Below are 57455 nucleotides of genomic sequence, written 5' to 3'. Positions count from 1 at the left end.
GCGAAGGTGACGGCGCTGGATTCGGTCGAGCCGTAGAATTCATAGATCACCGGCCCCCACCACTCGATCATCGCGCGCTTGACGTCCGCCGGACAGGGGGCTGCGGCGTGAATGATGTGGCGCAGCGAGGAGACGTCGTATTTCTTGCGCACCTCCTCCGGCAGCTTCATCAGGCGGATGAACATGGTCGGCACCATGAAGATGGTGTCGATTTTGTAGCGTTCGATCAGCTCGAGAAATTCCTCGGGCTCGAACCGCGGCATCAGCACCAGTGCGCCGCCAAGCTTGCCGGCGCGGATGCCGAACGAGTTCGGCGCGGAGTGATAGAGCGGACCCGGCAGGATCGTGCGGGCGCCGGGCTTCAATCCGTAGATCATCGCGCGCATGCGCTCGCCGGCGGCTGCCTGTTCCGGCGTCGGCGCATTGCGCCGTACGCCCTTGGGATGGCCTGTCGTGCCCGAGGTGTAGATCATGTTCATGGGCTGCGGCACGATCGGGCCGTCATAGGGCTGATGCTGCGCGAGCCAGGATTCGAAATCGATCGCGAAGTCCGGCGTCTTCAGATGATCGGGATCGATCTTATAGCTGGACAGGATCTCCGGCGGCGTCGGCACGCTGAGCACGGTGACGCCTTTCGGGATCGCATCGCGCAAGGCATGTAGCATGTCGGCATGGCCGATCAGCACGGACGTGCCGGTGTCGTTCAGGATGTAGTTGATCTCTTCCGGCTTGAAGTGCCAGTTGATCGGCACGCCATAGGCGCCCAGCCGCATCGCTGCATAAGCGGCCTCGATGAAGGCGATGTCGTTGCGCATCAGCATGCAGACGCAATCGCCCTGCCTGACGCCGATCTGGCTGAGGCCGGCGGCGATGCGGTCGGAACGATCAGCGACCTCGGCATGGGTACGGCGGCGGTCGCCGGAGACGATGCCGAGGAATTGGGACGTTTCGCTCATTGTTGTTTTTCTTTGTTCTTTAGCGGCGCTGCCGTTTCGTCGTCATCACCGGGCTTGTCCCGGTGATCCACGTTCTTGCTTCGTCGCTTCTGCCAAGAACGTGGATGGCCGGGACAAGCCCGGCCATGACGGAGACAAGAGTCAATCCGCAAAATTTGGCGCGCGCTTCTCCAGGTTGGCACGCACCGCCTCGGTCTGATTGGCGCTGCCGATGAGCTTCTGCTGCTCGACGGACTCGGCGAGCAGCGCGGGGCCCGGATCGACCGAGAGATTGTTGAGCAGGCGTTTGGCGGCGCGGATCGCATCGGGGCTCTTGCCGGCGATCTCGCGCGCGACGTCGAACGCGGCAGCGCGCGGATCGTCGCAGATGCGCGTGGCGAGACCGTAAGCCATCGCCTCCTGCGCGGAGAAGATGCGGCCGGTGTAGGTGAGATCGCGCAAGATGTCATCGCGCACCAGTGAAGCCAGGATCGGCGTGCCGGCCATGTCGGGCACCAGACCCCATTTGATTTCCATCACCGACATCCGCGCATCGGGGGTGAGGAAGCGCATGTCGGCGCCGAGCGCGAGCTGGAAGCCGCCGCCGAAGGCGACGCCCTGGATCGCCGCGATCACCGGCACCGGAAGTTGGCGCCAGCCCCACACGGCTTGTTGCGCAAAGTTCGCCTGACCGTGCGTGCGCGCGGTGAGGTCGCGATTTTCGCCACCCGGAATTCCGTTGCCGCCCTTTTCCTTCATGGCGGCAAAACGCCCCATGTCGAGACCGGCGCAGAAGGCGCGGCCCTCGCCGGACAGCACGACGACGCGCACGCTCTTGTCCTTTGAAAGCCGGTCGGTTGCGGCCACAAGGGCCTCGAACATGGCCTGATCCAGCGCATTCATCTTGTCCGCGCGCACCAGGCGCACGTCGGCGACGCCTTCCGAAATCGAGATCGAGACGCGCTCTTCCATGGATGAATTCTCCCCTGGTTCCCTGCTGTTCTTGTTCGGTGCCGCTTTACAGGAAGCCGGCGGCCGGATTTAGTCAATTGATCAATTAACCGACAATCGCGACAGGGGAAACAGCCATGTTCAAGGAAAATCTTCTGGCGGGACGACGCATCCTCGTGACCGGCGGCGGCACCGGGCTTGGCAAGTCGATGGCGGCGCGATTCCTCCAGCTCGGAGCGGAGGTGCACATCTGCGGCCGGCGCAAGATCGTTTGCGACGAGACCGCGACCGAGCTGATGGCCGAGTATGGCGGCCGCGTGAGCAGCCACGGCGTCGACATCCGCAACGCGCTCGCGGTCGAGGAGATGATTGAGACCATCTTTCGCGACGGCCCCCTCACCGATCTCATCAACAACGCCGCCGGCAATTTCATCTCGCGCAGCGAAGAACTGTCGCCGCGCGGCTTCGACGCCGTCGCCAACATCGTCATGCACGGCACATTCTACGTGACGCAGGCGGTCGGCAAGCGCTGGATCGCCTTGAAGCAGCCCGGGAACGTCGTTTCGATCACCACGACCTGGGTGCGCAACGGCTCGCCTTACGTGGTGCCGTCGGCGATGAGCAAGTCGGCGATCCATGCCATGACGATGTCGCTCGCGGCCGAATGGGGCCGCTATGGCATCCGGCTGAACACGATCGCGCCGGGCGAGATCCCGACCGAGGGCATGAGCAAGCGCATCAAGCCCGGCGACGAAGCCGGCGCGCGCACCAAAGCGATGAACCCGATGGGCCGCGTCGGCACCATGGAGGAATTGCAGAACGTCGCCGTGTTCCTGATCTCCGGCGGTTGCGACTGGATCAGCGGCGAGACCATCGCCATGGACGGCGCGCAGGCGCTCGCGATGGGCGGCAATTTCTACCAGCTCCGCGACTGGAGCGACGACGATTGGAAAACCGCGCGCGAGAGCATCATGGCGCAGAACGAGAAGGACCGGGCGAAGCGGGGGTAGTTCGCTCTCTCGTGCCCCGGACGCAGCGCAGCGCGCCGCCTTCGGCGTGGTGCGCTGCTGAGCCGGGGCCCACGTTTCTTGCACGTCGATAGAATGGGTCCCGGCTCTGCGCAGCAGCGCGAGAGCGCTGCAGCGCGTCCGGGACACGAAACCGCCATTGAACTTCTCCCATCTTGTCATCGCCCGCGGATGACGCCACACTCCCCACCATAAAAACAAGACGTCACGGGAGAGACATGTCCACCACACAGCCATTGGCTGACCTCGCCGACATGGTGCGCGAGCGCGCCAAGAGCCGCGGCAACGCCATCGCCTTCGAGTTCGAAGGCCACGTCACCAGTTTCGCCGAGTTCGACATCAAGACCAATCGCGTCGCCAATGCGCTGATCGCGATGGGCGTGAAACGCGGCGAGCGCATCGCCTATCTCGGCAAGAACAGCGACATCTATTTCGAGCTACTGATGGGCGCCATGAAGGCCGGCGTGGTGATGGCGCCGGTGAACTGGCGGCTCGCAGGCCCCGAGGTCGCCTTCATCGTGAGCGACTGCAAAGCGCCGGTGCTGTTCGTGGGACCTGAGTTCATCACCCAGGTCCGCCAGATCAAGGAGCAATTGCCGGGCGTGCGCAGCGTCATCACCACCGAAGGCGGCGCACCGGAGTGGCAGGATTTTACAGCCTGGCGCGATGCACAGAGTGGCGACGATCCCAAGGTGCCGATCGACACCCGGGACATCGCGATCCAGCTCTATACGTCAGGTACGACAGGCAAGCCGAAGGGCGCGATGCTGTCGCATGCGAACTTCCTCAACCTCGTGCAGACCGGAAATGCCGAGGACAAGCCCGAGTGGAACCGGTGGTCGACCGACGACGTGTCGCTGGTCGCGATGCCGATCTTCCACATCGGCGGCTCCGGCTGGGGCGTGATGGGCCTCTACCACGGCGCCCGCGGCGTGATCGCGCGCGAGTTCGATCCGACCAAGGTGCTGGATTTCTTCGAGCAGTCCGGCATCACAAAGCTGTTCATGGTGCCCGCGGCGATGCAGTTCGTGGTTCGGCAGCCGCGCGCCAGGACGGTCGATTTCTCGCGGCTGAAATACATGCTGTACGGCGCCTCGCCGATCCCAGCGGCGCTGCTGAAGGAATGCATCGAGATCTTCAAATGCGGCTTCGTGCAGATGTACGGCATGACCGAGACCACCGGCACCATCGTCGCGCTGCCGCCGGAGGATCATATCGAGGGGCTGGAGCGGATGCGCTCGGCGGGCAAGGCGCTGCCGGGCGTCGAGATCGCGATCCTTGATGTCGACGGCAAGCCGCTGCCGCCGCGCGAGGTCGGCGAGATCGCGACGCGCTCGGGCTCCAACATGGCAGGCTACTGGAATTTGCCGGAAGCGACCGCCGCGACGCTGCGCGGCGACGGCTGGCTGCGCACCGGTGACGCCGGTTACATGGACGAGGACGGCTACCTCTACATCCACGACCGCATCAAGGACATGATCATCTCCGGCGGCGAGAACATCTACCCGGCCGAGGTCGAGAGCGCGCTGTGCGATCATCCTGACGTCGCCGAGGCTGCCGTGATCGGCATCCCCGACGACAAATGGGGCGAGGCAGTGAAGGCCGTCGTGGTGATGAAGCCGGGCAAGCAGGCCAGCGCCACCGACATCATCAACTTCACCCGCGAGCGTATCGCCGGGTTCAAGACGCCGAAGAGCGTGGAGTTTTTGCCGGCGCTGCCGAGGAATCCAAGCGGCAAGATTTTGCGGCGGCAGCTGAGGGAGCCGTATTGGGCGGGGAAGGACAGAAGGGTGAATTAGGCTCGCTTTGAGAAGCGATCGTGCAATCGGGAGCTCCGTTCATGGCGACATCTCTGGATTGCTTCGCTTCGCTCGCAATGACGGTGTGGAGGCAGATGCGCGCCTCTCTCCGCCGTCATTGCGAGGAGCCCTTGCGACGAAGCAATCCAGACTGTCTCTCTGGAAAGACTTTGGATCGCTTCGCTCGCGACAATCCCCTAATGCTTCCCCGGCCCCATATAGCCAAACAAAAATCCCGCCACCTTGCGGATCTGGATCTCCTCGCTGCCCTCAGTGATGCGGTAGCGGCGGTGGTGGCGGTAGATGTGCTCGAACGGCTTGTGGCGTGAGTAGCCCATGCCGCCATGGACCTGCATGGCGCGGTCGGCGGACTCGCAGCAGAGGCGGTTTGCCCAGTAGTTGCACATCGAGACGCGGTCGGAGAGCGTGCGCTCGATCTGCTCCTCGGTGAGCTTGTCCATCTCCCAGGCGGTCTTGCGGATCAGCAGCCGCAGCATCTCGGCTTGCGTCGCCAGCTCGACCAGCGGGAACTGGATCGCCTGGTTCTCGGCCAGCGCCTTGCCGAACGGCTTTCGCTCGCGCGCGTACTTTACACTTTCATTGATGCAGTAGACGGCCGCCCCCAATGAACTCGCCGCCTGCCGGATGCGGTTCTGGTGGACAAAACACTGCGCCAGCGACAGGCCGCGGCCGACCTCGCCGAACAGCGCGTCCTCGGGCACGAATACGTCGGTGAAACTGACGCGGGGATGATCGGTCGGCATGTTGAAGGTCCACATGTACTCTTCGATCTTCACGCCGTGGCTCTTGGCCGGCACCAGGAAACAGGTGATGCCGCGCGCATCGCCGGCATTGCCTGACGTCCGCGCGAACAGCGCGCAATGCGTGGCGACGTGCATGCCGGTGGTCCACATCTTCTCGCCGTTGATGATCCAGCCCTTGACGTTGTCGCGGGTCGCAGGCACCGCGCGCGTTTCCATATGGGTCGCATCCGAGCCGTGATTGGGCTCGGTCAGGCCGAAGGTGATGCGGTACTTGCCCTTGATCGAGCCGTCGATCATCGCCTTCTGGTCGTCGCGTCCGTAGCGGTCGAGCATGGTGGCGACAGGAAAGTTGCCGACGATGGAATGCTCGTTCTGGAGATCGTTGTGCAGGCCGAGCCCCTTGGCGGCAAAATGCTCGCGGATCACGGCCATCCAGAGGTTGGAGCCATCCTTGCCGCCATATTGCTTCGGCACCGGAAACCGCAAATGACCGGCAGCGTCCGCGAGATCCTTGGCCTTGCGCAGCAGCGCTTCCCATTCGTGACGCGGCAGGCCGTCATTCTCGAAATCGGTGCGCGCCCATTCGCGACGATGATCGAAGAAGCGGATGTTATCGTCGGCCGCTTCCAGCGGCTTGATCTCGCGTTCGATGAAACGGTCGAGCTCTGCGAGATAGGCGACGAGATCGGCAGGCAGTGAGAAATCCACGGTTCTCTCCCGGATGATTTTTCGTTTTGCGTTAAGGCGCTATACGCACTTTTGCTTCTCACGATTAAGGTGAGAAGAGTCCGCGCAAGTCAAGCGATGCGAGAGGTGTGAGAGGCGCAAGGCGCGCCCGCGCAATTCGATGGTGTTGAAACGCGCCTGCGCGCTAGTATAGCCGCAATATTCCTTCACGAGAAAATGCGGGAGCGACCATGGAGCTGAAGTTCTCGAAGGTGGAACGCAAGGGGCCGATCACGATCGTCACGCTGTCTCGGCCCGAGGTCTACAACGCGCTGCACACCGATGCGCATTTCGAGCTGCAAAAGGTGTTCGACGATTTCTCCGCCGATCCCGAGCAGTGGATCGCGATCGTCACAGGTAGCGGCGACAAGGCGTTCTGCGCCGGCAATGATCTGAAGTGGCAGGCAGCCGGCGGCAAGCGCGGCTGGGACAAGGGTGGCTTCGCCGGCCTCACCGCGCGCTTCGACTGCGACAAGCCGATCATCGCCGCGGTCAATGGCGTCGCCATGGGCGGCGGTTTCGAGATCGCGCTGGCCTGCGACCTCATCATTGCCTCGGAGAACGCGACCTTCGCCCTGCCCGAGCCGCGCGTGGGGCTTGCCGCGCTCGCCGGAGGCCTGCACCGGCTGCCACGCCAGATCGGGCTGAAGCGCGCCATGGGCATGATCCTCACCGCGCGCCATGTCAGCGCCAAGGAAGGTCTCGAACTCGGCTTCGTCAACGAGGTGGTGCCGCAGGGCGAGGCGCTCACGGCCGCGCTGCGCTGGGCCGACATGATCACCAAGAATTCGCCGATGTCGATCCGCGCCTCGAAGCAGGCAATTCAGAAGGGGCTTGGCGTGTCGCTGGAGCAGGCGATCGAGGAGCAGCGGGAGTATCCGGCGGTGAAGGCGATGGTGGCCTCGCAGGATTACATCGAAGGACCGAAGGCGTTCTCGGAGAAGCGGCCGCCGAAATGGATGGGGAAGTAAACTGTTTCCGTCATGGCCGGGCTTGTCCCGGCCATCCACGCCTCACCGCACGGCGCGAAGAACGTGGATGCCCGGGACGAGCCCGGGCATGACGATGTGGAGAGAGTAGCGCGCCTGCATCAACGCCGTCATTGCGAGCGCAGCGAAGCAATCCAGACTGTCTCCGCGGAGACGGTCTGGATTGCTTCGTCGCTACGCTCCTCGCAATGGCGAGGAGAGGTCTACCCGCCTCGCGACAGCTCGCGCTTGTACGACGCGTAATTCGGCTGGTCGACTGCGAGCTTGTCCATCGTGGTTGCCCACAGATGCTCAGCGAGACCCGGCGTCGCAAGATCGACCTCGCCCTTGGCGATGCGCTCGGCGAGCGCGCGGTTGAGATCCGTCACCGAGCCGTCGACGCCGAGCAACCCGCGCAGCCGCTCCACCTCCGCAGCATCGCTCCCCTCCTCCCGCGTCAACTGCCGCGTCACGAGATCGAGGATGTTGACGGCGACGCGCAGCTTGAAGGCCTGATGGCCGGAGATCAGCGGTGCGATGTCGTTGCGGAGGAAATCGGAGACCGATTTGGTCAGCTCGATCGGGGTCGGTTCGTCCTGCATGGTCAACTCCCCCGCGGCGCCAGCAGCCGCAACAGATCGATCTCAGTCTCGGAAGCGCGACGGCCGATCATGGCGCGTTCCATCGAATGGTCCGGGCCCTCGCGAAACCGCTGCATCATGCCGCCGCACATGATGCCCCAGCGCAGCGTGCCCATCACTTCCCAGAATTTGACACGCGATGGGTCGACCTTGCGTCCCGCGGACTCATAGCCGGCGAACAGCTCCTCACGCGAACCAAACCCGCCGACCGGCTTGTCGATCTCGCCAAAGCGCCACGAGTTGACGCAGACCCAGCCGAGGTCCTCCATGGGATCGCCGAGATGGGCGAGCTCCCAGTCGAGCACCGCGCGCACGCCATCGGCACCAATGATGAGATTGCCGTTGCGGAAATCGCCATGCACCAGCGTCGTCTCGGCGGCAGGGCCCGGATCGTGGTCGCGCAGCCAGCGCAGCGCCAGCTCGAACACCGGCTTTGGCCAGTCCAGGCTGCGATAATCGCGCTCGAACTCGGCGATCTCCTGGCTCGCATCGCGACTGCGCAGCTCGGGCAATTTGTCCAGCGGCAGCCTGTGCAGCTTCGCGAGCACGCCGCCGATCTGCCGTGCGAGAAGCGGCCGCGCCGCGGCGAATTCATCATCGCGAAGAATCTTGCGCGCGATGGTCTCGCCTTCGACCCTCTGCATGACGAAGCCGGTGCCGAGATCGTCGTCGGGCACCAGCACATGCATCACGCGGGGCGACGGCACGCCGGCCTCATAGGCGAGCTGCATCAGCTGCGCTTCTGCGGCAAGACCCGCCGCGCGCGTCGGCGCCGCGCCATAGCCCTTCGGTGAGCGGCGCAGGATTGCGCCGATCACGCCATCAGGATGCGCAATGTCGAAGCGCCAGGTTTCCTGGCTGGCCCCACCGGACAGCCTTGCCACGCCGGCGACACCGGTCGCGCCCGGGCACCAGCGCGCAACGCTGCGGGAGAGTTCGGCCTCGATCATTTGCCTTTGAACTGTGCCGGACGCTTCTCAAGGAACGCACCGACGCCTTCGCGGAAATCATCCGTGTCGCCGGCGCGGAGCTGGCACTGGAATTCGAGATTGAGCTGATCCTCGAAGGAATTTTCCGGGCTGTCCCAATAGAGCTTGCGGATCAGCGACAGCGCGACCGTCGGGCCGCTGGCGAGGTCGTGCGCGAGCTTCATCGCCTCCTCCATCAGCACGCCGTCATCATAGACGCGGTTGACGAGGCCCCATTCCAGCGCCTTCTCGGCCGGGAGCCGCTCGCCCATCAGCGACAATTCGATCGAGCGTGCCTTGCCGATCAGCCGCGGCAGCAGCCAGGTCGAGCCGCAATCCGGCACGAGGCCGATACGGCGGAAGGCTTGAAGAAAGTAAGAGGACCGCGCGCATAAAATCATGTCGCCGAGCAGCGCGAAGCTCATGCCGGCGCCGGCCGCCGGGCCGTTGACCGCGGTCACGATCGGGCAATGCAGGTTGCGGATGCGGCGCAGGAAGGGATGGAAGCCGGTCTCGAGCGTCAGGCCGGCCTTGGTCTTCTTCGACTGGTTGTTGCGGCCCTGGAGATTCGCGCCGGTGCAGAACGCTCGCCCCGCGCCCGTCAGCACCACGCAGCGCACCTCGTCCTTCTTCTCCTCGATCGCGTCGAGCGCTTCTGAGAGACCGCCCAGCATATCCACGGAGACCGCGTTCATCACCTCCTGGTGGTCGAGCTTGAGGATCGCGACTGCACCGTCGAGATCGAGCGTGACGTGTTTGAACTGCATGGTTTCCTCGTGAGTTGCGGCCTGCGCCAGTTTCGCAGACCGGAATTGCTTTTGCCGGAGCGCATATTTGATTTTTGGCGCGGTCTTGTCCATGGTGATCGGAGCATAGCAAGCAATCTTGCGCGCAGCGGCTGATGCGCGAATGCCAAAAAAACAGGAAACGCGCCATGAACCTTTTCGACCTTTCAGGACGGGTCGCCGTGATCACCGGCGGCAATGGCGGGATCGGACTCGGCATCGCGCAGGCGCTCGCCGGCCAGGGCTGCAACGTCTCGATCTGGGGCCGGAATGCTGACAAGAACAAGGCCGCTGCCGCGAGCCTGGCGGGGCTATCAGGCAAGGTCGACGCGCGGGTCTGCGACGTTACCGACCCGGCCTCGGTCAATGCCGCGATGAAGGCCACGCTCGACCTATTCGGTCGGGTCGACGGCTGCTTCGCCAATGCCGGTATCGGCGGCGGCGGCCGGCGCTCCTTCATCGAACGCACCGAGGAGGAATGGCGCACGATGTTTGCGACCAATCTCGACGGCGTGTTCCACGCGTTCCAGGCGGCCGCAAAACACATGACCCAGCGCGCCGAGGCTGGCGATCCCTTCGGCCGGCTGGTGGCTACTTCGAGCCTGGCCTCGATCTTCGGCACCGCACGCAACGAGCACTACGCGGCGACCAAGGCTGTGATCAATGCCCTGGTGCGTGCGCTCGGCGTCGAGCTGGCGCGCCACGGCGTCACCGCGAATGCGATCCTGCCCGGCTGGATCAAGAGCGACATGACTTCGGGCCTGATGGCCAACGAGAAGTTCGTGGCCAACGTGATGCCGCGCATTCCGGTGCGACGCTTCGGCGAGGCCAGCGATTTCGGCGGCATCGCGGTGTATCTGATGAGCAAGGCCTCGTCGTATCACACAGCGGATACGTTCGTGATCGACGGCGGCTATACGGCGTTTTGATTCTTGTAGCCCGGATGGAGCGCAGCGCAATCCGGGACCGCCAAAGCAAACAAGACCCGGATTACGCTGCGCTCCATCCGGGCTACAAATCATAATGAGGGGAACGGCAAGATGTTTTCACACATCATGATCGGCACCAACGACCTCGATAAGGCCAAGGCGTTCTACGACAGCCTGCTCGGAACGCTCGAGGTGCGGCCGGCGCGCGTCGACGGCCATCGCATCTTCTACATCACCAAGACCGGCGTGTTCTCGGTGACGAAGCCGATCAACGGCGAGGCAGCGACGTGCGCGAATGGCGGCACCATCGGCTTTGCCGCCAACTCGCCGGAGCAGGTCAATGCATGGCATACGGCCGGCGTCGCCGCCGGCGGCGTTCCCTGCGAAGATCCTCCCGGCATCCGCCAGGGCCCGGGCGTCAACCTCTATATTGCGTATTTGCGTGACCTCGACGGCAACAAGATCTGCGCGATGCATCGGATGGCGAGCTAGATCGGCATATTCAGTGTCGTCCCGGCGAACGCCGGGACCCATAACCAGGGGGAGTGGTTGTAGCGCAAACTCGTAACTCCGAGTCTTCGTCAAACTCCTCCCTGTGGTTATGGGTCCCGGATCTGCGCTGCGCTTGTCCGGGACGACGCTGGAGAGTGTTCGCCCCCATTCAAACAACATTTCAAACGCTCGCGATATTCCATCGCGTGGCATGGCTCGCGTTGGAAAAATGCGCGCTCGCACTTTGGTGACGCTACGACTATTCTCCGGCTCAACGCGATCTCAGCGTCCCCGGGAGGAACAATGACAAAACACACTTATATTCCCCGCACCACCAACTACACCCTCAATCCCGGCGACGAGCTCAACGACCTCAGGATGTCGGACCAGGTCCGGCCGCTCTATGATCACGTCAGGAAGTTCATCCGCGACACCGTCGAGCCGATGTCGATCGAGTTCGCCAAGGCCGGCGAAGGCAAGGAAGACCGCTGGAGCTTCACGCCGAAGCAGCTCGAGGTGCTGGAGAAGGCCAAGAACAAGGCCAAGCAGGAAGGCCTCTGGAATTTCTTCCTGCCCGACGACGAGACCGGCCAGGGCCTGAAAAATCTTGACTACGCCTATATCGCATCCGAGCTCGGCAAGAGCCCGCTGGCCTCCGAGAGCATGAACTGCTCGGCGCCGGATACCGGCAACATGGAGGTGCTGGAGCGCGTCGGCACCAAGGAGCAGAAGGAGAAGTGGCTGAAGCCGCTGATGAACGGCGAGATCCGCTCGGCCTATGTGATGACCGAGCCGAACGTCGCCTCCTCCGATGCCAAGAACATCTCGACCACCGCCAAGCTCGTCGGCGACGAATGGGTCATCAACGGCGAGAAGTATTACATCTCGGGTGTCGGCGATCCCCGCTGCAAGATCCTCATTGTGATGGTGAAGACCAATCCAGATGCGGCGCCGAGCAAGCAGCAGTCGCAGATCCTGGTGCCGCGCGACACCCCCGGCGTCGAGGTGCTCGGCCCCATGTACGTGTTCGGCCAGGACCACGCCCCGCGCGGCCACATGCACATGCGCTTCAACAACGTGCGCGTGCCCAAGGAGAACATTCTGCTCGGCGAAGGCCGCGGCTTCGAGATCTCGCAGCTTCGGCTAGGCCCGGGCCGCATCCATCACTGCATGCGCACCATCGGCAAGGCCGAGAAGGCGCTCGATTTGATGGTGCAGCGTGGCCTCACCCGCGAAGCCTTTGGCAAGAAGATCGCCCATCTCGGCGGCAACATGCAGATCATCGCGCAGGCGCGCTGCGAAATCGAGGCGATGCGGCTGATGGTGCTGAAGGCCGCCAAGGCCATGGACGTGCTCGGCAACAAGGAGGCTCGTGTCTGGGTGTCCATGGTCAAGGCCATGGTGCCGGAGCGCGCCTGCAAGATCATCGACCAGTCGATCCAGATGCACGGCGCCACCGGCATCTCGCACTGGACCCCGCTCGCGGAGATGTACCAGGACGTCCGTCATCTGCGCTTCGCGGATGGTCCGGACGAGGTGCACTGGATGGTGGTCGGACGCCACGAGCTGAGCATGGCTTGAGGTCTCGCCAAGCGCGGCCCTGCCGTAGGGTGGGTTAGCGAAGCGTAACCCACCACTGTTCGTCTCCGGGGAAGCGAAAGAGGTGGGTTACGCTAGCGCTAACCCACCCTACAATACTGCGATGTTCAACACCGCGCTACGACGCGGCCACCTCGCCGACCTTGTCCTGCGTCTTGGTCTCGAAATCGCTCGCGTCATGCCGCTCGTGGAGCTGACTGGCGGGATCGCCGGAGACGCGGTTGACCATGCGGCCGCGCTTGACGGCGGAGCGCTTGGCGATCTGGTCGGTCCAGCGCTGCACGTGCTTGTAGTCCTGCACGGACAGGAATTCGCCCGCGCCATAGACCAGCCCCTTGGCGAGCGCGCCGTACCACGGCCACACCGCCATGTCGGCAATGCTGTATTCGCTCCCGGCGAGATATTCGTTGTCGGCGAGCCGGCGGTCGAGCACGTCGAGCTGGCGCTTGGTCTCCATCGCAAAACGATCGATGGCATATTCGATCTTGGTCGGCGCGTAGGCGTAGAAATGGCCGAAGCCACCGCCGAGATAGGGCGCGCTGCCCATCTGCCAGAACAGCCACGACATCGCTTCAGTGCGGCTCTTGATATCCTTCGGCAGGAAGGCGCCGAATTTTTCCGCAAGATAAAGCAGGATCGAGCCGGACTCGAACACCCGGATCGGCTCCGGGCCGGAGCGGTCCATCAGCGCCGGGATCTTGGAATTCGGATTGATGTCGACAAAGCCGCTGCCGAACTGGTCGCCATTGCCGATCTTGATCAGCCAGGCGTCGTATTCCGCGCCCTTGTGGCCGAGCGCCAGAAGCTCCTCCAGCATCACGGTGACCTTGACGCCGTTCGGCGTCGCCAGCGAATAGAGCTGGAAGGGATGCTTGCCGACCGGCAGCTCCTTGTCGTGGGTGGGACCGGCGATCGGACGGTTGATGCTGGCAAACTGTCCGCCGTTCTCCTTGTTCCAGGTCCAGACCTTGGGCGGCACGTAGGCGGGGGTGTCGGTCATGAGATGGCTCCGGCGAAAAAGATGCGCCTGCATTAATTAGCCCACGGACGGCCGATGGCAAGCCCCGCCGGCCCTGCGTCCCGCGCGGGCCTCGAGGCCGCGTCATGCATCCGACGTTGTCGAGGACGGCCAGCACCAGAGCCGCATCTGTCGAGCCGGGCGTAGGGCTTCGCGCAACACGGCGTGTGCACGCAAGATGCGCCGCCAAATCCAGATTGGCATTGCGCAAGACGATGGTCTAGCGTCGATGAGCCTCCGCTCAAGATTGCGACAACAGCAACGCGAAGGCCCGCCGGAGGAAACGATGAAATCGCCGATCTGCGACATGCTGGGCATCGATTTCCCGCTGCTCGCCTTCAGCCATTGCCGCGATGTCGTCGCCGCCGTCAGCCGCGCCGGCGGGTTCGGCGTGCTCGGTGCGACCGTGCACACGCCTGATACCCTCGAACGCGAGCTGAGATGGATCGACGAGCACGTTGACGGCAAGCCTTACGGCATCGACGTTCTGATCCCGGAAAACATCTCGACAGCGGGCGAGAAGGACGTCACCTGGAAAAGCCTTGAAGCGCGCGTTCCACAGGAGCACCGCAACTACACGCGTGATCTCCTGAAGAAATACGATATCGAACTCACGACCACCGAGGTCGCCGACAACCAGCCGCAGCCGTTCGATGGCAGGACCGCGCTGGAGCTGCTGGAGGTCTCGTTCAACCACCCGATCCGCCTGATCGCCAATGCCCTCGGCGTGCCGCCGAAGGCCATGATCGAGATGGGCAGGAAGCACGGCGTGCCGGTTGCAGCTCTCGTCGGTGCCAAGGAACATGCGCTGCGCCAGGTCGCGGCGGGAGTCGACATTCTCGTGGTGCAGGGCACCGAAGCCGGCGGCCATTGCGGCGAGGTCTCGACCATGGTGCTGGTGCCGGAGGTGATCAAGGCGCTCAAGAAGGTCCGCGACGTGCCGGTGCTCGCCGCCGGCGGCATCATGACGGGACGGCAAATGGCAGCCCGCATGGCGATGGGTGCTGCGGGCGCCTGGACCGGCTCGGTGTGGCTTGCCACCGTCGAATCCGAGACCACGGAAATCTTTCGCGAGAAGATGATCGCGGCATCGTCGCGCGATGCGGTGCGCTCGAAGGGCCGCACCGGAAAGCCGGCACGGCAGCTTCGCTCGGTCTGGACCGACGCCTGGGACCGCGCACCCGAGAGCCCCGGCGCATTGCCGATGCCGCTGCAAAGCATCGTCAGCCGCGACGCCTTCAACTCGATCGACCGCGCAGCGGCGGGCGGCAACGCGAAGGCGCGCGATCTCGTGAGTTACTTCGTCGGCCAGGGCGTCGGGCTGATCGACAGCGTGAAATCGGCCGGCGCCGTGGTGCAGGAGTTCAAGGAAGAGTTCGCCGAAGCCGTCGAGCACATGAATGCGCTGGTGGCGGAGTGATTGCCACACCCCGTCATTGCGAGCGCAGCGAAGCAATCCAGACTACCATCGCGGAAAGACCCTGGATTGCTTCGCAGCGCTCGCAATGACGAAACAACTGACATCGTGAATTGAAGCATGACAGATAAGAAGCATATCCCCGAAGACCGCATCCCCGTCATTGTCGGCGTCGGCGAGATCGTCGACCGCCCCAAGGAGATCACCAAGGGTCTCGAGCCGCTCGACCTGCTCGAACAGGCGCTGCGGCGCGCGGAAGCTGATGCCGGCGCGATGCTGCTCGGCGAGGTGCAATCGCTCGACGTCGTCAACTTCCTGAGCTGGCGCTATCGCGATCCGGAGAAGCTACTGGCGCAGCGGCTCGGCATCGCGCCTTCGCATTGCTATTACGGCCCGGTCGGCGGCGAGAGCCCGATCCGCTACATCCACGAAGCCGCAAAGCGCATCGCGCGCAGTGAATGCAGTGTTGCCGCAGTTTGCGGCGCGGAGGCACAGTCGACGGCGACCAAGGCGGAGCGTGCCGGCGCAAAGCTGCCATGGACGCTGTTCGCGCATGATGTCGAGGAGCCGAAGCGCGGCGCGGCATTCCAGAAGCCGCTGGCCGTGAAGCTCGGCGTGTTCCGGCCCGTGACCGTCTATCCGTTCTACGAAGCGGCATCGTCCGCCCATTGGGGCCAGACGCCGCGCGAGGCGATGGCTGAGTCGGGGACGCTATGGTCGCGCTATTCGGAAGCCGCTGCGCAAAATCCAAATGCCTGGTTGAAGCGACGCTATGCGCCGGACGAGATCACGACGCCGACCGCCGACAACCGGCTGATTGCCTGGCCCTACAGCAAGCTCATGGTCGCCAACCCCAGCGTCAACATGGGCGGTGCGCTACTGCTCACCAGCCTCGCCAAGGCGCGTGCGGCCGGCATTGCCGAGGACAAGCTCGTCTACCCGCTCGGCGGCGCCTCGGCGGAAGAGCCGCGCGACTATCTCCTGCGCGACCAGTTTTATGAAAGCCATCCGCAGAACGCAGTCTTGAAGGCCGTGATGGATTTCGCCGGCGGCGACGGCAAGAAGTTCGACGCGATCGAGCTCTATAGCTGCTTCCCGTGCGTGCCCAAGATGGCGCGGGGGACCCTGGGGCTGGATGGCGACGTGCAGCCGACCGTGACCGGCGGCCTCACCTTCTTCGGCGCGCCGCTCAACACCTACATGACCCATGCGGCCTGCGCGATGGTGCGGCGTGTTCGCGACGGCGCAAAGCTCGGCCTGCTCTACGGCCAGGGCGGCTTCGTCACCAAGCATCATGCGCTGGTGGTGTCGAAGGCCCCGCCGCGTGAAGCATTGGCACAGGAGACGAACGTGCAGGCGGCGGCGGACAGCAACAAGCGCGCGGTGCCGGAGTTCGTCACGGATGTCTCAGGCAAGGGCAAGGTGGAGAGCTTTACGGTGCTCTACGGCCGTGGTGGCGATGTCGAGCACGGCGTGGTGATGTTGCGGACGGAAAACGACAGACGCACGCTGGCGCGGATTCCCGCGAGCGATACCGCGACGCTGGCGCATCTGCTCGACATGAACAGGACGCCGGTAGGTTCGCTTGGAGAGATCACGATGGCTGCGGATAGCGTGCCGGAGTGGCGGGCGGCGTAGCTCTCGTAGGGTGGGTTAGCCGAAGGCGTAACCCACCTCTTTTGCTTGCTCGGAGACGAACAGTGGTGGGTTACGCTTCGCTAACCCACCCTACAGGACCGCCCTACCCCTTCGGCGCCTGCTTCTCGGACGCCGTCGCCGGCTTGCCCTTGGCGGCGGCACCGGTCACGCGGACCTGGTCGCCGTCGGAGAGGCCGTCCGGTGGTGCGGTGATGACGCGGTCGTCGGGCGCGATACCCGAGGCGAGCTCGATCTCCTTGCCAAGATCGCGCGCGATGGTCACCGGCTTGAACAGCACCTTGTCGTCCGCACCGACGATCGCAACGCGCAGGCCGCTGCCGTTGAAGATCAGCGCGCTGGCGGGAATGCTGAGCGGCGCGGTGTCGCGCTGCAGGCTGAGCTTCACGCTGGCGTAGCCGCCGGGCATCAGCTCGCCTGCGGAATTGTCGAGACCGAGTTGCATGCGCGTCGTGCCGGAGGCGACGTCAACAGCCTGCGAGGAAGCCTCCACCGTCGCCTGGAATGTCCGGTTCGGATACTCCGGCAGCACGATGGCGGCCTTGGCGCCGATCTTGATCGCCGGCACGTAGTTCTGGGGCACGTTGATGTAGACGCGCAGCTTGGTGATGTCGGAGACCACGAACATCGCCGGGCCCGAGCCCCCGCCCGAATTGATCAGCGCACCGACGTCGGTGTCGCGCGCCGTGACCACACCGTCGAACGGAGCGGTGATCTTCTTGTAACCGGCCAGCGCTTCAAGGCGCTCGACATTGGCCTGGCCCGAGCGAACCGCCGCGTTCTTGTTGGAGAGATCGGCGGTACGCTCGTCGATCTCCTGCGCGGAGACGAAGTTGGAGGCAACCAGCGTCTTGCGGCGGTTGAGGGTGGCTTCCGACAGCCTGGCACTGGACTGCTGGCTAGCGAGGTCGGCGCGGGCCTGAAGCAGTTGCTGGTCGAGGTCGGGCGCCTCGATCTCGGCGATCACCTGACCGGCCTTCACCCGTGCACCGATGTCGGCGCTCCAGCTTTTGAGATAGCCGGGAACGCGGGCAAAGATCGGCGCGCGATAATAGGCTTCGAGGCGGCCCGGTAAATCGATGGTGGAATTGAGGGCCTTGGCGTTGGGCAGCGTCACCGCGACGCTGGGAACAGCCTGGTCATCGGTCCATGCCTTCAGTCTGGAGCCCTGCTCCTCGCGGGCGCGGATGCCGGTGCCCACGACCAAGCCTGCCGCGATCAGCGCCACCACGCCGAAAATGCCCAGTTTCCGGTGCGACACCGGGGAGCGGGGTTCAGTGGGCGACATGCGGAGACTCCGATGAGGCGGCGGCTTTGGCGCCTTGCTTCTTGTGGACCATGCTGAACACCACGGGAACAAACATCAACGTGGCGAAAGTTGCAAAGATCAGGCCGCCGATCACGGCGCGGCCGAGCGGCGCATTCTGCTCGCCGCCCTCGCCGAGTCCGAGGGCCATGGGCGCCATGCCGATGATCATGGCGAGCGCGGTCATCAGCACCGGGCGGAACCGGACGAAGCCGGCCTCGAGCGCCGCGGCGATGGGATCGCCGAGCTCTTCGTAGCGCTCGCGGGCGAACGAGATCACGAGCACGCTGTTGGCGGTGGCAACGCCCATGCACATGATGGCGCCGGTCAGCGCCGGGACCGACAGCGTCGTCTCGGTGGCGAACAACATCCAGACGATGCCGGCGAGTGCGGCGGGCAGCGCCGTGATGATCACGAAGGGATCGGACCAGGACTGGAAGTTGAGACGATCAGGAAATAGATCAGGACGACCGCCCCGAGGAGGCCGAACAACAGGCCGGTGAAGGCGCTGTTCATGGTCTGCACCTGGCCAAGCAGCACCACGGAAGAGCCTTTCGGCACCTCCTTGGCGGTGTCGGCAATCACCTGGCGGATGTCGGTCGCGACCGCACCGAGATCGCGGCCCGAGGTCGTGGCGAAGATCTGCACCATCGACTGGATGTCGTATTGCGAGACCACCGCGCTCGAGGTCGAGCGCCTGATGTCGGCGATGCCGCCGAGGATCGGCGACTGCGAATTGCCGGCGGCCGTGATCGGCAGCGTCTGAAGCGCGCTGAGCGAATCCATCTGGTATTGCGGCGTCTGCATCACGATCGAATAGGACACGCCGTTATCCGGATTGAGGTAGTAGGTCGGCGCCACCTGCGAGGAGCCGGCAAGGTTAACCACGAGACTGTTGGTGACGTCGCGCTCGGTCAGGCCGACATATTGCGCGCGGGTGCGGTCGACATCGATGTTGAAGGTCGGATTGTTCGGCGACTGCTGGATGCGCGCATCCGCGACGCCGGGAATCCTGCGGACCTTGGCCAGCAGATTGTTGGCATAAGCGAAGCTGGCGCTGAGATTGGCACCGCGGATCTGCAGGTCGATCGGCGCCGGCGCGCCGAAGTTCAGGATCTGGCTGACGATGTCGGCCGGCAGGAAGGCGAAGCTGACGCCGGGGAACAGCCGCGGAAGTTGCTCACGCAGCACGCGCACATGCTCATCGGTCGGCTTGTGGCCTTCCTTCAGCTTGATCTGGATGTCGCCATCCTGCGGGCCGATCACGCCGGTGTTGTTGTAGGTCATGTTGATGCCGGAGATCGGCATGCCGATATTGTCGGTCAGCGTTTCGATCTCGCCCGGGATCAGCTTGCGGATCGCCTTCTGCACGTCGGCGAGCTGGTTCGCGGTCTCCTCCACGCGGGTGCCGACCTGGGTGCGGACGTGCATCAGGATATTGCCGGCATCGACCGCCGGGAAGAAGTTGCGCCCGAGGAACGGCACCAGCGCGAAGGATGCGCCGACCACGCAGAGAAAGCCGATCACAAACACCGGACGGTGCGCGAGCGCGAGCCCGAGGAAATTGTGGTAGCCGCCGCGAATGCGCTCGAAGCGAGCCTCGAAACCGCGCTGGAACCACACCAAGGGATTGCGCGACTTCGGCGGGCCATTCTCGTGATGGACATGCGCCTGCAACAAATAGTTCGCCATGGTCGGCACCAGCGTGCGCGACAGCAGGAACGACCAGATCATCGCGAACATCACCGCTTCCGCCATCGGCACGAACAGGAAACGCGCCACGCCGGTGAGGAAGAACATCGGCACGAACACGATGCAGATGCAGAGCAGCGAGACGAAGGCCGGGGTCACGATCTGGTTGGCGCCGTCGAGGATCGACTGCTCGACCGGCTTGCCCTGCTCCAGATGGTAGTTGATGTTCTCGATCGTGACGGTGGCGTCGTCGACGAGAATACCGACGGCGAGCGCCAGGCCGCCGAGCGTCATGATGTTGAGCGTCTCGCCGATTGCCGACAGCATGATGATGGCGCCGAGCACGGAGAGCGGGATCGAGACCGCGATGATCACGGTCGAGCGCCAGCTGCCGAGGAACAGCAGGATCATGATGCTGGTGAGCAGCGCCGCAATCACGCCTTCGACCGCGACGCCTTCGATGGCGCCGCGGACGAACACCGACTGATCGCCGATGAAGCCGATCTTGAGCGCGTCCGGCAGCTGGTCCTTGACGTCGATCACCTTCTGCTTGATGCCCGCGATGATGTCGAGCGTCGAGGTCGCGCCCGCCTTCAGCACCATCATCAGCACCGAGCGGTTGCCGTCGACATGGACGATGTTGGTCTGCGGCGGGTTGCCGTCCCGTACCGTCGCGACGTCGCGCACATAGACCATCGCGCCGTTGACGGTCTTGATCGGCAGATTGCCGAGCTCCTCGATCTTCAGCGGCGAATTGTTGAGCTGGATGTTGTATTCGAACTGCCCGATCTTCTGGGTGCCGACCGGCGTGATCAGGTTCTGGGCCGCGAGCGCGTTGGCGACGTCCTGGCCGGACAGGCCCCGGGCCTGGAGCGCGGTCGGGTCGAGATCGATCTGGACCTGGCGCTGCTTGCCGCCAAACGGATACGGGATCGCGGCGCCAGGCACGGTGACCAGCGGCGTACGGAGCTGGTTGATGCCGATATCGGCGAGGTTCTGCTCTGTCAGCCCGTCACCCGACAGCGCCACCTGGACGATCGGCACGGTGGAGGCGGAGTAGTTCAGGATCAGGGGCGGCGTCGCGCCCGGCGGCATCTGCTTGATCAGCGTCTGCGAGATCGCGGTGACCTGCGCATTGGCGGTGCGGATGTCGACGTTCGGCTGGAAGAATATCTTGATAATGCCAAAGCCGTTATAGGAATTGGCGGTGATGTGCTCGATGTCGTTGACCGTCGTGGTCAGCGCGCGCTGGAACGGCGTGGTGATGCGGCCCGACATCTGGTCGGGCGGCAGGCCGGTGTATTGCCAGACCACGCCGATCACGGGGATGCGGATGTCCGGGAAGATGTCGGTCGGCGTCCGCAGCGCCGCCAGCGGTCCGATGATCAGAAGCAGGAGCGCGAGCACGACAAACGTGTAGGGCCGGCTCAGGGCAATACGGACCAGAGCAATCATTCGTTTTGCAATTCCAGATCAGGGACAGGAAACACCGCCCCCGCGGGTTCCTCGGCTGATTTACCTGAAGACCGCCCAAATGGCCAACGACGGTGCGTCACGTGCGGTAACTTCCCTGCTATCGCACTGCGAAATCGCATTCCAGATATGCAGCTCATGCCCGAAAGATGACAGAAGCCGCTGTCCCCCGCGTAAAAAAAGCGGCGCCCGAGGACGCCGCTTTCAGGAATTTCGTGCCCGCCGGCCTAAGCGGCGCGGACGTTGGTCAGGAACTTGCTGACCTCGGTCTTGAGCCGGCCGGAGTCGTTGGACAGCATCTGCGCCGCCGACAGCACCTGCGAGGAAGCCGTGCCGGTCTCGGTTGCGCCGCGCTGCACGTCGGTGATGTTGGATGAGACCTGCTGGGTGCCCTGCGCCGCCTGCTGGACGTTGCGGGCGATCTCCTGGGTCGCCGCGCCCTGCTCTTCCACGGCCGCCGCGATCGCTGACGAGATCTCCGACAGACGCTCGATGGTCGACGAGATCTCCTTGATGGCGCCGACCGAGTCATTGGTCGCCGCCTGGATGCCGGAGATCTGCTGGCCGATCTCACCGGTCGCCTTTGCGGTCTGCTCGGCGAGCGCCTTCACCTCGGAGGCGACGACCGCAAAGCCGCGGCCGGCTTCGCCGGCACGTGCGGCTTCGATGGTCGCGTTCAGCGCCAGCAGGTTGGTCTGGCCGGCGATGGTGTTGATGAGCTCGACGACATCGCCGATGCGCGAGGCCGCCTTCGAGAGCTCGCTGACGCGTTCGGTGGTGGAGCGCGCCTGGCCGACGGCATCGCCCGCCATCCGCGCCGATTCCTGCACCTGGCGGCTGATCTCGCTCACCGATGAAGCCATCTCCTCGGTCGCCGAGGCCACCGACTGCACGTTGGTCGAGGCTTCCTCCGACGCTCCGGCAACCGTGGTCGCCAGCCGCTGCGAGCGGTCGGCAGTGGAGGTCAGCGTCGAGGCGGAGGCCTCGAGCTGGGTCGAGGCCGACGACACGGTCTGGACGATCTCGCCGATCATGGTTTCGAATTCGCGGGTGATGTTGTCGACGCGACGACCGCGCTCGATCTTGGCTTCGGCATCGGCGGCGGCAGCCTCGTCGGCGGCCTTCTTGGCGATCAGCGCTTCCTTGAAGATCTGGAGCACGTCGGCCATGGCGCCGATTTCGGTCTTCTCACCGCGGTGCGGGACTTCGGCGGAAAGGTCGCCCTTGCCGAGCGCCTGCATCGGCTCGGTAATCGAGTTGATGCCGTTCGAGACGTCCTGGACGAGGTAGAAGCCGACGCCAATCCCGATGATGACGGCCGCGCCGAGAATGATCGAGACCAGCATGAAGGCATAATTGTAGCTATCTGCAGCGTCCTGAGCAGCCTGGTCTCCACCCTTGGTGTTCAGCTCGATGTCCTTCCTCAGGACCTCGTCGGCCTGAAGCCCGATCTTGTTGACCGTCTTCGTGTTCAGCTCATGCGCTTCGTGCGGGACCTTGCCGGCGTCCTTGCGCGACAGCGCCATGACCTCCTGGGTGCCCTTCTTGTACTCCTCCCAGAGCTTCGACCATTCTCCGTAGAGCGCCCGCTCTTCAGGCGAGGTGATCATGCCTTCATAAGTTTTGCGAAACTTCATGTTGGCCTCAATCACGGTCGCGAGCGTCTTTTCCATCGCGAGCTTCTCGTCCAGCGTTTCCGATAGCATATGCTCTCGGATGACGTTGCGGTAAGTGATCACGCCGGCACGCAGGTCGCCGAGCACGCGCACGCTGGGCATCCAGCTCGTGGTGATGTCGACGGTGTTGGCATTCATCGACCGCATCTTCATGACGGCGAGCAGACCCATGCCGGCCATCGCGACCAGCAGGAACGCCACGACACTGATGATCTTGGCGCGAATGGAAATGGTGGCGAGCATATGGAGTCTCTTGTGCTGGCGCGGCGGCGCGTCCGGAAATTTTACGAATCAACCTAAGGGAGCAGCACCGACATCCAACACGAGAGCACCTGAGCAGATGTTAACGACGACTCCGTACGAGTACGAAGCCCGAAACAAATGAACAGGGCGCTAAAAATGCCCTGCGCCTAGCGCATGAGCCCAAGCGCGTCGGAGAAAAACTCCGCGCCGCCGAAGTTTCCGGACTTCAAGGCGAGCAACATGTCGCTTTTTTCAGCACCGACCGCGCGCAGCACCGGAACGCCCGCCGCGATCTCCGCTCCCACGAGAAAGCCGGGAATCCTCAACCGATCGACCACGGCGCCGGATGTCTCCCCGCCGGCAACGACCAGGCGCTTCACGCCCGCCCGCACCAGACCCTCGGCGATGTCGGCCATCGCCTGCTCGATGGCGTGACCGGCCGCGTCGCGACCATGGCGCGCCTGGAGCGCGGCGACCTGATCGGGCGTCGAGCTCGATGCGATCAGGACCGGACCGTCCGCCAGTCGCGGCTTCGCCCAGGCCAGCGCGCGCTGCGCCTCGTCCTCGCCCGTAGTTATACGGTCCGGATCGAGATGCAGCACCGGCATGACACGCTCCGCATTGGCAATCTGCTGAAGCGTCGCCTGCGAGCAGCTTCCGGCAAGGCACGCCGCCGGTCCACCGACCGCTGCCCCCGCCTCGCTGCTCGCCGCAGTCGATGTGACCTTGCCTGTCGACACCAGCGCCCGCGCCAGCCCAAGACCCATGCCGGAAGCGCCGACCGACAGCCGATGCTGGACAGCCACGAGGCCGATGGTCTCAAGGTCGCGGTCGAACACGGCGTCGATGATCGCCGCGCCAACGGCCTTGCCGGCGAGTTCGGCCAGCCGCGCCCGCACGGCATCCGCGCCGCGCGTGACGGTGGCGAGGTCGACGAGGCCGATTTGCGTCCTGCTCTGGCGCGCCAGCACGCGCACCAGGTTGGAATCGTGCATCGGGTTGAGCGGATGGTCCTTCAGCGGGCTCTCGTTCAGCGGAACGGCGCCGACGAACAGATTGCCCTGGTAGACGGTGCGGCCGGTCTCCGGAAAGGCCGGCGTCACCAGCACGGTCGCCTCGCCGCAATCGGCGCGCAGCGCGTCCATCACCGGGCCGATGTTGCCGGCATCGGTGGAATCGAAGGTCGAGCAGATCTTGAAGAGTACGTGGCTCGCACCGCGGACGCGCAGCCATGTCTCGGCCGCGCGCGAGCGCGACACGGCGAGGCCGGCCTCGATCGAACGGCTCTTCAGCGACACCACGACGGCGTCGACCTCGGGCAGCGCAAGATCGTCCGCGGGCACGCCGATGGTCTGCACGGTGCGCAGGCCCGCGCGCGTCAGCGTGTTGGCGAGGTCGGAGGCGCCGGTGTAGTCGTCGGCAATGCAGCCAAGAGATATTTTCGCTGCAAATGTCACGGCTTCACTCCCGCATAAGGCCTGAACCAGGCAAGGCCGTCGGTGGTCTTGCCGCGCGGATTATATTCGCAGCCGACGAAGCCGGCATAGCCGAGCCGGTCGAGTTCGTCGAACAGGAACGGATAGTTCAGCTCCTCGCCGTCAGGCTCGTTACGCGAGGGGATGCTGGCGATCTGGATGTGGCCGATGAGCGGCATCATCTCGCGCAGCCGCATCGTGACGTCGCCATGGATGATCTGGCAGTGATAGATGTCGAACTGGAGCTTGAGGTTCGGAAGCCGCAGCTCCTGGATCAGGTCGCGCGCGAATCCGAAATCGTTGAGGAAATAGCCGGGCACGTTGCGCGCATTGATCGGCTCGAGCACGATGTCGATGCCGTGCGGCGCAAAGAACTCGGCGGCCCACGCCACCGATTTATAGAACGCCTCGATGGCGACGCGCTCGCCGCGGTTGGCGATGCCCGCCATCAAATGCAGCCGCTTGACGCCGGTCGCCTTGGCGTAGGGCAGCGCGGTCTCCAGGCTCGCCTTCAGCTCGGGGAATCGCGACGGGAGTGCCGCAAAGCCCTTCTCGCCGGCATTCCAGTCGCCCGGCGGCAGGTTGAACAGCGCCTGGGTCAAGCCGTTGCGCTTGAGCCGCTCGCCGACCGCCTCGGCCGGATGCTCATAAGGAAAGAGAAACTCGACGGCGGTGAAGCCGGCTGCCGCAGCGGCATCGAAGCGATCGAGGAACGGCACCTCGGTGAACATCATCGAGAGATTGGCGGCGAAACGGGGCATGGGAATCCTCTTGTCTATTTGTCGCCGGGCAGCTTGACGCCGGTGACCTGCGCATACATCCGCGCCACCGATGCATCGTCGTCGCGGCCCATGCCGGCGGCCGATGTCATCAAGAACATCTGGAGCGCCGCGGCGGAGACCGGAACCGGGAATCTGGCACTGCGCGCCATGTCCTGGATGATGCCGAGGTCCTTGACGAAGATCTCGACCGCACTGCGCGGCGTGTAATCGCCGTCGAGCACGTGCGGCATGCGGTTTTCGAACATCCAGGAGTTTCCGGCGGACGCCGTGATCACCTCATAGACCTTGCGGATGTCGAGACCCTGCTTGGCCGCGAACGCGATCGCCTCGCTGGCCGCGGCGATATGCACGCCGGCGAGCAACTGATTGATCATCTTGAAGGCCGCGCCCTGGCCTGCGGCATCGCCGAGCTCGTAGAGCTTTGCTGCCATGGCATCGAGCGCGGGCCGCGCTTTCTCAAACGCAGCCGGACTGCCGGAGGCGAGGATCGTCAGCTCGCCTTGCGCTGCGCGCTGCGCCCCGCCGGAGATCGGCGCATCCAGATAGTGCCGGCCGGTCGCCTCCAACTGCTTGGCGAGACGCCGGGCCACGTCGGGATCCATGGTCGCCGACGACAGGAAGACGCTGTCCTTGGCCATGGTTTCGGCGACGCCATCCTTGCCGAACAGGATCGTCTCGGTCTGCGCGGCATTGACGACGACGCTGACGACGATGTCGGCGCCCTTGGCAGCTTCAGCCGGCGTCTTGGCGCCCGCGCCGCCCTCCGTCACGAAGCGCGCGACCGCATCAGCCGAGACGTCGCAGCCGGTGACGACATGACCGGCGCGCTTCAGCGAGGTCGCCATGCCAAACCCCATCGAGCCGAGCCCGATGACGGCGACGCGCTGATTCTGTGACGTGGAGGCGGACATACAACTGATCCTTGCGACGTTTCCCGGACGGCCGCCCTTTGCGGCAGCTTGGCAACCGAATAACACGGCTTGGCCGCGCTGCCAAAGCGTGAGACAAACGGACATGACGGCCATGAGCAACGAGATATTGCTGCGTGAGGATATCTGCCGCTTCGGACGTTCCCTGTTCGAGCGCGGGCTGACGCCCGGCTCCTCCGGCAATATCAGCGTCAGGCTGGACGGCGGCGGCTGGCTGGTGACGCCGACCAATGCCTCGCTCGGCTTCCTCGATCCCGCAAAACTGTCGCGGCTGGACGATCAGGGCCGACCGGTTTCGGGCGATGCGCCCACCAAGGAAGTTCCGCTGCACAATGCGCTCTACGCCACGCGCGGAAGCGCAAGGGCGATCGTGCATCTGCATTCCACCCATTCGGTCGCGCTGTCGATGCTCCCGGAGATCGATCCGCGCGCCGCGCTGCCGCCGATGACGGCCTATTATCTGATGAAATGCGGTGCCACCGCGCTCGTGCCTTATTACCGCCCGGGCGATCCCGCGGTCGCCGATGCGATCAGGGGGCTGGCGGGAAAATACTCATCCGTGCTGCTCGCCAATCACGGCCCGGTCGTCGCGGGCGACACGCTGGAAGCAGCGGTGTTCGCGACCGAGGAGCTGGAGGAGACGGCGAAGCTGTATCTGCTGCTGCGCGGGATGAACCCACGGTATTTGTCGCCGGAGCAGGTGACAGATCTGGTGAAGGTGTTCGGGGTATCGCTGCCGGAGCATGGGCACTAACCACACGTACCGCCGTCATCCTGAGGTGCGAGTGGCGCGATGCGAAGCATCGTGCCGGGAGCCTCGAAGGATGGGCTACAGGCGCTTGCGGCTCATCCTTCGAGGCGCGCGAAGGGCGCGCACCTCAGGATGACGGTAGAGATTGCTGCGGCAGTCTAGCTACAGCCCCAGATACGCCTTGCGCACGTCCGGATTGCCCTTGATCTCGCTTGCCGCACCCTGCATCAGCACGCGGCCGGTTTGCAGGATGTAGGCGCGGTCGGCGATTTCCAGGCACTCCGCCATGCGCTGCTCGACGATCAGCACGGTCATGCCGGCATCGCGGATGCGCTTGACGGCCTGGAAGATCTCGTCGACCAGCTTCGGCATGATGCCCTGCGAGGGCTCGTCCAGCATCAACAACCGCGGGCGCGTCATCAGCGCACGGCCGATCGCGAGCATCTGCTGCTCGCCGCCGGAGAGCGTCTCGGCGCGCTGCTCCAGGCGCTCGGAGAGACGCGGGAACAGCTGGAACACGAGATCGAGCGGACTCTCGCGGTCGACCTCGCCGCGGTAGAGGTAGCTGCCGAGGCGCAGGTTGTCGCGCACGGAGAGGCGCGGAAACAGGCGGCGGTTCTCCGGCACATAGGCGATGCCCGTGGCGGTGATATGATGCTGCGCCATGCCGTCGAGGCGCTTGCCGTCGAACGTCACCGTGCCCGAACGCGGTCGCTCGGCGCCGGCGATGGATTTTAGCAGCGTCGACTTGCCCGCGCCGTTGGCGCCGGCGACGCAGACGATCTCGCCCTTGGCGACCTCGATGCTGACCGCGGAGATCGCGACCAGGCCCTGATAGGCGGTCGTGACTTCACGCACCGACAGCATGACGATCTCCCAGATATGCGCTGATCACCTTGGGATCGCGGACGATTTCAGTGGGCTTGCCCTCGACCAGCACCTTGCCGAGGTCGAGCACGATGGCGCGATCGACCAGCGGCATCACGATCTCCATGACGTGCTCGACCATCAGCACGGTGATGCCGGCGTCACGCACCTTGCGCACCAGCGCCACACCGGTCTGCGCCTCCGTCGGCGTAAGACCAGTGAGGACTTCGTCGAGGAGCAGAAGCTTTGGTTCGGTCGCAAGCGCGCGCGCGACTTCGAGGCGGCGTTTTTCGGCCGGCACGAGGTCGCTCGCGAGCACGTTGGCGCGCGCGGCAAGGCCGGTGAACTCCAGCACCTCATGCGCCTTGCGGCGGGCCTCGCGCATCACGGTGTTGCGCACGAGAGCGCCGACGATAACGTTGTCGATAACGGTCATGGTCTCGAAGCTCTTGACGACCTGGAAGGTGCGACCGACGCCGCGCTGGCAGCGCTCGGCGGCCGGCATGCTGGTGACATCCTCGCCGTCGAACCAGATCGAGCCTTGCGTCGGCGGCAGCACGCCGGCGATGAGATTGAACAGCGTCGACTTGCCGGCGCCGTTCGGGCCGATCAGGCCGACGATCTCGCCGCGGCCGACCGAGATCGAGACGTCGCTGTTGGCGACGAGGCCGCCGAACCGCTGCCAGACGCCGCGGGTTTCAAGCAGCGGGGTCATCGCGTCGCTCCCTTCCGCTTCGCACGAGAGAACAGGCTCACCAGACCCTGCGGCAGGGCGAGCGAAATCAGCACGATCAGCGTGCCGTAGACGATGAGGTCGACGCCGCGGCCGGAGCCGCCGATATAGGAGCGCGTCAGCTCCGTCATCGGGATCAGGATGGCCGCCCCCAACACGGGCCCCCAGAGAGTGCCGATGCCGCCGAGCACGGCCGGCAACGCCATCAGCAGCGAGAACTGGAAGCCCATGACGCTTTCAGGATCGATATAGGCAAGAAACTGCGCATAGAAGGCGCCGCCGATGGCAACGAGGAAAGCGGAGACGGCAGCCGCGCCCATCTTGGAGTTGAACACGACGACGCCGAGGCTCTCGGCCGCTTCCGGATTGTCCTTCACCGCGCGCCACCAGAAGCCCCATTTGGAGTCCTCCAGCCACCAGGTGACGAACCAGGCGAGGCTGCACAGCACCAGCGCGAAATAGAAGTATGGCAGCTTGCTGCGCATGAACTGGAATTTCAGCCAGCTGTCGCCGCGCACCGGAATGGTGATTCCCATCGCGGCCCCCGCCCATTCCCAGTTCTGGAACAGCAGCAGCCCGATCTCGGCGATCACGATGGTCGCGATCACGAAGTAATGGCCGCGCAAGCGGAAGAAGGGATAGCCGAGCCCCATCGCGATCGCGGCCGCGACTGCGCCGCCGGCGAGCATGCCGAACCATGGCAGCACGCCGAACTTGGTGAACAGGAGCTCGGTGGTGTAGGCGCCGATGCCGAAATAGAGCGCATGTCCCAGCGAGATCTGCCCGCAATAGCCGGAGAGAATATTCCAGCTCTGCGACAGCGCCGCATACATCAAGGTCAGGATCAGGATATTCTGGACGTAGACGTCCTTGATGAACAGGGGAGCGAGCGCCGCCAGGGCGGTCAGCACCGCGGCGATGATGAGGTCGCGGCGGCGCCGCGTGGCGAAATCCTTGTCCATCACATCGATCCGAACAGGCCGCGCGGCCGGATGAAGACGACCAGCAGGTAGACAGCGTAAATGCCGACCGATTTCAGCGACGGCGGCAGCACCAGCGCGGTCGTGGCCTCGACGAGGCCGACGATGATTCCGCCGGCGAAAGCGCCGAACACGCTGCCGAAGCCGCCGAGCGCGACCGTGACGTAGGCGATCAGCGCAAAGGATGCGCCGACGTCAGGATAGATATAGAAGAAGCTCGCCATGATCGCTCCGGCAAGGCCGACGAGCGCGGCACCAAGCCCCCAGCCGAGCGCGAACACGCGATTCTTGTCGATGCCGACGAGGGCCACCGCGCCGGGATCTTCACGGGTGGCCTCCAGCGCGCGACCGAAATCGGTGCGATGGATGAAGAAGTAGAGGCCGGCAAACGCCAGGATCGAAACCAGCGCACCCATGAGCTGCGGCTCGGGCAGGAAGACCCCGGCGATCGAGATCGTCTTGCCGCCAAGCCAGGACTGCGGAACGCTGCGATAGTCGGGCGTGAAGAAGAACTGGGCGAGGCCGCGCATCACGATGGCGAGGCCGAAGGTGGAGAAGATCTGCACCATGCCGGCATTGGCCTTGGCCCGCATGGCGAAGCGTACGATCAACAAATAGACCACCGCTCCGAATACGAACAGCGCGGCGGCCACCAGCGGCGCCGACAGCAAGGGGTCGATGGCGAAGAACGTGAACAGGAAGAAGCTCACATACATCGCGATCATCAGGAACTCGCCATGGGCGAAGTTCACGACGTCCATCAGGCCGAAGATCAGCGCGAGGCCGACGGCGATCAGTCCGTAGAGCAGACCCATGAGAAGGCCGCTCGCGAGACTTTGGATAATGGTTTGGGCTGTCACCGGTGGTCCCCTGCTCGAAATATCATCGTCTGCTCCGTCATTGCGAGCGAAGCGAAGCAATCCAGAATCTCGTCGCGGAGACAGTCTGGATTGCTTCGTCGCTTCGCTCCTCGCAATGACGAGGCTCTTGCGACGATCTCGATTTGCTTCCCTGCTCCCGCTCGCCGTGTCTTACTTCATCGGCCAGATCGCCTCGGCGATTGCGGCCTGCGGCGGGAAGATGGTGACGAACTTGCCGCCGACATATTGCAGGAGCACCGGGTCAGCGTCGTTGTTTTGACCCATCTCGTCGAACTTGACGCGTTTCCAGGGCATGATGGTCTGCTCGCCCGGGATGTCGGTGGCGGCCAGCGCGTCGCGGATCTTCTCGCCGTCGGTCGACTTGGCGCGGCTGATGGCGTCGGCGAGGATGATCAGGCCCATGAACTGACGCGAGGTGAGATCGTTGAAATCCTTGCCCGACCGCGTCTTGAACATATCGTTGATCTTGCCGACCATCGGGCGCTTCTGCGCGAGATCGAGCGAGAAGGTGCCGCGCGAGATCACGCCTTCGAGCTTGTCGCCGACGGCGTCGTAGAGCGCCTTCTCGGAGAAGCCGGCGTCCTGCGCCACGATCGCGTTCGGCTTGTAACCGAGCTCGCCCATGGTCTTCACCAGCAGGATGCCATCGGTGGTGTAGCTCGAGGGCATCAGCACGTCGGCGTTCGCGCTCTTGAGCTGCTGCACCTCGGCCGAGAGCGAGGGCGAGTTGGCGCGATACTTGATGTCGGAAACGATCTTGTAACCGCGCTCGCCGGCGATCTTGGCCTGGGCGTTGCCGGAATCGGTGCCGAAGATGGTGTCCTCGTGGAACAGCGACAGCGTCTCGATCTTGGTGCCCTTCTTCTTCAAGGCATCGAAGAAGTCGAACATCGCGGCCGAGTACATCTCGTCATGCGGCGCGGCGCGGAAGTAATATTTCAGGCCGCGACGGTGCAGGCTCGGCGAGGAGTTGTCGGCGGAGACGAACGGGATCTGATAGCGCTCGCAGATCTGGCTGACGGTGACGGCGACCGCGCTCTGATAGGTACCGATAATGGCGGAGACCTTCTCCTGGGTGATCAGGCGCTCGGCTTCGGCGCGGCCTTTCTGCGGATCGGCCTGGTGGTCGGCGAAAACGAGCCGGACCTTGGCGCCGCCGAGACCCGGCAGGCCCTCGCCCTTCGCCAGCGGCAGGTCGAAATCGGTGTCCTTGTTGATGACCTCGAGCGCCGTCTCATACGCCTTCTGCGCATCGACGCCCTGCTGCGCGCTGCCGCCGGAAAACGGATAGATCACGCCGATCACGACTTCCGAAGTCTGTGCGCGCGCTGCCAGCGGCACTAGCGCGGCCGTAGCGGTGGCTCCCAACAATACGTCGCGGCGAGTGATCGTCATGGCAAAGTCCTCTTGTTACTGAATTTCGGCTGATCGAATGAAGCGATTGGTGGATGCGGTAAAGCCCGAAGAAGCAGCAAACGCTGCCCACTAAATCACGGCCATGGTCCTGTTCTTGAGATCCGTCACCAGCATCAGGCCGGGCGAATGCGTGATCGCGAACGGCAGCCTGGCGGCGTTGATGACCGATTGCGGTGTCACGCCGCAGGCCCAGAACACCGGAATCTCGTCGTCGGCGACCGGCACCGGATCGCCGTAATCGGGCTTGGCGATGTCCTTGATGCCGATCAGATGCGGATGGCCGAGATGCACCGGCGCGCCATGGACAGCCGGATAGCGCGAGGTGATCTGCACCGCACGGATTGCATCCGCCGGCTTGAACGGACGCATCGACACCACCATGGGACCGGCGAAGGGACCGGACTCGCCGCAGGCGATGCTGGTGCGATACATCGGCACGCGCACATTGTGCTCGATGTGGCGGATCGGCATGCCCTCGTCGAGCAGCGCCTCTTCGAACGAGAAGGAGCAGCCGAGCACGAAGGTCACGAGATCGTCGCGCCAATGCTTTGTCACATCAGTCGGCTCGTCCACAACCTCGCCGTCGCGCCAGACCCGATAGCGCGGCACGTCGGTGCGGATGTCGAGATCGGCGCCAAGCGCGGGGATGTGCGGACTGCCGACGTCGGACATGCCGATGATCGGGCACGGCTTGGGATTGAGCTGGCAGAAGCGATGAAAGGCGCCGGCATATTCGGCCGGCAGGATCGCCAGATTGCCCTGGACGAAGCCGGGGGCCACGCCGGCAGTGGAGGCGACCAGCCCCTCGCGGTAGGCGAGCCGCGCCTTTCGGCTCGGGAGGGTGTCGGGCGTTTCAGTTTGCTGCACTGCCACCAAAACAGTCATGGGATCGACCTGCCTATAAACTCGACAAAGACAAACCAACACCACGCGTGCTATAAAGTCTAATCTTCCTTTCTAATCAATATCGATAAATTTCATTTATCGGACCGGAAAATCCTTCCAATGCTGGACTTCAGATCGATCGAGACGTTCCTCTGGGTTGTGAAGCTCGGCAGCTTTCGCGGCGCCGCAGCACGCCTCAACACGACCCAACCGGCGATCTCGCAGCGCATCGCCCAGCTCGAGCGCGAGATGGGGGTGAAGCTGTTGAACCGCGACCACCGCGTGGCCTCGCCGACCCCAAGCGGCCGGCAGATGATGGTCTATGCGGAGAAGCTGATCGGCCTGCGCGCCGCGATGATCGCCGAGATCGGCGACCGCTCTGCGATGCGCGGCGTGATGCGGCTCGGCGTCGCCGAAACCATCGTGCACACCTGGCTGCCGCGGCTGGTGAAGAGCATGAACGAGGTCTACCCGAACCTGTCGCTGGAGATCGAGGTCGACATCACGCCGAACCTGACCGCGCGCCTGCTTGCGCAGGAGATCGAGCTGGCGTTCGTGGTCGGGCCGCTGTCGGCCTCCGGCGTCCACAACCGCGTGCTCGCGGATTATCCGATCGGCTTTCTGGCGAGTCCTTCGCTCGGGCTCGGCAAGGGTCCAGTGACGCCGGCGGATCTCGCGCGCTTTCCGATCATCACCTTCCCGCGCAAGACCAAGCCTTACGAGGTCGTGCGCGAAGTGTTCGATCGGCCGGAGCTGCCGCCGATCCGGCTGCACGCCTCCGCCTCGCTTGCGACCGTCATCCATATGGCGGTGGAGGGCCTCGGCATCGCCGTGATCCCCGACGCCATCGTCGAGAGCGAGCTCGCAGACGGGCGGTTGCAACTGCTCGACACCGATCTCAAAATCGCGCCGCTGACATTCACCGCGAGCTGGCTCGCCTCGCCGGATGTCGTGGCGGTGGAACGGGTCGCCGAGCTTGCATGTCAGATCGCGCAGAGCAGCCTCGCAGTTGACGCGCCCGCGCCGGCGCGTCATTGAAACAGGCGCCGGATTTTCTTTCGTCATTCGGGGCGCTCGAAGAGCGAACCCGGAATGACAGCTAAGATGGACTGACCGCATGAGCCGAGCCGCCACCAATTTGCAAATCGATTCCGCCCGCCTCTGGGGCTCCATCCACGAGACCGCGCAGTTCGGCGCGACGGCCAAGGGCGGCGTGCGGCGGCTGACGCTGAGCGCGGAGGACAAGCTGGTGCGCGACTGGTTCCGCAAGGCCTGCGAGGACGCCGGCTTAGAGGTGCACACCGACGCGCTCGGCTCGCAGTTCGGCCTGCGCAAGGGACGCGACATGTCGAAGCTGCCCGTCGGTATCGGCTCGCATCTCGATACGCAGCCCACCGGCGGCAAGTATGACGGCATTCTGGGAACGCTCGGTGCGCTCGAAGTGATCCGCACGCTGAACGACGCCGGCATCGAGACCGAGGCGCCGATCTGCGTCGTCAACTGGACCAACGAAGAGGGCTCGCGCTTCGCTCCCGCGATGATGGCCTCCGCCGCTTATGTCGGCGACTTCACCACCGATGACATCCTGTCGCGCAAGGACGTCGAAGGCGTCACCGTCGGCCAGGCGCTCGACGGCATCGGCTATCGCGGCGACAAGCCGGTCGGGTTCCAGAAGCTCGGCTGCTTCGTCGAGTTGCACATCGAGCAGGGCCCGATCCTGGAAGCCGAAGGCAAGACCATCGGCGTGGTCGATGCCGGCCAGGGCGTGCTTTGGTACGACGGCAAGATTTCCGGCTTCGAGAGCCATGCCGGATCGACGCCGATGCCGCTGCGGCGCGATGCGCTGGCGACGTTGTCCGAGATCGTGCTGGCGATGGAGGCCATTGCGAGCAAGCATGGGCCGAAGGCAGTCGGCACCATCGGCGAGGCCGTGATCGCAAACCCCTCCCGCAACGTCATCCCCGGCGCGATCGCCTTCACGATGGATTGCCGCAGTGCGGATGGCGCGATCATGGATGCGCTCGATCGCGATCTGCGCAGCGCGATTGCCGAGATCGCCGCACGCCGCAAGGTCGAGGTGAAGATCGACCTGGTCTGGCGCAAGCCGCCGACGCATTTCGATCCCAAGTTGATTGCAGCCGTCGAGAACGCGGCGAAGACGCTCGGCTATTCCTCGCGCCGCATCACCTCCGGCGCCGGCCACGACGCCTGCAACCTCAACACAATCATGCCGGCCGCAATGGTGTTCGTGCCCTGCAAGGACGGCATCAGCCATAACGAGCTGGAGGACGCCACGCAGCCCGATTGCGCCGCGGGCACCAACGTCCTCATGCACACTGTGCTGGCGATCGCCGGCGTCGCATCCTGACCGGAGAGAACCATGCGCGGAGTTTTCGTCGACGCCAATGAAGCCTTGGCCGTAATCATGGAGCGGCTGGAGCAGCCCGGCGATCCCAAGGTGCGGATCCACAGGGATCCGGACATCAAGCCCGAACAATATCCTGAAATCCTCGACGGCGCCGAGATCGCGATCGTCGACCACACCGCGCTGCCGACCGATGTCGCAAAGAAGTGCGCGGGGCTGAAGCATGTCGTGTTCCTCGGCACCGGCGCGCGCAGCTACATGAACCCGGAGGAGCTCGCTGAGCTCGGCATCTCCGTGCACCTGATCAAGGGCTATGGCGACACGGCGGTGGCGGAATGCGCGATCGCGCTGATGTGGGCTTCGGCCCGCGTCATCGCGATGATGGACCGCGAGATGCGCGGCGGAAACTGGTTGCGCGAAGACGGCATGCAGCTCACCGGCAAGACGCTCGGCCTGATCGGCTTCGGCGGCATTGCCGCGGAAGTCGCGCGCATTGCCTCGGGCAGCGGCATGAAGGTGATCGCCTGGAACCGCTCGCCGAAGAGCTATCCGGGCGTGGAATTCGTCGATCTCGATTCGGTGTTGGCGAGAGCCGACGTCGTATCGCTGCATCTGCTGCTCAACGACGAGACGCGCGGCATGATCACCCGCGAGATGATCGCGAAAATGAAGCCGGGCGTCATCCTCATCAACACCGCCCGCGCCGCCGTTATCGACGAGGCCGCCATGATCGACGCGCTGAAGTCGGGCCACATCCGCCATGCCGGCCTCGACGTCTTCAATATCGAGCCATTGCCTGGGGATCATCCACTGACCAAGCTCCCCAACGTGACGTTGTCGGCGCATTCGGCGTTCCGGACCCCGGAGGCGAGCGAGAACCTGATTGGCGCGGCGTGGGAGCACTGCCGCCGGATCGTGAAGGGATAAGAGCAACACCAATGGCCGATTACCGCACCATCAAGGCACAGCCGCTCATCGAAGCCATCAGTGCCATCGTCAAGGCCGGCGGCTCCACGGACCGCGAGGCCGAGCTCGTGTCCACCAACCTGGTCGAGGCAAACCTCAAGGGGCACGACTCCCACGGCGTCGGCATGATCCCGCGCTATGTCCAGAGCGTCACCACGGGCGGTCTCGCCGTGAACCAGCACGTCAAGATCGTGCTCGACACCGGTCCGCTTCTCACGCTCGACGGCCTCACCGGCTATGGCCAAGTCATCGGCCATGAAGCGATGGAGCTGGCGGCCGAGCGCGCCAAGCGCAACGGCGTGTGTCTCGTCGGCCTCTCCAACTCGCACCACATCGGGCGCATCGGCCACTGGGCCGAGCAGTGCATCGACCACGGACTGGTCTCGATTCACTTCGTCAACGTGATCTCGCGTCCCATCGTGGCGCCGTGGGGCGGCAGCGATGGGCGCCACGGCACCAACCCGTTCTGCGTCGGCATCCCGCGCGCGGGCAAGGACCCCATCGTGCTCGACTTCGCCACCAGCAGGATCGCGCAGGGCAAGACCCGCGTCGCCCACAACAAGGGCGTCGAGCTCGAGCCCGGCACCATCATCGACAACGAGGGCAAGCCGACCACCAACCCGCGCTACACCGTGATTCCGCCGCACGGCGCCATCCTGCCGTTCGGCGAGCACAAGGGTTCGGGGCTCGCGCTGGTGTGCGAAATCCTCGGCGGCGCACTCTCCGGCGGGCAAGTGGTCAAGGGCCCATCCGATGGCAAGTACAACGTCCTCAACGGCATGCTCTCGATCATCATAGATCCGACCAAACTCGGCACCGCGGAGAATCTCGCGCGCGAAGTCGAGAGCTTCGTCGCATGGCACACCGGCTCACCTCCGGCCCCCGGTGTCGACAAGGTGAAGATCGCGGGTGAGCCCGAACGCGAGACGAAGAAGAAGCGGCTCGCGGAAGGCATCCCGGTCGATCCGACCACCTGGCGGGATATTTTGCTGGCTGGGAAAACGTTCGGGCTGGATGAGGCGGCGATCGAGGAGATCGCGGGGTAGTGAGGCGGAGCACGCTGCTCTTCCCTTCTCCCCTTGTGGGAGAAGGTGGCGCGGAGCGCCGGATGAGGGGTCTCTCTCCACGAAGAGAAATGCACAGTTGAGAGGCCTGTCTCCGCGGAGACGACCCCTCACCCGTCTTCGATGCTTCGCATCGAAGCCACCCTCCCCCACAAGGGGGGAGGGAAAGCAGTGCCCTAATCCACCATCTCCGCAACCGCCTTGCCGCATGCGGTCGTGTCAGCGTTGCCGCCGAGGTCCTTGGTGCGGAGCGTGCGCTCTGCCAGCGTGCGTTCGATCGCATCGACGATCGACTTGCCGGCTTCCTTCTCGCCGAGATGTTCGAGCATCATCGCGCCGGACCAGATTGCGCCGATCGGATTGGCGATGCCCTGTCCCGCGATATCGGGCGCCGAGCCGTGCACCGGCTCGAACACCGACGGGAAATTGCCCTCGGGGTTGATGTTGCCTGACGGCGCGATGCCGATAGTGCCGGTGCAGGCCGGGCCGAGATCGGACAGGATGTCACCAAACAGATTGGAGCCGACAACGACGTCGAACCAGTCCGGATGCAGCACAAAGTTCGCTGTCAGGATGTCGATGTGGTACTTGTCCCACTTCACGCCCGGAAACTTTTTCGCCATCGCCTCCACGCGCTCGTCCCAATAGGGCATGGTGATGGAGATGCCGTTCGACTTGGTCGCCGACGTCAGGTGCTTCTTCGGCCGCGACTGCGCGAGTTCGAATGCGAACTTCAGGATGCGATCGACGCCAATGCGGGTCATCACGGTCTGCTGCGTCACGAACTCACGGTCGGTGTCCGGGAACATGCGGCCGCCGACGGAGGAATATTCGCCTTCGGTGTTCTCGCGCACCACCCAGAAATCAATGTCGCCGGGCTTGCGGTTGGCCAGTGGCGACGGCACGCCCGGCATCAGCCGCACGGGGCGCAAATTCACATACTGATCGAACTCGCGGCGGAACTTGATCAACGAGCCCCAGAGCGAGACGTGATCCGGAATCTTGGCCGGCCAACCGACCGCACCGAAGTAGATGGCATCGTGCTTGCCGATCTTTTCCTTCCAATCGTCCGGCATCATCTGGCCGTGCTTCTCGTAATAGTCCCAGGACGAGAAGTCGAAATGATCGAAATGAAGCGACACTCCGTGCTTCTTCGCCGCGGTCTCCAGAACGCGCAGACCCTCCGGCATCACTTCCTTGCCGATGCCGTCGCCGGGAATGACCGCGATCCGGTATTGTTTCTTGCTCATCGAGAACGTCCTTGATTGGTCCGGCAGCCGCCGCCTTTTTGACCGCACTGCAATGGACCAAACGCGGCGGCAGTGCAACGCTGCACTGCAATGTTGACCATGGCGCGGCCGACCGCCTACTGATTTCATTCCTGCTCCTCTCCTGCGAGTAACTCCCATGGATCTGCATCTGCGTGGCAAGCGCGTCCTGATCACGGGCGCGTCCAAGGGCATCGGCGCAGCCGCCGCCGAGGCCTTTGCCGAGGAAGGCTGCCATCTCCTCCTCGCCGCCCGCAACGGCGATCAGCTCAAGGCTCTGGCCGAGCGCTTGCGCTCGGCGCAGCAGATCGATGCCGCCACCAGCATCGTGGATTTGCGCAAGAGCGAGGATTTGACGCGGCTCGCCAGGGAAGCCGCCGACATCGACGTGCTCGTCAACAATGCCGGCGACATTCCCGGCGGCTCCATCGACAAGATCGACGAGGCGACCTGGCGGCACGCCTGGGAGTTGAAAGTGTTCGGCTACATCAACCTCACGCGCATGATCTATGCGCAGATGAAGGCGAAGGGCGGCGGCGTGATCGTCAACGACATCGGCGCCGCCGGCGAGAAATTCGACGCCAACTACATTTGCGGCAGCGCCGGCAATGCCGCCCTGATGGCCTTCACCCGCGCGCTCGGGGGCAAGAGCCTCGCCGACAATATCCGCGTGGTCGGAATCAATCCCGGCCCCGTCGGCACCGACCGTCACGTCACCCTGCTGAAGACGCGGGCAAAGCACCAGTTCGGCGACGAGAACCGCTACAAGGAATTTCAGAAGAGCCTGCCGCTCGGCAGGCCTGCACATGCGCGCGAGATCGGCGATCTCATGGCGTTCCTCGCGTCCGATCGGGCAGGCTATACGTCCGGCGTGATTTACACGGTGGACGGCGGCATCAGCGCAGGATGGGGTTAACTCTATCCACGTCGTTGCGAGCGCAGCGACTTGTCCGCCGAAGCTTTAGCGAAGGCGGACAAGTCGCTTCACTCCTCGCAATGACGGAGCCCAGAACAAGCACAGGAGTAAGATAGTTGTCTCAAGAGTTGATCCGAGAAACCGCTTGCGCCGTCGTCGACAAGCTGCGGTCCGGCGACGTCTCGCCGCTGGAACTGTTGGATGCGCTGGAGAAGCGCATCGGCGAAGTCGATGGCAAGGTCAACGCGCTGCCGACGCTGTGCTTCGACCGCGCGCGGGATAGCGCAAAGGCGCTGATGCGGAAGCCGGCCGGTGCGCGCGGATTGCTCGCGGGTCTGCCAGTGCCGATCAAGGACCTGACCGATGTTGCTGGCGTGCTGAACACCCAGGGCTCACCGATCTTCAAGGACAATGTGCCCAAGCAGTCCGACCTCATGGTGGAGAACCTCGAAGGTAACGGCGCGGTCGTCTACGCCAAATCCAACACGCCGGAGTTCGGCGCGGGCGCTAACACGTTCAACGAGGTGTTCGGCGCGACCCTCAATCCCTGGGATACATCCAAATCCGCAGCCGGCTCCTCGGGCGGCGCGGCCGTTGCGCTCGCGACCGGCATGGCTTGGCTCGCGCAGGGCTCCGACATGGGCGGCTCCTTGCGCAGTCCCGCGGCGTTCTGCGGCGTCGTCGGCATGCGGCCGAGCATCGGCCGCGTCGCGCACACGCCGAAAGCGGCCATCGACCGCAATCTCGGCGTCGTTGGCCCGATGGCCCGCAACGTCGAGGATCTCGCGTTGCTGCTGGATGCCATGAGCGGCGATTATGCCGCCGACCCGCTGTCGCTGCCGGCGCCCTTGACGTCGTTTCTCTCGGCGGCGCAATCAGGCAACAAACCGAAGCGCATCGCCTACTCGCCGGACCTCGGTATCACGCCGGTCGATCCCGAAGTCAAAGCTATCACGCGAAAGGCGGCGGAACGCTTTGCCGAAGCCGGCGCCATCGTCGAGGAGGCGCATCCGGACTGGCGCGAGGCGCATGAGTGCTTCCACGTGCTGCGCGCGTTCGACTTCGCGATCAGCAAGGCGCAGCTGCTGCGCACCAAGCGCGACCTGCTCAAGCCCGAAGTGATCTGGAACATCGAGGAAGGCCTCAAGCTCACGATCGAGCAGCTCGAACGCGCCGAGTCGCAGCGCGTCGGCATGACCGCGCGTGCGGTCGAGTTCTTCAAGAGCTACGATCTGCTGCTGGTACCGACCACCATAGTGCCGCCCTTCCCGATCGAGCACCGCTATGTCGCCGAATGCGCCGGCAAGAAGTTCGAGAATTACGTCGAATGGCTCGGCATCGTCTACGCCATCACGCTCGCCTGCTGTCCCGCGTTGTCGCTGCCGTGCGGCTTCACGGCGTCGGGCCTGCCGGTCGGCCTGCAGATCGTCGGGGCTCCGCGCGCGGACGCGCAGGTGATCGCCGGCGCGAAGGTGTTGGAGGATATTCTGGGTGTGCGCGGCACGACGCCGATTGATCCGCGGGTGAAGAACTAACTTCTCTCGTGCCCCGGACGCGGCGCAACGCTTCGCGCTGCACCTTGTCCAGGACACGCGGCCTTCACCTTCCGCTCGTCGCCTCAAGGCTGCGGCTGTATCGTGACATCGCGAAGCAGAAGACAAAATAGATGGCGGCGACGAAGATGTAGACTTCGACGGAGAATTGCTGCCAGGCCGGATCGATGATCGCGGTCTTGGCCGTCGTCAGCAAGTCGAAGATCCCGATGATCAGGACGAGGCTGGTGTCCTTGAAGAAGGCGATGAAGGTGTTGACCAGCGGCGGGATGACGTGGCGGATCGCCTGCGGCAGGACGATTAGGCGGTTCTTGCGCCAGTAGGACAGGCCGAGAGCGTCGGCGGCCTCGTATTGGCCGCGGGGGACGGCCTGGAGGCCGCCGCGAATGACTTCGGCAAGATAAGCACCCGCGAACAGGATGATCGCGACCTGCGCGCGCAGGAGTTTGTCGATGTTGAATCCGTTCGGCATGAACAGCGGAAACATCACGCTCGCCATGAACAGCAGACTGACCAGCGGCACGCCGCGGATCAGCTCGACATAGAGCACGCTGAGCGAGCGGATCGCCGGCAGTTTTGAACGCCGGCCGAGTGCGACCAGGATGCCGAGCGGGAATCCGAACGCCAGACCAAAGGTCGCCAGGATCAGCGTCACCGGCAAGCCGCCCCAACGGTCCTGCGAGACGAACGACAAGCCGAATATGCCGCCCCACATCAGCACACTGATCAGCGCGAGCGCTCCGATCCAGAGATAGGCCAGTTCGCGCCGCCATAAGGCGCGGCGGCTGGAGAGATAGAACAGGCCAATGAAGAGCAGCACCGCCAGCGCCGGCCGCCACTGCTCGTCGAACGGATAGGTGCCAAACAGGATGAAGCGATATTTCTCGGGGATGATCGCCCAGCATGCACCGACGCCGCGTACCGCGCGGCAGGCGCTGGAATCGTTCGCCGGGGTGAGCCAGACCGCATTGGCAATGCCCCACTGCACGAAGCTGAAGATGGCCTTTGCGAGCACCGCCAGCAACACGACCGAGAGGATGCCGTTCGGGATCGACGAGAACAAATTGGTGCGCAGCCAGCGCAGCACCGGATTGCCAATCTGCGGGCGGCGGGCGGCGCGCGGTGCTTCCGGAATGTCGGCGATCGCCGTCATGGTCAGCGCTCCACCAGCGCGATGCGCGAATTGTACCAGTTCATGAAAAAGCTGATGCCGAGGCTGATGGTGAGAAACACCGCCATGATCAAAGCAATGGCCTCGATCGCCTGCCCGGTCTGGTTCAGCGTCGTGTTGGCGATCGAGACCACGTCCTGATAGCCGATCGCCACTGCGAGCGAGGAGTTCTTGGACAGGTTGAGGTACTGGCTCGTCATCGGCGGCACGATGACGCGCAGCGCCTGCGGCAGGATGATCTGCCGCAGCATGAAGCTGCGGCGCAGTCCGAGCGCGTTGGCGGCATCCCACTGCCCGCGCGGCACCGACTGGATGCCGCTGCGCACGATCTCGGCGATGAAGGCCGAGGTGTAGGTGACGAGCGCGATCAGCAGCGCGAAATATTCCGGCGCGAGCGTCAGCCCGCCGACGAAGTTGAAGCCGCGCAACCCAGGCCATTCGATCGTCCAGGCCACGCCGAGCAGCACGGACACCGCCGCAGGCAACACAACGAGCAGCCCGACTACAAAAGGCCAGGCCGGCCGCGGCTTGCCGTCGCGCATTTGCTGCGCGATGAGCCGCCGCCGGATGACATAGCACACGACAAGCCCGAGCATTGCCGTGCCGAGCACCCAAAGCTGCGGCGTCCCGATCGGAATCGCCGGCAAAATCAACCCGCGATTGGACAGGAACACGCCCTCGATCGGCCGCCATGCCGCGCGCGCGGCCGGCAGCGCCTGCATCAGCACGTACCAGAACAGGAGCTGGAGCAGCAGCGGGATGTCGCGGAGCGTTTCGACATACACCGCGGCGAGCCGCGACAGCAGCCAGTTGGCCGACAGCCGCGAGATGCCGATCACCGTGCCCAGGATGGTTGCAAGCACGATTCCGATCACGGCGACGCGCAGGGTGTTGGCGATGCCGACGACGAAGGCCCAGAGATAGGAGTCTCTCGGATTGTAGGCGAGCAGACTGTCGGCGATGGGCATGCCGGCCTCACGGCCGAGGAAGGCAAATCCGGTCGTGATGCGGCGCGCGGAGAGATTGGTCACCGTGTTGGACCAGAGGAAGACGATGACCGCGACTGCGATCCCGACCACCAGGGCCTGCCAGAACAGGCCTTTCAGCTCGCGCCGTCCGAAAGCGCCGAAGAAGCGGCGGCGCGGCGGCGGTCTCGGAGCGTCTGACGTCACAGCACAAAAATCCTTCTCGAAACGGCGATTTCCGGCGGCGTACGTCAACTGTTGCACCAAACTCTACTTCGTGCAACAAATGTTTCATGACCGAGCCCGCGAAATCCTCGCCGCTGAGCGAACTGCGCATTGCATTGCCATCGCTTCCGATGCGGTTGCAGGAGGTCGGGCGTTTCGTCGCGGCCAACGATTACGACGCCACCACGCGTTCGATGCGCGATCTCGCAGCGGTTGCCGGCGCCGATCCCGCCGCGTTCACGCGGCTTGCCAAGGCGATCGGCTATTCGGGCTGGGATGAATTGCGCGCGGCACTGACGGAGGCGCGGCGGCCCTCGCAGATAGCGCTCTTCTCCGGCCGCGCCAGGAGCCGCCGCCACGGCCCGAACGCCGATGTCGCGCTCGTCACCGAAAAGCTGGAGGCCGAGGCCGCCGGCCTTCCGCGCATTCCGGCCCAGCCGATTGCGGAGGCGGCGCGCGCACTCCACGACGCAAAACGGATCTGGATCACCGGCTACCGAAGCTGCCGCAGCGTCGCAGAACTGCTGAACTACGAGCTCCGGCTGTTTCGTCCCGAAGAGGTGCAACTGGTCGGCGCCTCCGGCCCCGACGATCTCGACCTCGGCGCGTTCCGGCCCGGCGAGGCCGTCATCGTCATCGGCTTCATGCCCTACACCCATGCGAGCGTCCGGGTTGCGCAGGCCGCTTATCGTGCCGGCGCGGCCCTGATCGCGATCGCCGATAGCCCTTCGGCGCCCATGGCTGAAGGCGCCGACCACGTGCTGCTGTTCGAGGCGGCCTCCTCTCCCGGCTTTTTCCCGAGCCTCACCGGCGCCATTGCGATCGCGCAATCGCTGGCCGCCGTGACGTTTTCGCTCGGCGGCACGGCCGCGAAGAAGCGCCTGGAGAATACCGAGGCGCGGCTGGCCGCGGCTTCAACTTACGTTTCAGAGAAAGGTTGACCCATGGCCGCTCGCACCAGCCGCGTGCTGCATCGTTCGCTGCGCGAAACGCCGCCCAAGGCGATCGGTGGCGAAGGCGTCTACCTCTTCGCCGAGGACGGGCGGCGCATCATCGACGCCTCCGGCGGAGCTGCGGTCTCCTGTCTCGGCCACCAGCATCCGCGCGTGATCGCAGCGATCACGAAGCAGGCTTCGACCCTCGCTTATGCCCACACAGCCTTCTTCTCGTCCGAGCCGGCGGAGGCGCTGGCCGAGAGGCTGGTCGGCCATGAGCCCGGTGGCCTCGCCTACGCCTATTTCGTCAGCGGCGGATCAGAAGCGATTGAGGCCAGCATCAAGCTCGCGCGGCAGTTTTTCATCGAGCGCGGCGAGCCGCAGCGGCAGCACTTCATCGCGCGGCGGCAGAGCTATCACGGCAATACGCTCGGCGCGCTCGCGGCGGGCGGCAATGCCTGGCGCCGCGCGCCCTATGCGCCGCTGCTCTCCGACGCCTTCAGCCACGTGACTCCCGCCTTTGCCTATCACGAGAAGCACGAGGGCGAATCCGATGCGCAATTCGTCGCCCGGCTTGCGGCCGAGCTCGAAGCCGAGTTTCAGCGCCTCGGTCCGAGTACGGTCACCGCGTTCCTCGCAGAGCCCGTCGTCGGCGCCACCGCAGGTGCCGTGACGGCACCGGACGGTTATTTCAGGGCGATGCGCGAGATCTGCGACCGACACGGCGCCCTGCTCATCCTCGACGAGGTCATGTGCGGCATGGGCCGCACCGGCACCACACACGCCTGGGAGCAGGAAGGCGTGGCGCCCGACATCCAGGCGATTGCCAAGGGTCTCGGCGGCGGCTACCAGCCGATCGGCGCGATGCTCGCAAGCGGCAGGATCATCAACACAATCCGCTCAGGTTCGGGCGCCTTCCTGCACGGCCACACTTATCTCGCGCATCCCCTCGCTTGCGCTGCTGCGCTCGCGGTGCAGGACGTGATCCTCGAGGACGGCCTGCTCGACCGGGTCAAGGAGCGCGGCAAGCAGCTCGAGCAGCGGCTCACCGAGCGCTTCGGCAATCACCGCCATGTCGGCGACATCAGGGGCCGCGGCCTGTTCTGGGCGATCGAGCTCGTCGCCGATCGCGCCAGCCGGACTTCGTTCGATCCTGCGCTGAAGGTGAATCAGAAGATCAAGGCGGAGGCCTTCGCCAACGGCCTCGGCTGCTATCCCGGCGGCGGCACCGTGGACGGCATCCGTGGCGACCACGTGCTGCTGGCGCCGCCCTATATCGCTTCGCCGGACGAGATCGACCTGATCGTCGACAAGCTCGGCACGGCCGTCGACAACGTATTGCGTAGTGTCAATCACTGAGGGGAGAATAGCATGATGAGGAAAGTGGTTATCGTAGCCGGCGTGCTCGCGGCATCGACAGTGGTCGCGGCGGCGGCAACGCTCGACACGGTGAAGAGCCGCGGCACGCTGATATGCGGCGTCAGCGCCGGTTTTGCCGGCTTCTCCGCGCCGGATTCGCAAGGCAACTACAAGGGTCTCGACGTCGATTATTGCCGCGCGCTCGCCGCCGGCGTGCTCGGCGATGCCAGCAAGGTGCGTTACGTTTCGCTGACCGCGCAGAACCGCTTCACCGCGCTGCAATCGGGCGAGATCGACGTGCTCTACCGTAACTCGACGCAGACCTATTTGCGCGGCGTGACACTGGGCCTGCGGCAGGGACCGGTCAACTTCTACGACGGCCAGGGCTTTGTCGTGAAGAAGGACCTCGGCGTGAAGGAGATTAGGGATCTCAAGGGCGCCACCGTCTGCGTCGCGCAGGGCACCACGCATGAGGTCACGCTCGGCGATTATGGCCGCGCCAACGGCATCGACTGGAAACCGCTGGTGTTCGACCGCGTCGACACCATGTATCAGACCTTCTTCGGCGGCCGTTGCGATGCCATGACCCAGGACGCTTCCGCGCTCGCAGGCGCCGTCACGACCGCGGCGCCGAACGCGGCCGACTACGTCGTGCTGCCGCAGACCATCAGCAAGGAGCCGCTCGGCCCCTTCACCCGCAATGGCGACGAGGTCTGGAGCGACATCATCACCTGGCTGCATTACGGCTTGATCGAGGCCGAAGAGCTTGGCGTCACACAGGGCAATGTCGACGAGATGGCGAAGTCGCAGACGCCCGCGATCCAGCGCCTGCTCGGTGCCTCCGGCGATCTCGGCTCGCGGCTCGGGCTCGACAATAAATGGCTGGTCACGGCCCTCAAGGCCACCGGCAATTACGGCGAGATCTACGAGCGCAATGTCGGCAAGGCGAGCCCGCTGAAGCTCGAGCGCGGCCTCAACGGCCTCTGGAGCAAGGGCGGCTTGATGTACGCCGTGCCGTTCAAGTAAACGCTTAGCGTGTCCCGGACGCGCTGCGCCCGGGACACCCGACCTTGTATCAGGTAACGTTCAATGACGACGTCTCCTCGCATCGCGCTGATCCACGCCCTCAAGCATTCCATCGCTCCGATCGAGGCTGCGTTCGCAAAGGCGTGGCCGGAAGCGCGGCTGATGAACCTGCTCGACGATAGCCTGTCGGCGGATCTGGCGCGCGACGGCAAGCTCAATGATGCGATGACCGAGCGCTTTCTTGCGCTCGGCCACTACGCCGCGGCGACGCGCGCGGATGCGATCCTGTTCACCTGCTCGGCCTTCGGTCCCTGCATCGAGGCGGTTGCGCGCGCGCATGCGCCGATGCCGGTGCTCAAGCCGAACGAAGCCATGATCGAACGGGCAGTGACGATGGGCCGGCGCATCGGCCTGCTCTCGACCTTCCCGCCGACGCTGGCATCGATGCCGCCGGAGTTTCCGGCCTCCGTCCAGATCGTGCCGAAACTTGCCGAAGGAGCGCTGGCGGCGCTCGACCGCGGCGACCGCGCTACGCATGACCGGCTGATCGTGGAAGCCTCACGCGATTTGTGCGATTGCGACGTCGTCGCGCTCGCGCAGTTCAGCATCGCGGCAACTGCGCCTCTCGTGGCAGAAGCTACCGGCAACCCCGTCGTGACCACGCCTGACAGCGCCGTCGAGAAGCTGATGAAGTTGCTGAAAGCGAAGACCTAAGCGCCGGCCTTGTTCCGGCGCCGCGCGCCCTTGATCGCCGCCGCAAGCGCTGCCTTCGTTTCGCTGACAAAATCCTCGACCAGGTCCTCGCGTGTGGCATGGGCCGCCTCGCCGGTGAACAGACCCTGCTCGGCCAGCATCACCACGCCGTGCAACGCCGCCCAGATCTTGAGCGCTTGCCGCTCGCGCAAGTAATCGACTGCCGGAGCTTCCAGCGCCTCGATCACGAGCGCAAAGGTTTCGCGCGTCGCGTCGTGCAGCTCGCTGCCTTTCGCCGCGCACGACACCGTGCGCGAGGCGAACATCAGGCGATAGATGCCATTGCGACGTAAGCCGAAATCCAGCGTCGCCTGCGCCAGCAGCGACAGCTTCGACCGCTTCGACGGCTTTGCCATCGCCGCCCGCAGAAGCGCGCTGAGCTGCCGGAACGCCTCCGCCGTCACCGCCGCAAGCAACGCCTCCCGATCGGCAAAATGCCGGTAGGGCGCCGGCTGCGAGACGCCCAGCTGCTTTGCGAGCGCCTTGATGCTGATCGCCTCCGTCCCGCCCTGCTCGGCTTCGCGTAGCGCGGCCTTGATCAAGGCGTCGCGGAGATCGCCATGGTGGTAGGTATTCTCGGGCTTGCGGGCAACTTGTGAACGCATGTTGCGCAGAGCCTATAAGTTTGCGCTTGACAGGGGAAGCCTGCCGCGAATGTAATAGCCTATAACTTGAACAAAAACTCAGATGGGAGCGCGCGCCGCCTTCGGGTCGGAGCGCAGACGACCGAGGGAGCCGCCATGACAGAGCGACTGAGGGTTCACGTCGATCCCGACAAATGCCAGGGACACGCGCGCTGCAAGGCGCTGGCGCCGGAGCTGTTCGAGCTCGACGAATACGGCAATGCCCACGAAGCCGGCGACGGCATCGTCCCGCCCGGCCTCGAGGACAAGGCCTGGCTTGCCAAATCCAATTGTCCGGAAATCGCAATCGACGTGATCGAGGAGTAGCGCAGCCGCTGCCGCCCCGCGAGCCTTCCGCGAACACGAGCCCCAAGGGATTTCGAGATGTCCGACGTCAGCCAGCCCGCCGCCCATCCGCCCGTGACCGACTGGGTCCATGATTTCGACCACACCGATCCGCAATGGACGGAAGATCCCTTCCCGATCTGGGACGAGCTGCGCGCCGCAAGCCCGGTCGTGCACACCGAGCGCTTCCTCGGTTGTTACATGCCGACGACCTATGAGGCCGTGCGCGAGATCGCCAACGACAGCGAGCATTTCTCCTCGCGTCGCATCATCGTCCGAGACGTTCGGCCGGAGATCACCAGCAGAAACTCCGCCCCGCCGATCACGTCCGATCCGCCCGTGCACAAGCCAGCCAAGCAATTGCTGCTGCCGCCGTTTACGCCGGACGCGATGAAGAAGCTGGAGCCGCGGGTGCGCGCGATCTGCAACGAGTTGATCGACGGCTTCATCACTGAAGACCGACTGGACGCGGCAGAGCGCTACACCAAGCACATTCCGGTCCGCGCGATCGCCCACATGCTCGGCATCCCCGAGACAGACAGCGATCTCTTTATCCGCTGGATCCACATGATCCTGGAACTGGGCATCAAGGACGAAAACACACTGCTCCAGGCGGTGCAGGAGATGACCGGCTATTTCAGCGCCCATATCGAGGCGCGCAAGAACAAGCCGACCGACGACCTCATTTCCTATCTGATGAATGCCCGGGACAAGGACGGCAATCCGCTCGAGGATTCGCACGTGCTGGGCTCGCTGCGCCTGCTCCTGATTGCCGGCATCGACACCACCTGGAGCGCGATCGGCTCCTCGCTCTGGCACCTTGCCCGGACGCCCACCGACCGCGAGCGCCTGATTGCCGAGCCCGAGCTGATCCCGACCGCGGTGGAGGAACTGCTGCGCGCCTATTCGCCGGTGACGATGGCGCGCGAAGTGGTCAAGGAGACCACGGTCTCAGGCTGCCCGGTCAAGACGGGCAACATGGTGCTGCTGTCCTTCCCGGCCGCCAACCGTGACCCGAAAATGTTTCCGGATGCTGACAAGGTCGTGATTGACCGCCGCGAGAACCGCCACGCCGCCTTCGGCCTCGGCATCCACCGCTGCGTCGGCTCGAACCTTGCGCGCATGGAGATGCAGGTTGCGCTGGAGGAATGGCTGAAGCGAATTCCGGACTTCGCCCTCGATCCGGCAGGCACGGTGACCTGGTCACAGGGAACCGTCAGAGGCCCCCGCCAGTTGCCATTTTTGCTCGGAAAGGCGATGTAGACCTCTCCAAAGAGCGATACGGAGAGGCCGGACGTGACTGAGCAAATAATCCGACCGGCCTCCGACCACATTGACGTTGCCGACGCCAAGCGCCGGATCAAGGCGATCTTCATTGGCTCGATCGGCAATCTCGTCGAGTGGTACGACTTTTACGCCTACACCGCCGTTGCGCTCTATTTCGCACCCGCCTTCTTTCCCGGCAACGACCCTGTCGTCCAGCAGTTGAATGTCGCCGTCGTATTCGCGGCGACCTTCCTGATGCGGCCCCTGGGCGGCTGGCTGTTCGGCTATATCGCCGATCATTACGGGCGGCGCATCTCGCTGACGCTGTCGGTCGTCTTCATGTGCTTCGGCTCGCTGATCATCGCGTTGACGCCGACCTACGCCACGATCGGCTTCGCCGCGCCGGTGATCCTGGCGCTCGCCCGCGTCATCGAAGGCTTGAGTCTCGGCGGCGAATACGGCGCCAGCGCCACCTACCTCAGCGAGGTCGCCGACCCCAAGCACCGCGGCTTCTATTCGAGCTTCCAATACGTCACCCTGATCGGCGGCCAGCTCACCGCGATCATCGTCCTTCTGCTTCTGCAAAAGATCTTCCTCACGCCGGAGGAACTGAGAGCCTGGGGCTGGCGCATCCCGTTTGCGATCGGTGCGGCGCTCGCGATCTTTGCCGCCGTGATGCGGCGCGGCTTGCACGAGACCGAGGCCTTCGAAGAAGCCAGGAAGGTGGTGAAGCCGACCGGCTCGCTCACCAATTTGCTGCGCTATCCCCGCGAGCTGCTCCTGGTGGTCGGCCTGACCGCGGGCGGCACCGCGGCGTTCTACACCTTCACCACCTACATGCAGACCTTCGTCAAGCTTTCGGTGGGGTTGACCGAAGACCAGACCACTTTCGTGATCTTCGGCACGCTGATCTTCGCGACCATCCTGCAGCCGATCTATGGCGCCATCTCCGACAGGATCGGCCGCAAGCCGTTGCTGATCTTCTTCGGCGTCGCCGGCACGCTCGCAACCGTGCCGCTGCTGACGACGCTGAAGGAGACCAAGTCGCCTTTCATCGCGTTCATCCTGATCTGCGCCGCCTGGCTGTTCGTCGCCGGTTACACTTCGATCAACGCCGTGGTGAAGGCCGAGCTGTTCCCGACCAATGTCCGCGCCCTCGGCGTCGGCCTGCCCTATGCTATCACCGTCTCGCTGTTCGTCGGCACGGCGCCGGCGATCGCGCTCTATTTCAAGAGCATCGGGCATGAGGAGTGGTTCTACTACTATCTCGCCGGCATCATCTGCCTGTCACTGATCATCTATTCCACCATGCGCGACACCAAGCACGCCTCCGCGATGCACCGACACGAGTAGCCGATGGCCGAGGACAACGAGCCCCCCGACAGCAAGCTGACGCGCACCAAGGAAAAATGGGCGCGCGAAGGCCGCTTTTTGACCGGCAAGATCACGCGCCCGGAAGATCAGCGCCTGCCGCCCGGCCAGCATCTGACAAAAGATTGGCCGGTGCTCGATCTCGGGGTCGTGCCGCCGGTTACGCGCGAGCGCTGGCGGCTCGACGTCTACGGCGCGATCGAGAACCCCGTGTTCTGGACCTTTGCCGAGTTCGCCGCCCAGAAACAGGCGCAGTTCACCTCCGACATCCACTGCGTCACCACCTGGTCGCGTTACGACAATGAGTGGGAGGGGCTCGCGACCCGCGAGCTGCTCGCGGCCTGCCAGCCGCGCGAGGACGCGCGCTTCATCGTGCTGCACTCCCATGACGGCTACACCACCAACCTCACGCTGGACGATTTCGCCGCCGAGGATGCATTGCTCGCCCATAGCTGGTCGGGTGAGCCACTATCGGCCGAACATGGCGGCCCGGTGCGGCTGGTCGTGCCGCATCTGTATTTCTGGAAGAGCGCCAAATGGCTCCAGGCCATCGAATTCCTGACCGAGGACGCGCCGGGCTTCTGGGAAGTCCGTGGCTATCATAACCGTGGCGATCCCTGGACAGAGCAACGCTATTCGGACGACTAGGTTCAAGCAAGGACGGGGAAGCTCATGCCGACAGAGCGCTTTCAATTCACTGGCGGAGGCGGCCATCAACTTTCGGCCGCGCTGGAGCTACCCGACGGCGAGCCCGCGGCCTTCGCACTGTTCGCGCATTGCTTCACCTGCGGCAAGGACACGCTGGCCGCCAAACGCATCTCGGTCGCGCTCGCCGCCAAGGGCATCGCAGTGCTGCGCTTCGACTTCACCGGGCTCGGCTCCAGCGAGGGGGATTTCGCCAATTCGACGTTTTCCTCCAACGTGGCCGATCTCGTGCGCGCCGCCGATCATCTGCGCAGCGTCCTCAAGGCGCCGTCGATCCTGATCGGTCACAGCCTCGGCGGCGCCGCGATCCTTGCGGCAGCAGGACAAATCCCGGAAGCCAAGGCGGTTGTGACCATTGCCGCACCATCCGATCCCGCCCACGTCACCGGCCTGTTCAAAGAGCATCTCGACGACATTCGCACGCAGGGTGAGGTCGAAGTCTCGCTTGCGGGGCGCCCGTTCCGGATCAAGCGCGAATTCCTCGACGATATCGCCGAGCAGGAGCTGATGAAGGACATCACCGCCCTGCACAAGGCGCTGTTGGTCATGCATTCGCCGGTCGACGATACCGTCGGCATCGACAATGCGACGAAGCTCTTCGTCTCCGCCCGGCATCCCAAGAGCTTCGTCTCGCTCGATCATGCCGATCATCTCCTCACCAAGCCGGCCGACGCACTCTACGCAGCCGACGTCATCGTGGCCTGGGCAAGCCGGTACATCGACACGGCAAAACCTGCGAAGGCGATGGATCTCCCCGAGGCACCGCGCCGGGTCGTGGTGCAGGAGACCCGCAAGAGCAAGTTCAACCAGGTCGTCAGCGTCGGACCGCACCGTCTGGTCGCGGACGAGCCGGTCGCCGCCGGCGGCGAGGATGCCGGCCCTGGTCCCTACGATCTCCTGCTCGCTGGCCTCGGGGCCTGTACCTCCATGACCATGCGCCTCTATGCCGACCGCAAGTCGCTGCCGCTCGATCGTGTCATCGTCTCGCTGAAACATTCGAAGATCTACGCAAAAGACTGCGCGGAGTGCGAGACGCGCGATGGCATGCTCGACCAGATCGAGCGCGACATCGCGATGGACGGCGCGCTCGATGCCGAGCAGCGCAAGAAATTGATGGAGATCGCCGACAAGTGCCCCGTGCACCGCACGCTGACGTCGGAAATCCGCATCGTGACCAAGGCCGTGGAATAGCGCGCTGGCGCTAGAAGCAGGACGCCATCGTCCGCACCGCCGCGGTGATCTCGCTCTCGCGCCAAGCCGCGAAGCCGAGCAGCAGGCCGTGATCGCGCGGCCTGCCCAGTGCCAAGCCGGACAGGGCACGCGTTTCAACGCCCGCTTCGACCAACCGCTTGACCGCCGCCTGATCGGCGCGGCCGCGCTTGAGGCGGGCGACGAGCTGGAGGCCGCCCGGGGGCACTTCGGCAGCGAGAACGTCGCCCAAATGGCGCTCCAATCCCTCCACGAGGTGATCGCGGCGGGCGTGATAGATCCGGCGCATCCGGCGCAGATGCGCCAGGAAATGCCCGTCAGCGATGAACTCGGCCAGTGCTTCCTGGATGTGGCTCGCGGCGATCAGTCCGATGTGCCGCTGTACGATCTCGAGGATGTTGACCAGTGCCGGCGGAACGACGAGATAGCCGAGGCGGATGTCCGAGGTCATGGCCTTGGAGAACGTGCCGACATAGAATACGCGGCCATGGGCATCGAGTCCCTGCAAGGCCGGCACCGGCCGGCTGTCATAGTGGAATTCGCCGTCGTAATCGTCCTCCACGATCCAGGTCTTGCCGGGCCTGCTCAGGCCAAGAAACTCCGTGCGGCGCGAGAGCGACATCAGGCGGCCGGTCGGGTGCTGGTGCGACGGCGTCATGAAGATCAATGTCGGGGCCGCCAGTCCCGGAATCCGCTGCATGCCCTGCTCGTCCAACCTCATCCCGATCACGCGCGCACCGGACGCACGGAAGGCGGCCGCGGCGCCAGGATAGCCGGGATCCTCGACCCAAACGTCGTCGCCGGGGGTGATGACGGCTGCCGCAATCAAGGTCAACGCAGCCTGCGCGCTCGGCAGAATGAGGATCTGATCCGCCGTCGCGCGCACGCCCCTGCTGGTCGCGAGATAATGCGCCAATGCCTCGCGCAGGCGCGTCCGGTTGACCGGTCCGAACTCGCGCTTGGCCGCGCGCACAGCGCTGCGGCGCAGGCAGCGCGCCCAGACCTCGTTTGGAAACTCCCTGAAATCGCCGGGCCCGGGACGCAAGGGTCTTAGTCGCGCCTGATAGGACATCGGCCAGTCGGTCTGCGTGAGGCTCGAAGCCCAGGGCGAAAGCCGCGGCTTGCCAAGGCGCATGCGAGATGCGACGGCGCCCCCCTCTGCGACGCGCTCGCCGCCGTCGACCGTGACTATCGGACGGCGGCCGTGCGACGTTTCGAGATATCCCTCGGCGGCGAGCTGCTCGAACGCATAGGTCACGGTGTTGCGCGAGACGCCGAGATCGCTCGCAAGCCGGCGGCTCGAGGGCAGCGTGCGGCCTTTGACGAGACGGCCGCTCGCGATCAAGCTGCGGAGCTGGCCCGTCAGTTGAGCCACCAGCCCCTCGTCGTCGGCTCGGTTCAGGTCGATCTGGGCGGAGATCAGGCTTTCCGGAACTGGCACCTTAATCCTTTCCGATCTGGCACTTCTTAAGGTGCCAGATAGAAGCTATCCGCAGGACCGGATTGCTTCAAGGACCTCCGAGATGAACTCTCTTTCCCCCCGCGCGGCCGTTGGCCTGTTCCTCATCGTCGTGCTGGCTTGGGGCGTGAACTGGTCGGTGACGAAGCAACTGGTGCAGTTCGTGCCGCCGCTGTGGAGCGCGACGATCCGGAGCTGGATCGCGCTGGCTGGATTGTTCGTGATCCTCGGGCTCAGCAACAATCTAGTGATCCCGGACCGGCGTGACATTCCGGTCGTCCTAAGCGTTGCACTGCTGCACATGACGCTGTTTTCGGTTCTGGTTGCTTCGGGTCTGCGCTTCCTGCCCGCAAGCAAGGGCGTCGTGCTCGGCTACACCACACCGCTCTGGGTCGCGATCGCCGCGCCCCTGCTCGGGAAGGACACTTTGACGCCGCCGAAGCTCACCGGCGCACTGCTGGGGCTGATCGGCCTGATCGTCATCCTGAACCCGGCCTCGATCGACTGGGCCAATACCAATGTCGTGCTCGGCGCCGGCATGGTTATCCTGGCCGCAATCTCCTGGGCCGGGAACATCATCTATATTCGCGCGCATCGCTGGATCGCCTCGCCGCTCCAGCTTCTGATCTGGCAGGTGCTGGTGGCGACTATCGTGCTGTCAGTGAGCGCGACCATCGCGGAGGGCCTGCCGCGGGTGGAGTGGTCGTGGAGGCTCGTCCTGCTGTTCCTGTATTCCGGGCTGATCGGGACGGTGCTGGCCTATTGGGCGATGTCGATGGTGAACAAGAGTATCTCGGCCCTGACGACCTCGCTCGGCACCACCGCAACACCGCTCGTCGGCATCGCCAGCGCCGCGATCCTGCTGGGCGAGCCGATCAACATGAGTCTTGTCGTCGCGGCGGCGCTGATCGTCACCGGGATCGGTCTCGCAACGCTCGGCGATCGCCTGCTGCGTGGTCAGGCTATCGCGAAGGGCTGAACGCGCAGCATCCCGCGCAAGCCCGCCGTCGTGCCGAGCAGGATGCCGGCAAGTGCGACGAACGAGCCGAGCGCGAGCGTCGATACGCCAGTGAGCCCCTGCCCGATCGAACAGCCGAAGGCCATCACGCCGCCGATGCCCATCAGCGCGGCACCAGCCGCCGATCGCAGCATGTGGCGTGGCGATGAATAGCCTTCGAGATGGAAACGACCGGTCGCAAGCGCGGTGACCAGACTGCCAACGAAGACGCCGCCAACTGTCGCGATGCCGAAATTCAGCGTCAGGCCGGTCGAGAGCATGGCATATTGCAGGCTGTCTGCGATCGGCGCGATGAAGGTGAGCGAGGTCACTGGGACGGGGTTGAAGTCATCCGCGCCGAGATAGCCAGTGACGAACCAGCCGCCGGCGACCAGGAGACCGACGATGACACCGGCCGCAATCTGGCCGGGCGAGCGCCGGAACGCCGGGTGCGCGAAAGCAAACAGGATCAGCACGACGACGATGACGGCAGCAGCCAGCGCGCGCGAAACCGCTTCAGCCGGCCCGAACGTCGCCAACAATGACGGCAGCGAATTGACGTTGACCGTGGTTTGCGAGGCCTGAACCAGCGCGATGCGCGCCGGCGCGATCAGGCCCTTGAGCGTCATCTGCGCGGCGATGGCGAGCACGACCACCACGACGAAGGAGCGCAGATTGCCGCGACCGAGCAGCACCAGCGCGCGTGAACCGCAGCCGTTCGACAGCACCATGCCGTATCCGAACAGAAGCCCGCCGAGAAACAGCACCGGCACCGAAAAGGATTGTTGAAGGTAGATCGACTTGCCGAGATCGACCATGCCGTTGCCGGCGAGGAATTGGCTTGCTGCGACCGCAACTGCGATCGCCAACGCATAGGTGCGTACCAGTCGCCCGTCCCCCTTCGACAGCCAGCCGCGCATGCTGCTCATCAGGCAGAAGCCGCTGAGCAGGCCGACAGCACCGTAAACCAGGCCAATGACGAGGCCGGCGAGGATGACGAGCTGGGTGGACGAGTCCATCATCAAGGCTTCAGGATCACGCGGTCCCGCGACGATCCGGCAACGGCGACATAGGCCTCCTTCGCGCGTTCGAGCGGATAGACGGCGTTCGCCTTGATCGGGAACGGTTTCAGGTGCCCGCTAGCGAACCCCGGTCCGAGGTCACGCAGCACAGCACCTGTCGCGATCGACGACAGGCCGAGCGTATCGATGCCGACATAGGTGTGCTGCCCGCGATAGAATTCGAGGATGTTGAACTGCACGATGCGGTCAATCGCGGCGATCAGGATCTGGCGGCCGCGAAGTGCGAGCGACTTGTGCGCCGCCTGGAAATAGGGATCGCCGACCGTGTTGAAGACAATGTCGGCGCCTTTACCATCGGTCAACTCGCGCACGCGCGTGGCGACATCGGTCGCGGAAGCGTCGATCACCTCGATGGACGCGTTGGCATGGCCCTCATAAGGTTCCGCCTTGCGCACCACGCCGATGACGCGCGCGCCCTGCCAGGTCGCGATCTGCACCGCCGCTTGACCGACCTTGCCATTGACGCCGAACACCAGCACCGTTTCGCCGGACTTTGGAATGCTGGCGCGGCGAAAACCCTCCATCGCGGTGACAAAGGGCACGCCGATGCCGGCGGCCTCCTCCCAGGACACGGTCTTCGGCTTGTCGACCACCGCGTCGGATTCAACGACGAGATGGCTGGCGTGAGTGCCGTCGCGACGGATGCCGAGATCGCCGGAGGAGCCGAACACCTCGCGGCCGATCATACCGGCTGGTCCGTCGATCACCACACCTGCGTAGTCGCGCCCGGGGGTGCGCGGAAAGACGGCATAGGGCATCAGCCCGGTCGCGGCCTTGACGTCGGAGGGATTGACGGCGGCGGCCTTGACCTCGATCAGGAGATCATTCGGACCACGCGCGAGGGTATGACGCTCGATGGCAGGTGCAAGCGCGGCGGCGTTCTCCGCCTTGGCATTGAGGCGCACGCAGCGCGCGTCGACGGCTCTGGTATCGGCTGGTGGTGACATCGAAAGGCCCACAACTTCTCGCGGGCCTTGTCGCCTTTGGGGACGGTCGAGTCAATCCGTCAAGTCAATCCTTGGGCCGCTTGTCGTAGAGCCGCTTGGCCTTGCCGAGCGAGCGCTCCA

General features: G+C 64.6%; 51 protein-coding genes and 1 pseudogene (2 of these 52 running past the window's edge). 25 read left to right on the top strand and 27 right to left on the bottom strand.

All coding sequences use genetic code 11. The annotated features are described in order from the left end of the window. Both GWG67_RS17805 and GWG67_RS17800 read right to left on the bottom strand, forming a co-directional pair. Positions 1-956 carry the 5' portion of an acyl-CoA synthetase gene (locus GWG67_RS17805; RefSeq protein WP_275170559.1) on the bottom strand. 589 nt of this gene lie to the left of the window's left edge, so 956 of the gene's 1545 nt are visible here — the first part of the coding sequence; the start codon lies at positions 954-956; its stop codon lies beyond the left edge, outside the window. 141 nt (positions 957-1097) lie between these two features. Continuing rightward, the gene (locus GWG67_RS17800; RefSeq protein WP_275170558.1) at positions 1098-1907 is read right to left on the bottom strand and encodes a crotonase/enoyl-CoA hydratase family protein; all 810 of its coding nucleotides are present in this window, start codon (positions 1905-1907) and stop codon (positions 1098-1100) included. A 116-nt stretch (positions 1908-2023) separates the two neighbouring features. Between GWG67_RS17800 and GWG67_RS17795 the strand changes: the two genes are divergently transcribed. Both GWG67_RS17795 and GWG67_RS17790 read left to right on the top strand, forming a co-directional pair. Then, on the top strand, positions 2024-2896 hold the full coding sequence (locus GWG67_RS17795; protein ID WP_275170557.1) for an SDR family oxidoreductase: 873 nt from the start codon (positions 2024-2026) through the stop codon (positions 2894-2896). A 236-nt stretch (positions 2897-3132) separates the two neighbouring features. Beyond that, positions 3133-4713 (top strand): fatty acid--CoA ligase, encoded by a 1581-nt coding sequence (locus tag GWG67_RS17790; RefSeq protein WP_275170556.1) that lies wholly within the window; start codon positions 3133-3135, stop codon positions 4711-4713. A 197-nt stretch (positions 4714-4910) separates the two neighbouring features. On the opposite strand, the gene GWG67_RS17785 is transcribed toward GWG67_RS17790, so the two are convergent. Beyond that, on the bottom strand, positions 4911-6185 hold the full coding sequence (locus GWG67_RS17785; RefSeq protein WP_275170555.1) for an acyl-CoA dehydrogenase family protein: 1275 nt from the start codon (positions 6183-6185) through the stop codon (positions 4911-4913). 209 nt (positions 6186-6394) lie between these two features. Here GWG67_RS17785 and GWG67_RS17780 point away from each other — a divergent pair, with 209 nt between their 5' ends. Next, positions 6395-7174 carry an enoyl-CoA hydratase-related protein gene (locus tag GWG67_RS17780; protein WP_275170554.1) on the top strand — a complete coding sequence of 260 codons (780 nt, stop codon included), beginning with the start codon at positions 6395-6397 and terminating at the stop codon, positions 7172-7174. Positions 7175-7395: 221 nt separating this feature from the next. Here the strand turns inward: GWG67_RS17780 and GWG67_RS17775 are convergent, their stop codons facing one another. Genes GWG67_RS17775 through GWG67_RS17765 form a run of 3 tightly spaced genes read right to left on the bottom strand, consistent with a single transcriptional unit; the run spans position 7396 to position 9547 of the window. Beyond that, positions 7396-7773, bottom strand: a complete 378-nt coding sequence (locus GWG67_RS17775; RefSeq protein ID WP_275170553.1) for a DUF6285 domain-containing protein — start codon at positions 7771-7773, stop codon at positions 7396-7398. Between the two features lie 2 nt (positions 7774-7775). Further along, the gene (locus GWG67_RS17770; RefSeq protein ID WP_275170552.1) at positions 7776-8762 is read right to left on the bottom strand and encodes a phosphotransferase family protein; all 987 of its coding nucleotides are present in this window, start codon (positions 8760-8762) and stop codon (positions 7776-7778) included. Beyond that, complete coding sequence (locus GWG67_RS17765; protein ID WP_275170551.1) at positions 8759-9547, bottom strand: enoyl-CoA hydratase/isomerase; 789 nt, start codon at positions 9545-9547, stop codon at positions 8759-8761. Before GWG67_RS17765 ends, GWG67_RS17770 begins: the two co-directional genes overlap by 4 nt. Before the next feature lie 167 nt (positions 9548-9714). Here GWG67_RS17765 and GWG67_RS17760 point away from each other — a divergent pair, with 167 nt between their 5' ends. From GWG67_RS17760 to GWG67_RS17750, 3 genes are all read left to right on the top strand, one after another. Beyond that, positions 9715-10494, top strand: coding sequence for an SDR family NAD(P)-dependent oxidoreductase (locus GWG67_RS17760; RefSeq protein ID WP_275170550.1), 780 nt, complete (start codon positions 9715-9717; stop codon positions 10492-10494). A gap of 111 nt (positions 10495-10605) precedes the next feature. Continuing rightward, entirely contained in the window at positions 10606-10986 is a 381-nt protein-coding gene (locus tag GWG67_RS17755; protein ID WP_275170549.1) for a VOC family protein, read from the top strand. 303 nt (positions 10987-11289) lie between these two features. Then, complete coding sequence (locus tag GWG67_RS17750; protein ID WP_275170548.1) at positions 11290-12567, top strand: acyl-CoA dehydrogenase family protein; 1278 nt, start codon at positions 11290-11292, stop codon at positions 12565-12567. A gap of 136 nt (positions 12568-12703) precedes the next feature. On the opposite strand, the gene yghU is transcribed toward GWG67_RS17750, so the two are convergent. Beyond that, on the bottom strand, positions 12704-13585 hold the full coding sequence (yghU, locus tag GWG67_RS17745) for a glutathione-dependent disulfide-bond oxidoreductase (RefSeq protein ID WP_275170547.1): 882 nt from the start codon (positions 13583-13585) through the stop codon (positions 12704-12706). A 304-nt stretch (positions 13586-13889) separates the two neighbouring features. Here yghU and GWG67_RS17740 point away from each other — a divergent pair, with 304 nt between their 5' ends. Both GWG67_RS17740 and GWG67_RS17735 read left to right on the top strand, forming a co-directional pair. After that, positions 13890-15023, top strand: a complete 1134-nt coding sequence (locus tag GWG67_RS17740; protein ID WP_275170546.1) for a nitronate monooxygenase — start codon at positions 13890-13892, stop codon at positions 15021-15023. Positions 15024-15140: 117 nt separating this feature from the next. Then, positions 15141-16658, top strand: a complete 1518-nt coding sequence (locus tag GWG67_RS17735; protein ID WP_275170545.1) for an acetyl-CoA acetyltransferase — start codon at positions 15141-15143, stop codon at positions 16656-16658. Between the two features lie 103 nt (positions 16659-16761). On the opposite strand, the gene GWG67_RS17730 is transcribed toward GWG67_RS17735, so the two are convergent. The 6 genes and pseudogenes from GWG67_RS17730 to ltnD form a co-directional block, all read right to left on the bottom strand. Continuing rightward, entirely contained in the window at positions 16762-17964 is a 1203-nt protein-coding gene (locus GWG67_RS17730) for an efflux RND transporter periplasmic adaptor subunit (protein WP_275170544.1), read from the bottom strand. Beyond that, a pseudogene (locus tag GWG67_RS17725) lies at positions 17951-21129 on the bottom strand (efflux RND transporter permease subunit). The gene GWG67_RS17730 and the pseudogene GWG67_RS17725 overlap by 14 nt, the downstream one beginning before the upstream one ends. 245 nt (positions 21130-21374) lie before the next feature. Then, a complete protein-coding gene (locus GWG67_RS17720; RefSeq protein WP_275170543.1) occupies positions 21375-23066 on the bottom strand; it encodes a methyl-accepting chemotaxis protein in 1692 nt (563 codons plus the stop codon). A gap of 167 nt (positions 23067-23233) precedes the next feature. Further along, a complete protein-coding gene (gene otnK / locus GWG67_RS17715; RefSeq protein ID WP_275170542.1) occupies positions 23234-24523 on the bottom strand; it encodes a 3-oxo-tetronate kinase in 1290 nt (429 codons plus the stop codon). Beyond that, positions 24520-25302 (bottom strand): 2-oxo-tetronate isomerase, encoded by a 783-nt coding sequence (otnI, locus tag GWG67_RS17710; protein WP_275170541.1) that lies wholly within the window; start codon positions 25300-25302, stop codon positions 24520-24522. The genes otnK and otnI overlap by 4 nt, the downstream gene beginning before the upstream one ends. 14 nt (positions 25303-25316) lie before the next feature. Further along, positions 25317-26234 carry an L-threonate dehydrogenase gene (gene ltnD / locus GWG67_RS17705; protein WP_275170540.1) on the bottom strand — a complete coding sequence of 306 codons (918 nt, stop codon included), beginning with the start codon at positions 26232-26234 and terminating at the stop codon, positions 25317-25319. Between the two features lie 103 nt (positions 26235-26337). Between ltnD and GWG67_RS17700 the strand changes: the two genes are divergently transcribed. Next, positions 26338-27006: an aldolase gene (locus tag GWG67_RS17700; RefSeq protein ID WP_275170539.1), complete on the top strand. Its 669-nt coding sequence runs from the start codon at positions 26338-26340 to the stop codon at positions 27004-27006. A gap of 159 nt (positions 27007-27165) precedes the next feature. On the opposite strand, the gene GWG67_RS17695 is transcribed toward GWG67_RS17700, so the two are convergent. The 6 genes from GWG67_RS17695 to GWG67_RS17670 all read right to left on the bottom strand — a co-directional run bounded on the left by GWG67_RS17695 (position 27166) and on the right by GWG67_RS17670 (position 32765). Then, entirely contained in the window at positions 27166-27870 is a 705-nt protein-coding gene (locus tag GWG67_RS17695; RefSeq protein WP_275170538.1) for an ABC transporter ATP-binding protein, read from the bottom strand. Beyond that, on the bottom strand, positions 27854-28585 hold the full coding sequence (locus GWG67_RS17690) for an ABC transporter ATP-binding protein (RefSeq protein ID WP_007593737.1): 732 nt from the start codon (positions 28583-28585) through the stop codon (positions 27854-27856). The genes GWG67_RS17695 and GWG67_RS17690 overlap by 17 nt, the downstream gene beginning before the upstream one ends. Continuing rightward, positions 28582-29565, bottom strand: a complete 984-nt coding sequence (locus GWG67_RS17685) for a branched-chain amino acid ABC transporter permease (protein ID WP_275170537.1) — start codon at positions 29563-29565, stop codon at positions 28582-28584. The genes GWG67_RS17690 and GWG67_RS17685 overlap by 4 nt, the downstream gene beginning before the upstream one ends. Beyond that, on the bottom strand, positions 29565-30443 hold the full coding sequence (locus GWG67_RS17680; RefSeq protein ID WP_026233279.1) for a branched-chain amino acid ABC transporter permease: 879 nt from the start codon (positions 30441-30443) through the stop codon (positions 29565-29567). The genes GWG67_RS17685 and GWG67_RS17680 overlap by 1 nt, the downstream gene beginning before the upstream one ends. Positions 30444-30614: 171 nt before the next feature. Next, positions 30615-31859 (bottom strand): ABC transporter substrate-binding protein, encoded by a 1245-nt coding sequence (locus GWG67_RS17675; protein ID WP_027568940.1) that lies wholly within the window; start codon positions 31857-31859, stop codon positions 30615-30617. A 90-nt stretch (positions 31860-31949) separates the two neighbouring features. After that, positions 31950-32765: a putative hydro-lyase gene (locus tag GWG67_RS17670; protein ID WP_275170536.1), complete on the bottom strand. Its 816-nt coding sequence runs from the start codon at positions 32763-32765 to the stop codon at positions 31950-31952. 120 nt (positions 32766-32885) lie between these two features. Between GWG67_RS17670 and GWG67_RS17665 the strand changes: the two genes are divergently transcribed. The 4 genes from GWG67_RS17665 (at position 32886) to GWG67_RS17650 (ending at position 37142) form a co-directional block, all read left to right on the top strand. Then, positions 32886-33803 carry a LysR family transcriptional regulator gene (locus tag GWG67_RS17665; protein WP_275170535.1) on the top strand — a complete coding sequence of 306 codons (918 nt, stop codon included), beginning with the start codon at positions 32886-32888 and terminating at the stop codon, positions 33801-33803. Positions 33804-33882: 79 nt separating this feature from the next. After that, positions 33883-35133, top strand: a complete 1251-nt coding sequence (locus tag GWG67_RS17660) for a Zn-dependent hydrolase (protein ID WP_275170534.1) — start codon at positions 33883-33885, stop codon at positions 35131-35133. 12 nt (positions 35134-35145) lie between these two features. Continuing rightward, complete coding sequence (locus GWG67_RS17655; RefSeq protein ID WP_275170533.1) at positions 35146-36057, top strand: NAD(P)-dependent oxidoreductase; 912 nt, start codon at positions 35146-35148, stop codon at positions 36055-36057. A gap of 11 nt (positions 36058-36068) precedes the next feature. Beyond that, entirely contained in the window at positions 36069-37142 is a 1074-nt protein-coding gene (locus tag GWG67_RS17650; protein ID WP_275170532.1) for a malate/lactate/ureidoglycolate dehydrogenase, read from the top strand. Between the two features lie 194 nt (positions 37143-37336). Here GWG67_RS17650 and GWG67_RS17645 read toward each other — a convergent pair whose 3' ends face one another. Beyond that, a complete protein-coding gene (locus tag GWG67_RS17645; protein ID WP_275170531.1) occupies positions 37337-38410 on the bottom strand; it encodes a tartrate dehydrogenase in 1074 nt (357 codons plus the stop codon). Between the two features lie 157 nt (positions 38411-38567). Between GWG67_RS17645 and GWG67_RS17640 the strand changes: the two genes are divergently transcribed. Together GWG67_RS17640 and GWG67_RS17635 are read left to right on the top strand one after the other, a co-directional pair. After that, positions 38568-39344 (top strand): SDR family oxidoreductase, encoded by a 777-nt coding sequence (locus tag GWG67_RS17640; RefSeq protein ID WP_275170530.1) that lies wholly within the window; start codon positions 38568-38570, stop codon positions 39342-39344. A gap of 116 nt (positions 39345-39460) precedes the next feature. Beyond that, positions 39461-40879, top strand: coding sequence for an amidase (locus GWG67_RS17635; RefSeq protein ID WP_275170529.1), 1419 nt, complete (start codon positions 39461-39463; stop codon positions 40877-40879). Positions 40880-40943: 64 nt separating this feature from the next. Here GWG67_RS17635 and GWG67_RS17630 read toward each other — a convergent pair whose 3' ends face one another. After that, a complete protein-coding gene (locus tag GWG67_RS17630) occupies positions 40944-42050 on the bottom strand; it encodes an amino acid ABC transporter permease (RefSeq protein WP_275170528.1) in 1107 nt (368 codons plus the stop codon). 2 nt (positions 42051-42052) lie between these two features. Beyond that, the gene (locus GWG67_RS17625) at positions 42053-43240 is read right to left on the bottom strand and encodes an amino acid ABC transporter permease (RefSeq protein WP_275170527.1); all 1188 of its coding nucleotides are present in this window, start codon (positions 43238-43240) and stop codon (positions 42053-42055) included. Between the two features lie 86 nt (positions 43241-43326). Here GWG67_RS17625 and GWG67_RS17620 point away from each other — a divergent pair, with 86 nt between their 5' ends. The 4 genes from GWG67_RS17620 to GWG67_RS17605 all read left to right on the top strand — a co-directional run bounded on the left by GWG67_RS17620 (position 43327) and on the right by GWG67_RS17605 (position 47292). Further along, entirely contained in the window at positions 43327-44199 is an 873-nt protein-coding gene (locus tag GWG67_RS17620) for a MurR/RpiR family transcriptional regulator (RefSeq protein ID WP_275170526.1), read from the top strand. Positions 44200-44202: 3 nt separating this feature from the next. Beyond that, complete coding sequence (locus GWG67_RS17615) at positions 44203-45552, top strand: aspartate aminotransferase family protein (protein ID WP_275170525.1); 1350 nt, start codon at positions 44203-44205, stop codon at positions 45550-45552. 12 nt (positions 45553-45564) lie between these two features. Beyond that, the gene (locus tag GWG67_RS17610; RefSeq protein ID WP_275170524.1) at positions 45565-46578 is read left to right on the top strand and encodes an amino acid ABC transporter substrate-binding protein; all 1014 of its coding nucleotides are present in this window, start codon (positions 45565-45567) and stop codon (positions 46576-46578) included. Positions 46579-46641: 63 nt separating this feature from the next. After that, positions 46642-47292 (top strand): aspartate/glutamate racemase family protein, encoded by a 651-nt coding sequence (locus GWG67_RS17605; protein WP_275170523.1) that lies wholly within the window; start codon positions 46642-46644, stop codon positions 47290-47292. Here GWG67_RS17605 and GWG67_RS17600 read toward each other — a convergent pair. Further along, on the bottom strand, positions 47289-47936 hold the full coding sequence (locus GWG67_RS17600; protein WP_275170522.1) for a TetR/AcrR family transcriptional regulator: 648 nt from the start codon (positions 47934-47936) through the stop codon (positions 47289-47291). The two genes, GWG67_RS17605 and GWG67_RS17600, sit on opposite strands and share 4 nt — an antisense overlap. A 135-nt stretch (positions 47937-48071) precedes the next feature. On the opposite strand from GWG67_RS17600, the gene GWG67_RS17595 reads away from it, so the two are divergent. The 5 genes from GWG67_RS17595 to GWG67_RS17575 are packed head-to-tail and all read left to right on the top strand — an operon-like array spanning position 48072 to position 52832. Beyond that, positions 48072-48281 carry a ferredoxin gene (locus GWG67_RS17595; RefSeq protein ID WP_015687579.1) on the top strand — a complete coding sequence of 70 codons (210 nt, stop codon included), beginning with the start codon at positions 48072-48074 and terminating at the stop codon, positions 48279-48281. Positions 48282-48338: 57 nt separating this feature from the next. Next, complete coding sequence (locus GWG67_RS17590) at positions 48339-49562, top strand: cytochrome P450 (RefSeq protein ID WP_275170521.1); 1224 nt, start codon at positions 48339-48341, stop codon at positions 49560-49562. Between the two features lie 33 nt (positions 49563-49595). Further along, entirely contained in the window at positions 49596-50918 is a 1323-nt protein-coding gene (locus GWG67_RS17585; RefSeq protein WP_275170520.1) for an MFS transporter, read from the top strand. A 3-nt stretch (positions 50919-50921) separates the two neighbouring features. Beyond that, entirely contained in the window at positions 50922-51584 is a 663-nt protein-coding gene (locus GWG67_RS17580; RefSeq protein WP_275170519.1) for a sulfite oxidase-like oxidoreductase, read from the top strand. 24 nt (positions 51585-51608) lie between these two features. After that, positions 51609-52832, top strand: a complete 1224-nt coding sequence (locus tag GWG67_RS17575) for a bifunctional alpha/beta hydrolase/OsmC family protein (protein WP_275170518.1) — start codon at positions 51609-51611, stop codon at positions 52830-52832. A 10-nt stretch (positions 52833-52842) separates the two neighbouring features. Here the strand turns inward: GWG67_RS17575 and GWG67_RS17570 are convergent, their stop codons facing one another. Then, entirely contained in the window at positions 52843-54291 is a 1449-nt protein-coding gene (locus tag GWG67_RS17570) for a PLP-dependent aminotransferase family protein (protein ID WP_275170517.1), read from the bottom strand. Positions 54292-54373: 82 nt separating this feature from the next. Between GWG67_RS17570 and GWG67_RS17565 the strand changes: the two genes are divergently transcribed. Beyond that, positions 54374-55288: a DMT family transporter gene (locus tag GWG67_RS17565; protein ID WP_275170516.1), complete on the top strand. Its 915-nt coding sequence runs from the start codon at positions 54374-54376 to the stop codon at positions 55286-55288. Here GWG67_RS17565 and GWG67_RS17560 read toward each other — a convergent pair. The 3 genes from GWG67_RS17560 to paaK form a co-directional block, all read right to left on the bottom strand. Continuing rightward, a complete protein-coding gene (locus tag GWG67_RS17560) occupies positions 55267-56325 on the bottom strand; it encodes a YeeE/YedE family protein (RefSeq protein WP_275170694.1) in 1059 nt (352 codons plus the stop codon). The genes GWG67_RS17565 and GWG67_RS17560 overlap by 22 nt on opposite strands. Before the next feature lie 2 nt (positions 56326-56327). Beyond that, the gene (locus GWG67_RS17555; RefSeq protein ID WP_275170515.1) at positions 56328-57335 is read right to left on the bottom strand and encodes a zinc-binding alcohol dehydrogenase family protein; all 1008 of its coding nucleotides are present in this window, start codon (positions 57333-57335) and stop codon (positions 56328-56330) included. Positions 57336-57399: 64 nt separating this feature from the next. After that, positions 57400-57455, bottom strand: partial view of a phenylacetate--CoA ligase PaaK gene (paaK, locus tag GWG67_RS17550; protein ID WP_275170514.1) — the 3' portion only. 1276 nt of this gene lie beyond the right edge of the window; the window shows 56 of its 1332 coding nt (coding positions 1277-1332); its start codon lies beyond the right edge, outside the window; the stop codon is at positions 57400-57402.

Source organism: Bradyrhizobium sp. CSS354 (assembly GCF_029051725.1).
Lineage (GTDB): Bacteria > Pseudomonadota > Alphaproteobacteria > Rhizobiales > Xanthobacteraceae > Bradyrhizobium.
The sequence above is the reverse complement of the archived record's forward strand: the minus strand, read 5'-3'. Positions and strand labels throughout refer to the sequence as shown.

Excerpts from the sequence above, each read along its gene's own strand:
- GWG67_RS17800 (WP_275170558.1), bottom strand. The coding sequence starts at position 1,907 with ATGGAAGAGCGCGTCTCGATCTCGATTTCGGAAGGCGTCGCCGACGTG.
- GWG67_RS17795 (WP_275170557.1), top strand. The coding sequence starts at position 2,024 with ATGTTCAAGGAAAATCTTCTGGCGGGACGACGCATCCTCGTGACCGGC.
- GWG67_RS17790 (WP_275170556.1), top strand. The coding sequence starts at position 3,133 with ATGTCCACCACACAGCCATTGGCTGACCTCGCCGACATGGTGCGCGAG.
- GWG67_RS17780 (WP_275170554.1), top strand. The coding sequence starts at position 6,395 with ATGGAGCTGAAGTTCTCGAAGGTGGAACGCAAGGGGCCGATCACGATC.
- GWG67_RS17775 (WP_275170553.1), bottom strand. The coding sequence starts at position 7,773 with ATGCAGGACGAACCGACCCCGATCGAGCTGACCAAATCGGTCTCCGAT.
- GWG67_RS17770 (WP_275170552.1), bottom strand. The coding sequence starts at position 8,762 with ATGATCGAGGCCGAACTCTCCCGCAGCGTTGCGCGCTGGTGCCCGGGC.
- GWG67_RS17765 (WP_275170551.1), bottom strand. The coding sequence starts at position 9,547 with ATGCAGTTCAAACACGTCACGCTCGATCTCGACGGTGCAGTCGCGATC.
- GWG67_RS17760 (WP_275170550.1), top strand. The coding sequence starts at position 9,715 with ATGAACCTTTTCGACCTTTCAGGACGGGTCGCCGTGATCACCGGCGGC.
- GWG67_RS17755 (WP_275170549.1), top strand. The coding sequence starts at position 10,606 with ATGTTTTCACACATCATGATCGGCACCAACGACCTCGATAAGGCCAAG.
- GWG67_RS17750 (WP_275170548.1), top strand. The coding sequence starts at position 11,290 with ATGACAAAACACACTTATATTCCCCGCACCACCAACTACACCCTCAAT.
- yghU (WP_275170547.1), bottom strand. The coding sequence starts at position 13,585 with ATGACCGACACCCCCGCCTACGTGCCGCCCAAGGTCTGGACCTGGAAC.
- GWG67_RS17740 (WP_275170546.1), top strand. The coding sequence starts at position 13,890 with ATGAAATCGCCGATCTGCGACATGCTGGGCATCGATTTCCCGCTGCTC.
- GWG67_RS17735 (WP_275170545.1), top strand. The coding sequence starts at position 15,141 with ATGACAGATAAGAAGCATATCCCCGAAGACCGCATCCCCGTCATTGTC.
- GWG67_RS17730 (WP_275170544.1), bottom strand. The coding sequence starts at position 17,964 with ATGTCGCCCACTGAACCCCGCTCCCCGGTGTCGCACCGGAAACTGGGC.
- GWG67_RS17720 (WP_275170543.1), bottom strand. The coding sequence starts at position 23,066 with ATGCTCGCCACCATTTCCATTCGCGCCAAGATCATCAGTGTCGTGGCG.
- otnI (WP_275170541.1), bottom strand. The coding sequence starts at position 25,302 with ATGCCCCGTTTCGCCGCCAATCTCTCGATGATGTTCACCGAGGTGCCG.
- ltnD (WP_275170540.1), bottom strand. The coding sequence starts at position 26,234 with ATGTCCGCCTCCACGTCACAGAATCAGCGCGTCGCCGTCATCGGGCTC.
- GWG67_RS17700 (WP_275170539.1), top strand. The coding sequence starts at position 26,338 with ATGACGGCCATGAGCAACGAGATATTGCTGCGTGAGGATATCTGCCGC.
- GWG67_RS17695 (WP_275170538.1), bottom strand. The coding sequence starts at position 27,870 with ATGCTGTCGGTGCGTGAAGTCACGACCGCCTATCAGGGCCTGGTCGCG.
- GWG67_RS17690 (WP_007593737.1), bottom strand. The coding sequence starts at position 28,585 with ATGACCCCGCTGCTTGAAACCCGCGGCGTCTGGCAGCGGTTCGGCGGC.
- GWG67_RS17685 (WP_275170537.1), bottom strand. The coding sequence starts at position 29,565 with ATGGACAAGGATTTCGCCACGCGGCGCCGCCGCGACCTCATCATCGCC.
- GWG67_RS17675 (WP_027568940.1), bottom strand. The coding sequence starts at position 31,859 with ATGACGATCACTCGCCGCGACGTATTGTTGGGAGCCACCGCTACGGCC.
- GWG67_RS17670 (WP_275170536.1), bottom strand. The coding sequence starts at position 32,765 with ATGACTGTTTTGGTGGCAGTGCAGCAAACTGAAACGCCCGACACCCTC.
- GWG67_RS17665 (WP_275170535.1), top strand. The coding sequence starts at position 32,886 with ATGCTGGACTTCAGATCGATCGAGACGTTCCTCTGGGTTGTGAAGCTC.
- GWG67_RS17660 (WP_275170534.1), top strand. The coding sequence starts at position 33,883 with ATGAGCCGAGCCGCCACCAATTTGCAAATCGATTCCGCCCGCCTCTGG.
- GWG67_RS17655 (WP_275170533.1), top strand. The coding sequence starts at position 35,146 with ATGCGCGGAGTTTTCGTCGACGCCAATGAAGCCTTGGCCGTAATCATG.
- GWG67_RS17650 (WP_275170532.1), top strand. The coding sequence starts at position 36,069 with ATGGCCGATTACCGCACCATCAAGGCACAGCCGCTCATCGAAGCCATC.
- GWG67_RS17645 (WP_275170531.1), bottom strand. The coding sequence starts at position 38,410 with ATGAGCAAGAAACAATACCGGATCGCGGTCATTCCCGGCGACGGCATC.
- GWG67_RS17640 (WP_275170530.1), top strand. The coding sequence starts at position 38,568 with ATGGATCTGCATCTGCGTGGCAAGCGCGTCCTGATCACGGGCGCGTCC.
- GWG67_RS17630 (WP_275170528.1), bottom strand. The coding sequence starts at position 42,050 with ATGACGGCGATCGCCGACATTCCGGAAGCACCGCGCGCCGCCCGCCGC.
- GWG67_RS17620 (WP_275170526.1), top strand. The coding sequence starts at position 43,327 with ATGACCGAGCCCGCGAAATCCTCGCCGCTGAGCGAACTGCGCATTGCA.
- GWG67_RS17615 (WP_275170525.1), top strand. The coding sequence starts at position 44,203 with ATGGCCGCTCGCACCAGCCGCGTGCTGCATCGTTCGCTGCGCGAAACG.
- GWG67_RS17610 (WP_275170524.1), top strand. The coding sequence starts at position 45,565 with ATGATGAGGAAAGTGGTTATCGTAGCCGGCGTGCTCGCGGCATCGACA.
- GWG67_RS17605 (WP_275170523.1), top strand. The coding sequence starts at position 46,642 with ATGACGACGTCTCCTCGCATCGCGCTGATCCACGCCCTCAAGCATTCC.
- GWG67_RS17600 (WP_275170522.1), bottom strand. The coding sequence starts at position 47,936 with ATGCGTTCACAAGTTGCCCGCAAGCCCGAGAATACCTACCACCATGGC.
- GWG67_RS17595 (WP_015687579.1), top strand. The coding sequence starts at position 48,072 with ATGACAGAGCGACTGAGGGTTCACGTCGATCCCGACAAATGCCAGGGA.
- GWG67_RS17590 (WP_275170521.1), top strand. The coding sequence starts at position 48,339 with ATGTCCGACGTCAGCCAGCCCGCCGCCCATCCGCCCGTGACCGACTGG.
- GWG67_RS17580 (WP_275170519.1), top strand. The coding sequence starts at position 50,922 with ATGGCCGAGGACAACGAGCCCCCCGACAGCAAGCTGACGCGCACCAAG.
- GWG67_RS17575 (WP_275170518.1), top strand. The coding sequence starts at position 51,609 with ATGCCGACAGAGCGCTTTCAATTCACTGGCGGAGGCGGCCATCAACTT.
- GWG67_RS17565 (WP_275170516.1), top strand. The coding sequence starts at position 54,374 with ATGAACTCTCTTTCCCCCCGCGCGGCCGTTGGCCTGTTCCTCATCGTC.
- GWG67_RS17560 (WP_275170694.1), bottom strand. The coding sequence starts at position 56,325 with ATGGACTCGTCCACCCAGCTCGTCATCCTCGCCGGCCTCGTCATTGGC.
- GWG67_RS17555 (WP_275170515.1), bottom strand. The coding sequence starts at position 57,335 with ATGTCACCACCAGCCGATACCAGAGCCGTCGACGCGCGCTGCGTGCGC.